This is a genomic window from Sphingomonas limnosediminicola (assembly GCF_039537965.1).
GTDB lineage: Bacteria > Pseudomonadota > Alphaproteobacteria > Sphingomonadales > Sphingomonadaceae > Sphingomicrobium > Sphingomicrobium limnosediminicola.
This window is the reverse complement of the sequence record NZ_BAABBM010000001.1, coordinates 1,057,349-1,113,625: the sequence shown is the minus strand read 5'-3', so window position 1 is coordinate 1,113,625 and position 56,277 is coordinate 1,057,349. Positions and strand designations below refer to the sequence as shown.

Here is a 56,277-nt window from a genome sequence, read left to right as displayed (position 1 = left end):
ATTTGCCGGCGACGGCATTGGCTCACCCAAGGCGGCGAGATCGGACTCGATGGCGCGCGTCCGCCGCGCATTGCTCCAGCCAGCGACCATCTGGTCAAGTCCTGCGGACGCCAGCGCGCCTTCGACTGCCGGAACCGCTCGCGCCTGAATCTTGAGGAACCGCGCGTAGTCAGCAGCGTCGGACAGATCGAGCCGCGACAGGCGGTCATCGAGTTCGCGATGGACGTCGTCTGTCGCGTCTTTGAGTGCGAAGCGTGTTTTCATTGATCAGGTCAACAATGTGCTCGTGACGAAAGCGTTCCGAAAATCCGCGAGTAAGCTGGGGCCGACCCGAACCTCTAACGGCGATCAATAACCGGCGAACGCGGTCTCGTAGATCATCCGGTAGTTCTCATCCGCCATCACGTCATCTTCGGGCGCTTTGTCGGCTGCTGCGAAAGGGTCTTCGCCTTCGAGCCATTGCTGCTCCGCCTGCGGGTTCGAGAACGCAATATCGAGCGAGGAGTTGAGCTCGACCTGCGTGTGGGCAAGTCCCGCATGCTTGAGCGCTCCGGCGAGCGCCAGCCGGTAGCCTCTGCCCAGGAGGATGTTCGGCGCCGGTGACACGATTTCCTCGTCAGACAAGAGATAGAAGACGCGAGCGCAGACGCTGGCGTCCATGGAAACCAGCGAACGGCAAACGGTCGGCCTGACATCGTAGATCGAACAGACGCCATCCTTCAAATTGGGGCACGGGTAGACGAGCTTCCCGCGCTCCGCGGACGACATGCCGCCGGTGACGGACACGGCATCGCGGAATGTCTCGGTTGCCTGGTCGCGTGCAGCGCCGCTGAAGGACTTCGCAACGTAGAGAACTTCAACGGGGCTGGCGTCGACCCAGATCCGGCAGCAGTGCGCGCAGCCGCGATGACAAGCGACGGGTATGTCGCTCAGGAATGCCTTGTCGGCCTTTTCTATATTGTCCTGGAAGAACGCCATCAGGGGCGTGACGGAGTGCTGTGCCTTCGCGACGTCGACGAGGTCGCGAAGCACGCGCATCAAGGCGGCAACCTGCCTCCCGTCGGGAACGCGCACATTCAAGCCGCCGGCCACGTGGGCGCGATCCTGAACGAGCTGGCGCTGATACTGGGCGGGATCCATCAGGGGACGATACTCTGCTGTGATGCTTGAACAATATCGGCGACCCGACCGACGTTAGGAAGTCCGAACAACTACGCCCCGCCGAACATCTGTCCGACGGGGCGCTATTGAAAGGTCGCGTTTCCGGCCAAACCGGAAAGGCTGGCGCGGATCAGTCCGCGTCGTCGCCCGTCAGGAACGCGGGAGCGAACTCCGGCGCTGGGCCGTCGTCGCCGCCGCCTGCTCCTTCACGACGGGGTCCGCGATCGCCGCGTGGGCCACGGTCGTCACGGCGAGGACCGCGGTCGCCGCCATCACGGCGAGGTCCACGGTCGCGGTCGCCGCGGCCATGACGGCCACGGTCTCCGCGGTCGCCACGGTCACCGCGCGGGCCACGCTCGCCGCCTTCACGCGGTTCGCGTGGGGGACGGGTGTCCGGAAGCTCTTCGCCGGTCTCCTGATCGACGAGACGCATCGACAAGCGGACCTTGCCGCGCTGGTCGACCTCGAGCAGCTTGACCTTGACCTCCTGTCCTTCACTCAGGACGTCGCGGACGTTCTCGACACGATCGTTCTTGATCTCCGAAACGTGAACCAGTCCGTCCTTGCCAGGCATGAAGGTCACGAATGCGCCGAAGTCGACGATGCTCGCCACCTTGCCAGTGTAGATCGTGCCGGGCTCCGGCTCCGCGACGATGCCGCGGATCCAGTTGCGGGCGGCTTCGATCTGGCTGACGTCGGACGAGGCGATCTTGATGACGCCCTCGTCGTCGATGTCGACCTTGGCGCCGGTCGTCGCGACGATCTCGCGGATGACCTTGCCGCCGGTGCCGATCACTTCGCGGATCTTGTCCTTCGGGATCTGCATCGTCTCGATGCGCGGCGCGTGGCTGGAAAGCTCTTCACGGGTGTGATCGAGCGCCTTGGCCATTTCGCCGAGGATGTGAGCGCGGCCGTCCTTCGCCTGGGCGAGGGCGGTGCGCATGATTTCCTCGGTGATGCCGCGGACCTTGATGTCCATCTGCATCGTGGTGATGCCGTTGGAGGTGCCGGCGACCTTGAAGTCCATGTCGCCGAGGTGATCCTCGTCGCCAAGGATGTCACTGATCACCGCGAAGTCCTTGCCTTCGAGGATCAGGCCCATCGCGATGCCCGCGACCGGCGCCTTCAGCGGAACGCCGGCGTCCATCAGGGCCAGGGAACCGCCGCAGACGGTCGCCATCGAGCTCGAGCCGTTGGACTCGGTGATGTCGGACAGGACGCGGATCGTATACGGGAATTCCTCGACTGTCGGCAGCATCGGATGAAGCGCGCGCCAGGCGAGCTTGCCGTGACCGACTTCGCGACGGCCCGGGGCGCCGAAGCGGCCGACTTCACCGACCGAATAGGGCGGGAAGTTATAGTGCAGCATGAAGCGCTGGTAGGAGAGACCCTCCAGGCCATCGATCATCTGTTCCGCTTCCTTGGTACCAAGCGTCGTGGTGACGATCGCCTGCGTCTCACCGCGGGTGAACAGCGTCGAGCCGTGCGTACGCGGAAGGAAGCCGACCACGGCTTCGATCGGACGGACCGTCTTGGTGTCGCGGCCGTCGATGCGGCGGCCTTCCTTGAGGATCGCACCGCGAACGATGTCCGCCTCGAGGCTCTTCACCAGCTTGCCGGCGACGAGCTGTTCCTGCGGATCGCTTTCGATGAACGCGTCGGCGGCCCGAAGGCGCGCGGCGGTCAGGGCAGCGGAACGCTCCGACTTGTTGGTCATGCGATATGCAGCGTCGATGTCGGCGCCGATAAGCTCCTTGAGCTTGGCCTTGATCGCGGTCTTGTCGAGCGTCGCGGGAAGCTCCCACGGTTCCTTCGCGGCCTGCTCGGCGAGCTTGATGATCGCTTCCACGACCGGCTGCATCGAGTTGTGCGCGAACATGACGGCGCCGAGCATTTCCTCTTCGGAGAGCTCCTTGGCCTCGGACTCGACCATCATGACGGCGTCGCGGGTGCCGGCGACGACGAGGTCGAGGCGGCCTTCGGCAATCTGCGTCTGGGTCGGGTTGAGGATGTATTCGCCGTCATTGCTGAAGGCGACGCGAGCTGCGCCGATCGGGCCCATGAAGGGGACGCCGGAAAGCGTCAGCGCGGCGGAGGCGGCGACCATCGCGAGGATGTCCGGCTCGTTCTCGCCGTCGTAGGAAAGGACCTGCGCGATCACGAGGACTTCGTTGTAGAAGCCGTCCGGGAACAGCGGGCGGATCGGGCGGTCGATCAGGCGGCTGGTCAGCGTTTCCTTTTCGGTCGCGCCGCGCTCACGCTTGAAGAAGCCGCCGGGAATGCGGCCGGCCGCGGAGAACTTTTCCTGGTAGTGGACGGTCAGTGGGAAGAAGTCCTGACCAGGCTTCACCGACTTTGCGGCGGTGACGGCACAGAGCACCACGGTTTCGCCGAGCGTCGCGAGCACCGCGCCGTCGGCCTGACGGGCAATGCGGCCCGCTTCGAGCTTGAGGGTCTTACCGCCCCACTCGATTTCGACAGTTTTCGTATTGAACATTTTCGTTCCTTCAGTCCCGGCGGCCGGATGCCAGCCGGTTCAGCAATTGCAGGCTAGCCGGCCTACAGCGGTTCGGGGCGCCATGTGGCCCCATGATGGGTCCCATCCCTATTGTGTTGATGGGGTGCCCGTGCGCCCCGCCGGATTGCGGGACTGAACATATGCGAAGCGGCCCGCTCAGGGGCCGCTCCAGCGTTATTTGCGAAGGCCGAGCTTCGCGATGAGATCGGTGTAGCGCTCTTCGTCTTTGCGACGGAGATAATCGAGAAGCGAACGGCGCTGGTTGACCAGCATAAGAAGGCCGCGACGCGAATGGTTGTCCTTCGCGTGGGTCTTGAAGTGCTGGGTCAGGTTGTTGATGCGCTCGGTGAGGATCGCGACCTGGACTTCCGGCGAACCGGTGTCGCCCTTGCCTTGGCCATGTTCCTTGATCAGCGCTTCCTTGCGCTCTGCGGTAATCGACATCGGCTTACTCCTATTCTTGTCTAAAGGTTGAAGCCCCTGACGACCTTCAGGCCGTCGGCCGATGCTTCGACCAGCGCGACCGGAGTTTCCTCCAGCATCGCAAGTCCAAGCCCCGGCTTTGCGGGGAACCCGCTCAAGCGCTGTCCATGACGGAGCAGCTGTGCCTGGTCGGGGGTGACGGGGAGGGCCGGGATGTCGTCCAGCGCCGCGGTTAGCGGCAATACCGTCCTCGTCAGTGCGCGCGCCTTAGCGGCTTCTTCCAGAAAGTCCAGTGAAATGGCCTGTTGAAAGGAGAAGGGCCCGGCGCGGGTACGCCTTAGATAGGTGACGTGACCCACGGTTCCAAGCGCATGGGCGATGTCGCGGGCAAGCGAGCGAATGTAGGTACCCTTGGAGACGGCGGCGGCGAGGGTTGCACTGTCTTCGGTCGCATCGATGACACGGAGTTCGAAGATCGTCGTCGCCCGCGATTTCATCTCGACCTGTTCGCCGGATCGGGCGCGCGCATACGCCGCCTTTCCATCGATCTTCAGCGCCGAGTAAGCTGGCGGAACCTGCTCAATTTGGCCTGTGAAGCGTGGAAGCGCTGCTTCGATGTCCGCCCGGGCGGGGCGCACGGCGCTCGTCGCGATGGTCTCGCCTTCGGCGTCGAGCGTGTCGGTCTCCTCGCCGAAGCGAATCGTGAATTCATATTCCTTGGTCGCGTCGAGCATACGGCCGCACAGCTTGGTCGCCTCGCCGAGTGCGATCGGCAGCACGCCGCTCGCCAACGGATCAAGCGTTCCGCCGTGCCCGACCTTCGTCTTCGGCTCTCCTGCCTCGCGGAGGATGCGCTTGACCGCACTGACGGCGGTCGTCGAGCCAAACCCCAGCGGCTTGTCGAGGATGATCCAGCCGTGGAGCATTTAACGGCGGGCGAGGCCAAGGCTAAGCTGACGCGCCTCGCCTTCGCGCAGGCGCTCGAAGAAATGCTTGCGGCAAAGCGCGATGTAGCGATCGTTGCCGCCGATCTCCGTCTGTGCGCCGGCGGCGACGGCGTGGCCCTCCTTATCGACGCGCAGGTTCATGGTCGCCTTGCGGCCGCACTCGCACACCGCCTTCAACTCCACGAGCGAGTCCGCCAAAGCGAGCAATGCCGCCGAGCCGGGAAACAGCTTGCCCTGAAAATCGGTGCGAAGCCCGTAGCAAAGTACCGGAATGCCGAGCGCGTCCGACACCTCGCAAAGCTCGAGCACGTGGCGTTGCGTCAGGAACTGCGCCTCATCGACTAGGATGCAGTCGACATCCCGCCTCCGCAGTTCCTCGCCGATCGACATGAACAGGTCGACGCTTTCGTCGAAGGTGTGAGCAGGTGCCGACAAGGCGATGCGCGACCCGATCACGCCGGCGCCCGACCGCTCGTCGAGCTTCGCGGTCCACAGCATCGTTTCCATGCCGCGCTCGCGATAATTGAAGTCCGCCTGCAGCAGGGTCGTCGACTTCCCCGCGTTCATCGCCGCATAATAGAAATAGAGCTTGGCCATCGGCGGCGTTTAGCGCGCTCACGGCGGCGCGACTAATGCCTGTTTTCGACCCAAACCGGACATTTGCGACGAACTGATTAGTAATTTGGAAGCGCTTCCATCACTACTACTGGACAGCGCTGTTACGGTTCAGTTGCCGACACAAAGGTGGGAGTTGCCCGTGATCGATAGTATGTGGTTGCGTCGATTGTCGGAGTTCATCGAGCCTACGACCGACGAGCTTGCGGCGCTCGAAGACGCCGCGCTCAGCCGCCGAGTTTTCAAACGCAACCAGACTATCAGCCTCCAGGGCCAGGCTGTGAAGGAAGTCTACTTCCTCAGGCAGGGGTGGGTTGGAAGCAGCTTGGAATTGGGTCCTGAGCGCAGTCAGCTCGTCAAAATCTTCTTACCTGGCGATTTCCCGGGCTTGGCCAGCATTGCGTTGGAGCGAGCCGCTGCAACCTTGGTTGCGCTTACGGACGTGACGGTCGACGTCATACCGCTGGACCACCTGGCGCGCTTTTTCGAAAGGGCGCCGAGGTTCCTTTTCGCGCTGTTGGTTATGACGCAGCAAGAGCGCGTCATGCTTATGGATCAGTTGACGATGGTCGGCCAATCGAAAGCGCTCCAACGGCTCGCTGCCCTAATTGTCCACATGCACAGGCGTTTGTCGGTGCTTCGGCCAGGAACAGGAAATGTCATCGAATGGCCCCTTACACAGCAGCGTGTCGCCGAAGCCGCGGGCCTGACTAGCGTCCACGTCAACCGGGTCTTCCGCGAGCTCACCGAGCGCGGGCTAATCGCCCGGGAGGGCCGGCAACTAAGGCTTCTCGATATTGAGGCCCTTTCAAGGCTGTCGGGCTTGCCGGAGCGTCATTTCGCAAAGGAGCCCCCTTGGCTCGTGAAATGTTGCGAACCAGCAACCGTGGATGCCGCAGCGGGTCACTTAAATCGATGCTTCGGCTAGACTATTGGATGTCCGCTGAGCAGTGAATCAGATCGTCTCGAGGTCTCTCGCCTGCTTCGCATACAGTAGCGCAAGGGCTTGGAGGGCGTCGGTCCGTTGCCGATTTGCGGTTGCTACTGAGAGCGCTCGACTCTGCCGGGCGAGCGAACGCAGCTTTTGAGCAGCATCATCCATGTGCGCTCAGCGTTGCGATTGAACGAGGGTTCCGGGGAGGCTTGAATGTCCTCTTTCGACCCATTGCAGCCTCTAGCGCAAGCTTTGAAAATAGGGTTTCGCCTGCCAACGTCTCCGCGCCGCATCGGCGGCCCGGCTCTTTCCCAACGTCTACCCGCAAGCCTGATCCGCGAACGCCGATTACGTCACTGCAAAAGCGCCGCTCACCGTGACTTTGGTGACGTTAAGCGCCGCAGCTTCCCGGCCAAGCCCAGCGTTAGCCGCCCCACTCGTCGGCCAGAATGGCAAAGAGCACCGTGTCGCGAACGTGGCCGGTCCAGGTGATGCGGTCAGCGCGGAGGACGCCTTCGCGGACGGCGCCCAGCTTCTTCATCGCGGCCTGGCTGCGGCCGTTGCGACGGTCGACGCGGAACTCGACGCGGCGGACGCCGCAGTCGAACGCGCGCTTCAGCATCATGTCCTTCACGCGCCAGTTGAAGCCCGTGCCGCGCAGGTGCGGACGATAGTAGGTGCCGCCGATCTCCAGCGTCTCGCGGCCCTCGTCGATGCCGAGGTAGCTCGACATGCCGGCAAGCTCATCGCCTTCGAAGAGCACAAAGGTTCGATTGCGGGGGCTGGAGCGGTAGAAATCGACGCTCTTGTCGAAGCCGTTGGGGCCGAAGTTGTTGGCGTAGATCTGCCAGATCTCGGCGTCTTCCGCGCAGGCGGCCTTCAGCGGTTCGCGAAGCGCATCGGAGAAGAGTTTCGCGCGGCACCCGTCGCCGGTCATCGGCTCCGCCAGCCGTTCGACGTCGATCATTCCTCGCCGAGGTCCTGAGCGACTTTCTCGGAACGCAAGAGGCGGTCGATGTGCGTGCCTTCGTCGAAGCTTTCGTCGGCGAGAAACTTGAGCTTCGACGCATATTTCAACCGAACACGCTGCGCGACTTCGCGCTGCAGGTAAGCGGTGTTCTGGCGAAGCGCCTTCAGCACGGCTTCCTCGTCCTGGCCGAGCAGCGGCTTCACGAACACCGTAGCGTGGCGAAGGTCGGGCGACATGCGCACCTCGGTGACGCTGACGAGGTACGACTGAAGCGTCTCGTCATGCACGTCGCCGCGCTGCAGAAGCTCGCTGAGGATATGCCGCACCTGCTCGCCGACGCGAAGCAGGCGAACGGAACGGCCTTCGGAGGTTTCCTGGCGACGCACTACGGGTTCACCCAATCCACAATCGAGCCGATACGTCGCAGCCCTAGCTTGGGCAGCAAACGATCGACCCCAATCAAATTGCCACGGCTCCACCCATCGTAGTAGCTTCGATACGTGAGCTGCCAGGGAGGATCGGTCTCCATTTCATTGCGAGTCATCCCAGCGAAATGATCGAATTCAATCTCGTGCATCATTGTTCGAGAACTAGAGCGTCCTAGCTCTTTCTTCGACCTCGAACACCTCAAGGCTGTCGCCGGGCTTGATGTCGTTCGTATCGGCGAGCAGCACGCCGCACTCCAGACCCGACACGACTTCCGCCACATCGTCCTTGAAGCGCCTCAGCGAGCTGATCGTCGTCTTCGACACGATGACGTCCTCGCGCGTGAGGCGGGCGTTGAGGCCCTTGCGGATGACGCCTTCGAGGACGAGCAGGCCGGCGGCCTTGTCCTTCTTGCCGGCCGGGAAGACTTCCTGGACGCGGGCACGGCCAACGACCGTCTCGATGATCTCCGGACCGAGCTCGCCCGCCATCGCACCTTTCACCCAGTCGGTTAGATGGTAGATGACGTCGTAGTAGCGGAACTCGACCTTGTTGCGGTCGGCGACTTCGCGCGCCTTGGCATTGGGGCGGACGTTGAAGCCGATGATCGGCGCGCCGCTCGCAGAGGCGAGGGTGACGTCGCTTTCGGTGATCGCGCCGACGCCCGAGTGAAGGACGCGCACGCGAACTTCGTCGGTGCCGAGGCGGTTGAGTGCCTGAACGATCGCTTCGACCGAGCCCTGCACGTCGGCCTTCACGACCAGCGGCACTTCCTTCACGGTCGAGGCGTGGTTGGCGAACATGTTTTCCAGGCTGACCGGTGCGCTGGTGGTCCGCTTCCGATCGAGCACGCCCTGGCGATAGGCCGCGACTTCGCGGGCCCGTCCCTCATTTTCGACGACCGTGAACGGATCGCCCGCCGACGGAACGGCTGACAGGCCGAGCACCTCAACCGGGACCGACGGTCCGGCTTCCTTTACCTGACGGCCGTGGTCGTCGATCAGCGCGCGGACCTTGCCGCTCGACGCGCCCGCGACGAACACGTCGCCGACACGAAGCGTTCCGCGCTCGACGAGCACGGTCGCAAGCGGCCCACGGCCCTTGTCGAGCTTAGCCTCGATGACGGTGCCCTCGGCAGCGCGGTCGGGATTGGCCTTGAGCTCAAGGATTTCCGACTGCAGCTGGATCGCTTCCAGCAGCTTGTCGAGGTTGGTCTTCTTGGTCGCCGAAACTTCGACATCCTGGACGTCGCCGCCCATGTCCTCGACGATGATCTCGTGCTGAAGCAGTTCCTCGCGGACCTTCTGGGGCTTGGCTTCCGGCTTATCGATCTTGTTGATCGCCACGATCATCGGGACGCCCGCGGCCTTGGTGTGATTGATCGCCTCGATCGTCTGCGGGCGCAGGCCGTCGTCGGCCGCGACCACCAGGATTACGATGTCGGTGACGTTCGCACCGCGGGCGCGCATGTCAGAGAATGCTTCGTGGCCCGGCGTGTCGAGGAAGGTGATCTTCGACTTGTCGGGCAGCGCAACCTGGTAGGCGCCGATGTGCTGCGTGATGCCGCCGGCTTCACCCGACTGCACGCTGGCGCCGCGGATCGCGTCAAGTAGCGACGTCTTGCCGTGGTCGACGTGGCCCATGATCGTGACGACCGGCGGACGCGGCCGGAGCGTTTCGGGCGCATCCACGTCCTCGGAGGTGTCGATATCGATGTCGCTCTCGCTGACGCGCTTGATGCGGTGACCGAACTCGGTGACGAGCAGCTCTGCCGTGTCCTGGTCGATCGTCTGCGTCAGCGTAACCGGCGAGCCCATCTTGAAGAGGGCCTTGACCAGGTCGGCGCCGCGCTCGGCCATGCGGTTGGCGAGCTCCTGAACCGTGATCGCTTCCGGCACCACGACATCGCGGACCTGCTTGGTCGCAGGGCCGGTTTCCATGTGGTGGCGCTTTTCCTTTTCGCGGGCGCGGCGAAGCGCTGCAAGCGAGCGGGCGCGGCTCTCGTCCTCATCGGAAAGAGCACGGGTGACGGTGAGCTTGCCGCGATGGCGCTGGTCGTCGCCGCGGCCGCGGTTTGGGCGCGCGGGCTCGGGACGGCGGGGCGGCGGGGCGTGGCCGCCGGCGGGGCGGCGCGGAGCGGTGCGCTCCTCGTCCTGCGCGGGTGCGCTCGCCTCAGGCGCCGGTGCGGCGGCAGCTTCGGCCGCGCGGCGCGCTTCTTCCTCGGCAGCGATGCGCGCCTGCTCGGCAGCGGCTTCTTCGGCCTTGCGATTCTCTTCGGCGCGGCGACGCTCTTCCTCGCTCTGCGCAACCTTGGTTCGCTCCTCGCGGCGGCGCGCTTCCTGCGACAGGCGGAGACGGTCTTCCTCAGCCTCGCGCTGCATCTTCTCGAGATCGGCGCGGCGTTGCGAGATCTGCTCGGCTTCCGACAGGCGGCGCGGGGCCGGCGCGGCTGGCGTAGCAGGCTTCGGCGCAGGCTTGGGCGCTTCGGCAACGGGCTCGGGCGCGGGCGCCTCGGCGGGCGGAGTCTCGCCCGGACGGCCGAGGATACGGCGCTTCTTGACCTCGACCACAACCGTGTTGGAGCGGCCATGGCTGAAGCTCTGCTTGACCTTGCCGGTCTCTACCGTGCGCTTGAGGCCCAGCGGCGGCCGGGTTCCAAGCTTCGGCTTTTCGGTCTGGTCTGCCATTCTGTTCCTTCGTCTAAATCTTTTCAGCCGAGCCGGTCCCAAAGGCGGGTTCTCCACCTTCAAGACCTCGATCGGGGCCAGTAAAAGCCCGCCACCGGGCAAGCGCGTGCTGGACACGCGAAGCGGCAGCGGGATCGGTCAGGGCGACGTGTACCACATTTTCGCGCCCTAGTGCCATCGACAAGATAGTGCGCCCCTCAGGGAATATCATCCCTGCGGACTCGCCACCCCCGACACGCCAAGCTTGGTCGAGTCCGCGGTTTCCATCCTCGCCGGCATCAGCAGCATGAAGGAGCAGGCGGACTTTGCCGCCGCGGGCCGCGGTCTCGATCCGGTCGTAGCCGTTGAGGAGGTTGCCGGAGCGCGCCTCCATGCCCAGCCGATCGAGCGTGGTCTGTCGGAGCGCCTGCTCGATGCGCTCGCCAAGATCGGCGGGGACATCGACGGCATCCACCTTGAATGCGCGTTGCAGGGCGCCCTTCAGCTTGCCCTTCTTATTGGCTTCGTCGAGCTCGGAGCGAGAAACGCCGATCCAGGCGCCGCGGCCCGGCGCGCGTGCACGAACGTCGGGCGCGACTTGGCCGTCTGGCGAAAGAGCGAGCCGGATGAGCTCGTCCTTCGTCCCCTTGCGCCGAGTAAGGACGCATGTCCGTTCAGGCGTGTGCGCATCAGCATCCGCCTCGCTCGTGGCGAGCGAAGCTGAAGCAGCCGCGTTGTTGCCGGAGCTTAGCGGATCATTGCGAGGGTTCCGCATCGGCGGCCTCCTCGGTCTTGGCAACTTCCTCGTCTTCGAACCAGTGGGCTCGGGCCGCCATGATGATCTCGTTGCCCTGTTCTTCGCTCAGGCCATATTCGGCGAGAATGCCGCCTTTGTCCTCGGGCCGGTTGCTCGGCTCGCGGCGGCGCGGCTCGACCCGCTTCTTCTGGATGAGTTCGTCGGTGGCGAGGTCGGCAAGATCGTCGAGCGTTTTGATGTTCGCCTTGCCGAGCGTGACCAGCATCGCTTCGGTGAGGTGCGGGAGCTCAGCCAGCGCATCGTCGACGCCAAGGCCGCGGCGCTCTTCGCGTGAAGCGGCTTCGCGGCGCTCCAGCGCTTCGGTCGCGCGGTTCTGAAGCTCGGAGGCGATGTCGTCGTCGAGGCCCTCGATCGAGGCGATTTCGTCCTGGTCGACGTAAGCGACTTCTTCGAGGCTGGTGAAGCCTTCGGCGACGAGCAACTGCGACAGCGTTTCGTCGACGTCGAGCTCGTTCTGGAAGAGCGACGAACGCTCGACGAACTCGCGCTGGCGCTTCTCGCTGGCGTCGGCCTCGGTAAGGATGTCGATCTGCGACGCGGTGAGCTGGCTGGCGAGGCGCACGTTCTGGCCGCGGCGGCCGATCGCGAGGCTCAGCTGGTCGTCGGGGACGACCACCTCAATGCGGCTCTCTTCCTCGTCGATGACGACGCGGCTGACCGTTGCCGGCTGCAGCGCGTTGACGACGAAGGTCGCGGTGTCTTGGCTCCACGGAATGATGTCGATCTTCTCGCCCTGAAGCTCCTGGACGACTGCCTGGACGCGGCTGCCCTTCATGCCGACGCAGGCGCCGACTGGGTCGATCGAGCTGTCGTGGCTGATGACGCCGATCTTGGCGCGGCTGCCCGGATCGCGGGCGGCGGCCTTGATCTCGATGATGCCGTCGTAAATCTCCGGCACTTCCTGCGCGAACAGCTTCTTCATGAAGTCGGGGTGCGCGCGGGAAAGGAAGATCTGCGGGCCGCGCGCTTCGCGGCGGACCGACATGATCAGCGAGCGGATGCGGTCGCCGACGCGGACCATCTCGCGCGGGATCTGCTGGTCGCGGCGAATGACGCCCTCGGCGCGGCCGAGGTCGACGACGACGTGGCCGAACTCGACGCGCTTGACGACGCCGGTGATGATCTCGCTGACGCGATCCTTGAACTCTTCGTACTGACGCTCGCGCTCGGCGTCGCGGACCTTCTGGAAGATGACCTGCTTGGCGGCCTGGGCGGCGATACGGCCGAACTCGATCGGCGGCAGCGGGTCGACGATGAAGTCGCCGACGGCGGCGCCCTTCTGCAGCTTCTGCGCGCCCTTCGGATCGATTTGCTTGAAGTGGTCCTCCGGCTCCTCAACGACTTCAAGGACGCGCCACAGGCGCAGGTCGCCGGTTTCGCCGTCGAGCTTCGCGCGGATGTCGTTTTCGGCGCCATAGCGAGCGCGAGCGGCGCGCTGAATGGCGTCCTCCATGGCCTCGATGACGATGCCCTTGTCGATCAGCTTTTCGCGCGCGACTGCATCGGCAATCGCGATCAGCTCTGCCTTGTTGGCGCTGACGGCAGCGGGTGCGGTAGCCATTCGAATTATTCCTCTACAGTCTGGATGGAGTCGGCGCCCTCCGTGCTGAGGGGCGCGGTGGCGTTGATGAGCTTGTCGGTCAAGAGAAGCTTGGCCGACGCGATGTCGGAATGATGGATCGTATGTTCGTGGCCCGCCTTGTCGGTCAGGTGAACATGCTCGCGCTGGACGCCCACGATCGTGCCCGCGAATTGCTTGCGCCCGTCACGCGGGTCCTTGAGGGAGATGCGCGCTTCATGGCCGGCCCAATCGGAATAGTCCTTGAGGCGGGTCAACGGGCGGTCGATGCCGGGCGAGCTAACCTCGAGCCGGTAGGTACCCTCGATCGGGTCGCACAGGTCGAGCATCTCGCTCAGCCGCCGCGAAATCTTCTCGCAGTCGGTCAGGTCGAGCTGCCGCGTGTCAGGGCGTTCGGCCATAACCTGAAGCGTCGGGTCGGACGTGCCGCCGGTCATGCAGACGCGCACGAGGTCGTAGCCGAGGCTTTTCACCTCGGGCTCGATCAGCCGCGAAAGACCTTCAAGGTCGGCCACCCATGCTCCGTCTTACAAACCAAAAACTCTCTCTGACCGGAGCCGTCGGGCCCCAGCCCCAGGCATCTGACGATGTCGAGGAGAGATTTGCGATATAGGCTGATGCGGATAGCCGCGCAAGCGGCTCAGGCGGCGCGCAGTGCGCGGTCTTCTTCGCGGATGCGAACGGCCAGGATAGCGGCGTTGAGCAGACTGAAGATGATTGCCACTTGCCACAGCCCGAACACCAGCGGCAGCAGCGCGATTTCGGCCGTCACGACCGCGTAATTGGGATGTCGGATGAACTTATAGGGGCCACGCGCAACGAGTGTCTCGCCCGGAACGACGACGATCCGCGTCGTCCAGCGCTTCCCGAGCGTCCGCAACACCCAGATGCGGCAGCATTCGACAAGCCCAAACGCGACGAGTGCGGGAAGATTGATCGGCCGATCGAGCGCGCGGAGCCAGAGAGCGGCCAGCCAGCAGACGTGAAGCGCGACAATCAGCGGATAATGGCTCGCCGCCACCTCATGGCCTCCTGATGCCAGGAGTCGCCGTGTGTTGGCGCGCGCAATCGGCAATTCGACGAGGCGCGACAGGGTGACGAGGCCAACAATTAGCGCGTTGAGCATTACGCCGCTTCGAGCATTAGTCCGGCGCAGGTGAAGCCCGGCCCGAACGCCGCCATCATGACCTTGTCCGGCAAGCCTTGCGTCAGGAGCCGGTCGAGCACGAACAGGACAGTCGGCGCGCTCATATTGCCATGATCGCGCAGTACCTCTCGCTCGAAGTTCAATTCGCCCTGGTTGAGGTTCAGCGCCGTCTCGATCGCGTCAATCACTTTGACGCCGCCGGGGTGGCAGCAGAAGCGGTCGATTTCATCGCGCGACGTGCCGATCGCGCGGCACATCTCATCGACCGCGTCGGCAAGTTGGGACTCGATGAAGGGCGGGATTGCGCGGTCAAAGACGACGGCGAGGCCGGGGTCTTCGACGTCCCACCCCATGATCCGCTGCGTGTCCGGCCACAGCTTTTCTGCCGAGCCGGTGATGTGCGCAAGGCTGTGCTCGCCACTGGTGACAACCGCCGCGGCAGCGCCGTCGCCGAACAAGGCCGTCGCGACGACCGCGGCGGGATCCTTGCTGTCGAGGCGGATCGAGATCGAGCAAGTCTCGACCGTGACGAAAAGCCAGCGGCTGCCGGGGTCGGCTGCCGCCAATCGTGAAGCAAGCGACAATCCGTTCACGCCGCCCGCGCAGCCCAAGCCGAACACGGGCACGCGACGAACATCGGTCCGCAAGCCGAGCTTCGGCCCGACGCGCGCTTCGAGGCTCGGCGTGGCAATGCCGGTGGTGGAGACGGTTACAACGCCATCGATTTCGTCAGGGGCGAGACCGGCCTTTTCGATCGCGGCGCGTGCTGCCTCGAGGAACAAGCGCTCGGCAGCTTCCAAGTATAGCGCGTTGCGGTCATGCCAACCATGGCTGCTCATGTACCAATCCTGCGGGGCCACTATGTTGCGTTGCGCGATGCCGGCATTGTCGAACACGCCCGAGAGGCGGTCGAAGAGCGCCTTGTTCCCAACAAATGCCTCCCGCCCGAGCGCTTTCGCATCCGGCTGGGAGATGGAATGCGGCGGAACCGCAGTTGCCAATGAGAGTAAGCTGCAGGGTCGCATAAATTGCTCTTCCGTTGCCCTACCGCCCACCGTTACACGAATGGAACAGTATCAATGACCCCACGCTTAATGCAGGTTGGTCTGGTTGTCGCGCTCGCGGCATGCGGCACGTCTGCTTCCACTACGGGCCAGCCGACGGCCAGCTCCGCCCGTCCCTTCACCGAAAAACCGGTTTCCACCTTCAATTCCCCTTGGGCCATGGACTTTCTACCAGGGTCGGGCGTGCGCATGACGAACGTCGCGCTGGTCACCGAGAAGCCGGGCAAGCTGTGGCTCATCGATGTGACCAATGGACGAAAACAGGAAGTTTCGGGTGTTCCGCGCGTGGTCTTCAGCGGGCAGGGCGGCTTACTCGATGTCGTCGCATCGCCCGAGTTCGCGGGAGACCAATTGATCTACCTGACCTATTCGGAACCATCGAAGAATGGCGGCAGCGGGCTCGCGCTGGCGCGGGCGCGGCTGATCATTGGCGCGGGTACGCCTCGGCTCGAAGGGCTAACGGTGTTGTGGCGAGATCCGGCCGGCGGCATGGGCGGGCAGTTCGGGGCGCGCATCGCCTTCGCGCCCGATGGCCGGTCCCTGTTCCTGAGCTCGGGCGAGCGGCAACGCTTCACCCCGGCGCAGGACCCGAACCAGCCGCTCGGCAAGATCCTGCACCTGACGCTGGATGGCAAACCGGCTGCCGGCAATCCGCTCGCGGGCCGCACGGGCGCCGCGAGTGTGCCCATCACCGACCCGCCGAAGGACACCGAAGTCGCAAAGACGACCACTAGCAAAAACTTCGCTTGGCCCGGCTCCAACCTGACTCCCGCAGAAACGTGGAGCACCGGTCATCGCAACCCGCTTGGGCTGGCGTTCGCGCCCGATGGTCGGTTGTGGGAGACCGAGATGGGCCCACGCGGTGGCGATGAGGTCAATCTTATCCTGCCGGGCCGAAACTACGGATGGCCGAAAGCTTCGAACGGCAGCAATTACGACGGCGTCGACATCCCTGATCATCGGCCTAGCGATGGCTTCGAGCCGCCCAAGGTCTTCTGGAACCCGTCAATCTCCCCTGCTGGGCTTATCATCTACACCGGCGACCTGTTTCCGCAGTGGAAGGGCGATGCCCTGTTCGGCGCGCTTTCAGGCGAAGCGCTCATCCATGTCCGCATACGCGGCGACCAAGCGAGCAAAGCCGATCAGTGGGAAATGGGGCATCGGATCAGAGAGGTGCAGCAGGGTGCGCGCGGCGAGCTCTACGTGCTAGAAGACGGCGAGGGCGCGCGTCTGCTCCGGCTGGAGCCAGTTCAGACGCGGCGGTAGCGAAGGTAATAAGGCCGGCGGCCTTCGCGGCGCGACTTCGCGCCATAGCGAGTCTCGATCCAGCCGCCTGACGGCTCGAGGAAATCCTTCGGCCGCTCAGCAAGCCAGTCGAACTGACGCGTGTGCCGCTGCATGACCATCAGTGCCCAGTTGAGATAGGTCGGATCGTCGGTCGCGAGCCGGAGCTCGCCGCCCGGCCGGAGCTTGGCGGCAAACAGGTCGACAGGACCGTCGTTCGCCATCCGACGCTTGGCATGCCGCGCTTTCGGCCAGGGGTCCGGGTGCAACAGGTAGATGAAGCTGAGCGCGCCATCTGGAACGCGGCGGAGCACCTCGAGCGCGTCACCGCGCCAGATGCGTACGTTAGCAAGATGCTTGTCACGGACGTGCCCAAGCGCGGTCGCGACGCCGTTTAGGAACGGCTCGGCGCCGATGAAGCCGTGGTTCGGCAGCATATCGGCGCGGTCGGCGAGATGCTCGCCCGAGCCGAAGCCGATTTCGAAGTGAAGCGGGCGCTCTTCACCGAACAATGTGCTTGCCGTGACTTCGCCCTCAGCCGGCACCGAAACCTGGGGCAACAGCTTGTCGATCAGCTCCTGCTGCGCCTGCCGCAGCTTATGCCCGCTCGACCGGCCGTACAGCCGGTTCAGGGTCAGCGGATCACCGGGCTTGTTCGCGGTCATGGCCTGCGCGCTCTAGCGCCGCCGGCCCATCCGGCAAGCGACGCCGAACTCAAGAGCGAACGTTAGGCGGCGATTGCGGCCTTGAGGTCGTCGACCAGGTCGAGACGCTCCCACGGGAAAGAATCGCCTTCCGCCTTGCGACCGAAGTGGCCGTAAGCGGCGGTCGCCTGGTAGATCGGCTTGTTGAGGCCGAGGTGCGTGCGGATGCCGCGCGGCGTCAGCTTGCCGAGCTTCTCGATCCGGCCGATCGCCGCCTCGATCACATCGTCGCCGACCGTGCCCGTCCCGTGCGTGTCAACATAGAGCGACAGCGGCTCACTGACGCCGATGGCATAGGCAAGCTGGATCGTGCAGCGCTTCGCGAGGCCTGCCGCGACGACATTCTTGGCCAGGTAGCGCGCAACATAGGCGGCAGAACGGTCGACCTTGGTCGGGTCCTTGCCGGAGAAGGCGCCTCCGCCGTGCGGGGCCGCGCCGCCATAGGTGTCGACAATGATCTTGCGGCCGGTGACGCCGGCGTCACCGTCGGGGCCGCCGATCTCGAAGCTGCCCGTCGGGTTGATATGGTAGACGGTCTCGTTGCCGAGTAATTGCTGCGGCATCACGCGCGCGACGACGTTCCTCACGTAAGCGTGAAGCTCGGCCTGCTTCTCACCCTTGTCGTAACCCGGCTTGTGCTGCGTCGAAACGACGATCGCCGTTGCCTTGGCCGGCTTGCCGTCTTCGAACCGAAGCGTGACCTGACTCTTGGCGTCGGGCTCCAGGAACGGCGCAGCGCCCGAATGACGGTCGTTGGCCATCTCCATCAGGATCTTGTGGCTATAGTATAGCGTCGCCGGCATCAGGTCTGGCGTTTCATCGCAGGCGAAACCGAACATGATGCCCTGGTCGCCCGCGCCTTCGTCCTTGTCCGCACCGGCGTCCACGCCCTGTGCGATGTGCGCCGATTGCGGATGCAGGTGGTTGGCGAAGTCGAAGCGGTCCCAGTGGAATCCTTCCTGCTCGTAACCGATGCGCTTCACGACGCCGCGGACGGTCTCCTCGATCTCTTCGCGGACGCCTGAGGCCCAATTGCCGGCCTCGTCCATGATGCCCTCACCACGAATTTCACCCGCGAGGACGACGCGGTTGGTGGTCGTCAGCGTTTCGCACGCGACTCGCGCCTCTGGATCCTTCGTCAGGAAGAGATCGACAATCGAGTCGGAAATCTGGTCGGCGACCTTGTCCGGATGGCCTTCGGAAACGGATTCGGACGTGAACAGGTAAGAGCTGCGCATGGTTAGACGAGATCCTCAAGAATCAAGATATAAAGACTTCTTTATATGATGCTCTAGCGGCGGCTCCGGCCGAGCACAATGCCGACGAAGATGAGCGCAAATCCCAAGACGAGAGGGATTAGGTTGCCTAGGCGAGCGAAGACGGTCGCCGAATTAGAGGCTGCCGGCAGCACAGCGTCGATCTTCCCCGCCTGCCGCCACGGCAGCGCCTGGACGACGTTGCCGCGCGCGTCGATGACGGCGCTGATTCCCGTGGGTGTGGCGCGCAGAACCGGAAGGCCTTCCTCGGCGGCGCGAAGACGCGCCTGAGCGAGGTGCTGCGGTGGGCCCCAGCTGCCGAACCAGGCATCGTTGGAGGGATTGAAGATGAATTCCGGCCGGTTGCGCTCATCGACGACATGGCCCGAGAAAATGATTTCGTAGCAGAGCTGGAAGCCGATCTTGCCCCATGGCGAGCCAAGATCGATCGTCCGCGGACCCGGGCCGGACGTGAAGTCGATGTCGCCCGGCGCCAGTCGTGACAGGCCGATCGCCGACAGTATCGGCCGCATTGGAAGATATTCGCCGTACGGCACGAGATGCGCCTTGTCGTAGCGGCCAAGGATCTTGCCGCCGGGACCGAGCGCGTAGACGCTATTGGCCGCGCCGCTGACGCGCACGCCATCGCGCGAGGCAATGGCAATACCGCCCGTCAGCAGACGATCGTTGGGGCCGAGTAGAGTGGTCGCCCGCGTGCGCTGGAATTGGGCGAAGGCTTGATGTTCGTCCGTGCGCGCGTCCTCGATCGGGTCGGTGATTGCAGCTTCCGGCCACAGCAACAGCCGGGCATCCGGGCCCGGCGGGCCAGACAGCGATGCAAGTCGTCGCGCCGCTTCCTCGTCGAAGCCGGCCCGCCACTTATCCTCCTGGCCGATGTTCGGCTGAACAATGCGCACATTCCTGACGGTAAGCGGATCGGCCGGGACGGGGGAGGAGGGCAGGACCCACAGCAAAGTCGTGACGGCGATGATGACCACAAGCGGCAGCCAGCGCCGGTAATATTCGAGCCAGACTGCGCCGCCGAGCAGGACGACTAGTCCGGAAAGCGCGTATGTGCCGATCAGCGGCGTGATCTCGATCAATGGCGTCGGCGCCAGGACGGCTGCAGCCGGGTTCCATGGGAAGCCGGTGAACATCGTTCCGCGCAGCCACTCGGTTATCGCCCATGCGCCGCCGAGAACGAGGACCAGCGCAACGCGGTCCTTGCGCCCGAATTTCCACGCAAGGCCGACCGCCATCGCCGGGTAAATGGCGAGGTAGATTGAGAGAAGGACGACCGCGACCCAGCCGAGCCAAGCGGGCATGTTGCTCTGGAAGGTGAACGCCGTCGCGATCCAGTTGAGACCGACGACGAACTGTCCAAAGCCGAACGCCCAGCCGACGAGCAAGCCGCGAGACATCGTCTTCGACCGGCAGATGAGTTCACTCAATACCGCGAACGCGACCGGCAGCAGCGGCCACCAGCCGACCGGCGCGAATGCGAATGCCGATAGCGCACCAATGATCAAGGCGTAGAGGACGTAAATCATCGCGCGAGATGGCTAGCCGTTACCTCGGGTTAACGAAAGCCTCGACAAGCGTGTCTGTGCCGCGCAGGAACAGATGGGATGAGCCTTCCGCCCTTTCATCTCGCCTTTCCGGTTGATGATCTGGCCGCCGCGCGACGCTTCTACGGCGAGCTTCTGGGATGTCCCGAGGGTCGAAGCGCGGAGCATTGGATCGATTTCGATCTGCGCGGTCACCAGATCGTCGCCCATCTCGCGCCGGAATCGGTTCGGAAGCGCTCGACCAACGCAGTGGATCGCGAGGCAGTGCCGGTGCCGCACTTCGGGCTCGTGCTGCCGATGGAAGAATGGAAGGCGCTCGCCCGACGCCTGACGGGTGCAGACGTCGACTTCGTGATCGAGCCGACGGTGCGCTTTGCCGGCCAGGCAGGCGAACAAGCGACGATGTTCTTGCTCGATCCCGCCGGAAACGCGCTCGAATTCAAGGCAATGGCGGACCCGGCGAAACTGTTCGCAACGGGCTGAAGCTAGGCTCGGTCGGCCTGTTGCGGCGCATGCAGCCGGACGCGGATGATTCGGCGGGGATCGGAGTCGACGGCTTCGAGCTTCCAGCCTGACGGGTGGTTGACGCATTCCCCTTTGGCCGGGATGTGACCGGCCAAAAGAAAGACGAGGCCACCCAACGTATCCACCTCATCTTCCTTGGAGGACAGGCGGGGATCGACAGCTTCGGCGAGTTCGTCGAGCTCGATGCGCGCGTCAGCTTCCCACAGCCCGTCTTCAAGCATGATGAGCAGGCCTTCGCCCTCGAGCTCGTCATGCTCGTCTTCGATATCGCCGACGATTTCCTCGACGACGTCCTCGATCGTGACGAGGCCTTCGGTCCCGCCAAACTCGTCGACCACGATCGCGAGGTGGATGCGGTCGTGGCGCATGCGAGCGAGGAGCTCGATCACGCCCATCGATTCCGGCACAAACAGGGGCTCGCGCATCAGCGCGGTCATCGACCGGTCGCGGCTTGCGTCGTGGTTGGCGATGAAGACGTCCTTGATGTGCACCATGCCGACGACTTCATCGAGGCTCTCGCCATAGACGGGGAGGCGGCTGTGGCCGGCGTCGGCAAAGGCACGGATCAAGTCTTCGAAGCTGATGCTCGACGGCACTGCCATGATGTCGCCGCGCGTGACGCAGATGTCGCCCGCGGTTTGCTCCCCGAAGTGAAGCATGTTGCGGAGCATCTGGCGCTCGGTCGGCGACAGGTCGCCGGCAACCGGGCGCGAATCCTCCGCCTCATCGATCGCCTCTTCGATCTCCTCACGGAGCGTCGATTCCGACTCGTCGCCGAACAGCAGGTGGCGCATGCCGCGCCACAGGCGGGATCCCCCCTCGTCGTGGCGGGTCGCCATCAGCCGGCCTCCTCGTAAGGGTTGGCGATGCCGAGACGGGCGAGGGCGCGAACTTCGCGCGCTTCCATGTCCGACGCTTCGTCATCGTCATGATGGTCGTAGCCGAGAAGATGAAACGTCCCATGGACCATCAGGTGAGTCGCGTGATCTTCGACCGACACGCCCTTGTCGGCGGCTTCGGTCTCGCAGACGCCGCGGGCAAGAATGATGTCACCGAGTAATAGTTCTGGTCCGGCAACATTTGCTGCGATAAATTCATCTTCCTCCGCCATCGGGAAGGAGAGGACATTGGTTGGCTTGTCCTTGCCGCGCCATTCGGAATTGAGCGCACGGACCTGCTCGTCGTCAGTCAGGCGGAAGGATATCTCCACCGAACGTGACGATGACGCGAGTTGCGGGAAGGCGCTCTCAGCGATCGCCGCCTCGGCGGCGCGACGTGCGAGATCGCTCCAGGAGAGCGGCTTCCCGCTGCTACTGTCCCATTCCCCGTCGGCTTCGACAGCGACGTCGAGCATCATCGTCCGGGCCCTTCATAGGCTTCGACAATACGCCCGACCAGCGGATGGCGGACCACGTCCGCCGCGGTGAATTGCACGGTGGCAATTCCCTTGACGCCTTCGAGCTTGCTGACGGCATCGGCAAGCCCGGACTTGCTCGGGTCGGGAAGATCGACCTGCTTTGGATCACCGCAGATCACCATGCGCGCTCTCATGCCGAAGCGGGTCAGGAACATCTTCATTTGCGCCGGCGTCGTATTCTGCGCCTCGTCCAGGATGATGAAGGCGTCATTTAGCGTGCGGCCGCGCATGAAGGCGATGGGCGCAATCTCGATTTCGCCAGAAGCAATGCGCCGCTCAACCTGCTCGGTCGGAAGCATGTCGTATAGCGCGTCGTAGAGCGGGCGGAGATAGGGATCGACCTTCTCCTTCATGTCGCCGGGCAGGAAGCCGAGCCGCTCGCCGGCCTCGACGGCGGGCCGCGACAGGATCAGGCGGTCGACGCTGCCGGTGATAAGCTGCGACACGGCCTGCGCCACCGCGAGATAGGTCTTGCCGGTGCCCGCGGGGCCCAGCGCAAAGATCATGTCGTCGCGGCTGAGCGCTTCCATGTAGGTCGTCTGGACGGCCGAGCGCGGGACGATCGTCTTTTTGCGCGTGCGGATCATGACGCGTGGCGCAGACGTCACTTCTTCCTGGATGATTCCGTCGAGGTTCGGCTGCGCGGCCATGCCGAGAACGGCTTCGACCGCTTCGGCGTCGACATCGTGGCCACCGTCGAGGCGGTTGTAGAGGCCAGTCAGCACATCGCGCGCGCGACTGGCGGCGTCGGGATCGCCTTCGATCTGCACGCGGTTTCCGCGCGCCGAGATGTGAACGCCGAGGCGCTGCTCGATGGTGATCAGGTGGCGATCGTAATCGCCGAACAGCGGGCCGAGCAGGTACGGCTGCTCGAATTCGAGTTCGAGGCGGGCGCGGTCGGCTACCGCGGCGACGTCGCGGCGGGCCATCAGGCGGCCACCCTTTCGGCTTCGGCGCCGGCCATGCTCTGGGGACCGGCTGAAACGAGCGTTACATCGACGATATCACCTGGTTGAGCCGAGGTTTCGAAGTGCACGGATTGGAGCCACGGCGACCGGCCGATCATCTGCCCCTGATGCCGGCCCTTGCGCTCGACGAGCACCCGGGTGCTCATGCCGACCTTGGAGCGATTGAATGCCAGTTGGTGCTGGCCGATCCGTTCGTGCAGCCGCTCAAGCCGCTCTTCCATGACTTCGCGCGAAATCTGGTCCTCCATGGTTGCGGCGGGGGTGCCCGGCCGCGGGCTGTACTTGAACGAATAGGCCGAAGCGTAACGCACCTCGTCGACGATCTGCAGCGTCTGGGTGAAATCTTCTTCGGTCTCTCCGGGGAAACCGACGATGAAGTCTCCGGAAAGGGCAATGTCTGGGCGAGCGGCGCGCATCTTCTCCAGCGTGCGGAGATATGATTCCACGCTGTGACTGCGGTTCATCGCCTTGAGGATACGATTGCTGCCCGACTGCACGGGCAGGTGCAAATAAGGCATGAGCTTGGCGATCTCGCCATGCGCGGCGATCAAATCGTCGCCCATGTCCATCGGGTGGCTGGTTGTATAACGGATGCGCTCCAAACTATCATATTCCGCAAGTGCGCGGATAAGGTCGGCAAGACCACGACTTCCGTCGGCCCAGGCATTCACGTTTTGGCCGAGGAGGACGATCTCACGAGCGCCAGCATCCACGAGTGCACGTGCCTCGTCCACGACGTCCTGCCAGGGGCGGGAGATCTCGGCGCCGCGCGTGTAGGGCACCACGCAGTAGGTGCAGAACTTGTCGCAGCCTTCCTGCACGCTGAGGAAGGAACTTGGACTGGCGCGCCGGCGCGCAGGAAGGGCGTCGAACTTACTGATCGCCGGCATGTCAATGTCGACCGGCCGGCCACCGCGGGTCGTTTGCGCGACCATGTCCGGCAAGCGGTGATAGGCCTGCGGGCCAACGACGATGTCGATCATCGGCGCGCGCTTCCGCGCTTCAGCTCCCTCGGCTTGCGCGACGCAGCCGGCCAACGCGATCAGCGGCTTCGATCCGTCCTCACGGCGGAGGCGTCCGACATCCGAATAAGCCTTGTCGGCGGCCTTCTCGCGGATGTGGCAAGTGTTGAGGACGACAAGGTCCGCGTCATCGCCGTCGGCGGCCGCGGACATACCTTGCTCAGCCAGCAATTCGGCCATCCGTTCACCGTCATAGACGTTCATCTGGCAGCCGAAGCTTTTGATTCTGAAAGTCTTGGGAGTCATTCGGCAACGTCTATAGGCGACTGGACGTCCGACTTGAAGCCGAGCTTCTGCGCGACGGCAGCACGGGCGGCAGCGGCCAGTTGCTTGCGATCCAGCGAGCGGTCTAGCGGGTCGAGCAGGTGGACGCTGACCGGCAGCACGCCACGACGGCTGAGCTGCCGCATGGCGTTGCTGGCACCGGATTCTTCATGCCAGGCGACGTCGACGGTTGCTGCACCGTAATCGAGCGCGAGCGGCCGGACCTCGACATCCTTCGCCGCGAAATTCGCCGCTTCGAGGAGAGTCGAACGGAACGGGAGGAGGTGGGTACCCGGCCCGGTGGTGCCTTCGGCGAAGACCGTCACCGGCTTTTCGCCTTCGAGCGACTTGGCGACCGTGATCGCCTGCTCCTTGGCGCCCTTGCGATGGCTGCGCTTCACGTAAACCGTCTGATTCTGGTCGGCGAGCCAGTGAAGCAAACCATGGCCAAGCTCATCCTTCGATACGAAGGTGCAATTGGTCGCGCAGCCGAGGATCACGATGTCGAGCCAGCTCAGATGATTGGCGACGAGCAGGGTGTGCTGACGTGCCGGACGGCCACGGACAGTAACGCGTACGCCAATCGCTCGTGTGGCGGCAGCGAGGAAGCGGCGCGGCCAACCGGAGCGCCCGAACAGCAGCTTTGTCAGGACGTGAAGCGGAGCGATCAGCAGGAAAAGCAGGAGCAACCCGGCGATGCGCCGTGCCGCGCGAAAGGTCAGCCTGGGCTGCTGCTCAACGTTCGCGATTGAGCGCGACCCCGTAAAGCTCCATGCGATGATCGACGAGGCGGAAGCCAAGCTTCTCGGCAATCCGCTTCTGAAGCGCCTCGAGTTCGTCATCGACGAACTCGATGACATTGCCGGTCTCGACGTCGATCAGATGGTCGTGATGCGCTTCCGACGCCGCCTCATAGCGCGAGCGCCCGTCGCCGAACTCATGGCGTTCAAGGATGCCGGCTTCTTCGAACAGACGTACGGTGCGGTAGACCGTCGCGATGGAAATGTTCGGGTCCACCGCCGCGGCCCTCGCGTGCAGCGTTTCGACGTCCGGGTGGTCTTCGCTGTCGCCGAGAACTCGCGCGATGGTCTTGCGCTGCTCGGTGATCCGAAGCCCTTTGTCGGCACAAAGGGCTTCGATGTCGATGTCACGGCTCATTCCAGTAAGTTAGGCACCCGAACAGCCATCGTCCAGCACCGCCAACTATTTGCCCGCGCGGGTCCGCTTGCGCTTGGTGCCGAGGCCGATCGACTTCGCAAGGGTGCGACGCTGTTCGGCATAATTTGGCGCAACCATCGGATAGTCAGCGGAAAGTCCCCACTTCTGTCGATATTGGTCCGGCGTCAGATTGTAGTGAGTCATCAGATGCCGCTTGAGCATCTTCAGCTTCTTCCCGTCTTCCAGGCACACAATGTAGTCAGGCTTGATCGAAGAGCGGATCGAAACTTTTGGTTCCGGCCTCACTTCAGGCGCGGCCGCCGTGTGGGAAATTCCCGTCAATGCGGAATGCACGTTCTGAATAAGAACCGGTAAGTCATTGACGGCAACGCTATTATTGCTGACGTGAGCAGCGACAATGTCCGCCGTAAGTGTAAGCAAAGTATCGTCGGTTGTTTCTAAGTCGGCCATGATTTGATTCCCCCCTAATTCGAGCAGAGGCATAGTGCAGCCAAGGGATGCACGGCGCGCGCATACGCTTCGCGCCATCGGAGAGCAACGACTGTAATACTAAAACCTAAATGAAGTTAAGAAAAAACATCTTGTGCAAAGGTTAGCGCATCGAATCGCCGTCCGTCGGGCGCATGGTAATAGTTGCGGCGGCGCCCAACCGGACGGAATCCTGCGGTCCGATACATTTCGATCGCGGGGTTGCCGTCGCGGACTTCAAGATGGACTCGAGTTACGCCGGCGGAACGCGACCGCTCGACGAAGTTGTCGAGAAGCAAGCCGCCAATCCCCTCCCGATGACGACTTGGCAGGACAGCCAGAAGAAGAAGCTCGGATTCATCCGCCACGCTACGCGACAAAGAAAAGCCGACAATATTCTCGCCCTCGCGCGCAACGACCAGCGAAACTCCGAGCATCGGAAGGATCCCGGCGCATTGCGATCGTGTCCACGCTTCCCCGTAACGGTCGCCGAACGCTTCGGTCATGACCTTCATCACGGCATCGAGGTCGCTGGAGTCGCCGGGTCGGAGGCAAACAGGATGTTCGATTGTCGCCATCAGGCCGCCTGTTTCGCCCGTGCGTCCGGGGCGCGCGCGTAAACGGGGCGGGCGGGGAGGGACCGCAATTCTTCAGGAAGGCGAAGGGTGTTGGCGGCGGAGGGCCAAGCTTCGCGAGCTACGCCGCTACCGCGGCAATCGACAAGCTGAAGCGCCCCTGAGCCGATCACGAGGGTGGCGTTTATCTCCTGAGCCGCGTCGGATGGGCGAAGATTGCGAAGCTCGATCGTGGGTCGGAGCGTCGCTCCGTCGAACTGCTGCACGAACAGCTCGCCGTGTCCACCGGCGACGGCCACACCTACCTGTCCATCGTCGTTAGCATCAGCCGCTAGGAGCGCGAGGGAGGACATGCCCTTGATCTCGGCACCCCAACCGATGGCCAAGCCGTACGCCGCCGCTATGGCGACGCGGATGCCGGTGAAGCTGCCGGGCCCGACGCCGACGATGATGCGATCGGCTCTGCGGCCATCGAGGAGTTCGTCGATCATCGGTACCAGCCGTTCGGCATGGCCGCGGCCGATCTGTTCGTCGGCGCGGGCGATGCATTCGCCCGATCCGTCGAACAATGCGACGGTGCAGGCGGCGGTCGACGTGTCGAACGCGAGAATCATGCCGGGATTGTGGTCACATGCGGCGCGAAGCCGCAACCCCGTGTCAGGTGGCACGGGCGATTAGACGGCTTCGACGCTTTCCACTTCGGGAACGTAGTGGCGAATGAGGCTCTCGATGCCGCGCTTCAACGTGACGGTCGACGACGGGCAGCCGGCGCAGGCGCCGTGCATCGACAGATAGAGGTGCCCGTGGCGATATCCCTTGTAGACGATGTCGCCGCCATCCTGCGCGACGGCGGGCCGGACGCGCGTTTCGATCAGTTCCTTGATCTGGTCGATCACGTCGGCGTCTTCGGGGTCTTCCTCGAAGTCGTTATCGCTGGCGACGTGGATCCCGGCCGCACTGCCCTGCGCGAACAGCGGTGCGCCGCTGACAAAATGGTCGAGCAGCGTCTCAATGACTAGCGGTTCAAGATCCGACCAGGATACGGCCGGAGCAGCAGTTACGGAGATGAAGTCGCGGCCATAAAACACGCCCTCGACCTGCCCGCTGTCGAAGAGCGCCTGCGCCAGCGGAGATGCGGCTGCACTTTCGGCGTCCGCGAAATCGCGCGTTCCGGCTTCCATGACGGTTTGCTCAGGAAGGAACTTGCGGGTGGCGGGGTTAGGCGTCTGTTCGGTGCGGATGAGCATGGGCGCGATGTGGCCCTCCGACAGGTTTCAATCAAGAACCAAAGGGCGGCGCGCCGGCGATGATCCAACGGGTAATCCCGATCCCGATCGCAAGACAGATGAGCGCGACCCACCATTTTCCAGGTTTCATCGGTCGGACGGTGGGGTCGACGGCCGCCTTGCCGGTCACCATCGGCCCGATCAGCGATTTGCCGCGCACGCGGTGAATCAGGATCGCGGCGACATGCAGGATGATCAGCCCCAGAAGGACGTTGAACCAAAGCTCGTGAATTTCGCGCGCGGCGTCGGACGTGTCGGTGCTGACCAGCCGAGAAAGCGGGCCCGCGTAGATACCGTCCTCGTCCTCGGTGACGAGGCCTAGGGCCACCTGGACAGCCGTCGCGCCGAACAAGGCGATGACACTAAGTGCGCCCAACGGACTATGGCCGACCCCGCTCCAGCTACCGCGCAGATAGGCGCCGATCGCGCGGGGACCGCGGACGAAGCTGGAAAAGCGCGCCGTCGAGCTCCCAACGAATCCCCACAGCAGCCGAAAAATGAGCAAGGTCAGCACTGCGCACCCCGACCAGATATGCCAGTCGGTGTGGTGATATTCCGCCGACCACCAGCTGAAGGCGATCAGGGAGGCTAGAATCCAATGAACGAGCCGGACGGCAAGATCCCAAACCGGCTGTCGCTCCCCGCTCAGTGGTGCATGTCCGAACGATAGGTGTCGTGGCAGGCCTTGCAGGTCTGGCCGAGGTCGCTGAAGCGCGCCTTGATCGCGTTCACGTCCCCCCCCGATGCGGCGGCGTTGAACGCGGCGGCGGACTTCTGGAACGCCGCGAGCTTGGCGGCGAAATCCTTCGGGTTCTTCCAGATTTCAGGCTTGGCGCCCGTCTTTCCTATCTCCGGCCCTGTGCCGGCAGGGAACCAGTCCGAAGAGCTCTTCGCAAGGCCTGCAATTTGCGAGGCGGATGCACGAACCGTCCCGAGGTTCGGAGAGCTGCCCCCCAGCTCGCGCCTGATTGCCTTATTAGCCTTACCGATGGTCTCCATGCCTTCGTGGCGCTCGTGCATGACTTTGGCTGCGTTCGCGCCGCTAACCGGGGCAGCGACCATGGCCGCGACTGAGGGAGCCGCTTTCGCGTTCGACGACGATTCTTCCTGGCTCACCTTCGGTCCGCCGCAAGCGGCAAGCATCGCACAGGCACTGGCAACAGCAATCAAAGCAACGCGCATAGGCAATCCTTCACTCGGTCGGCACTTTCCAACTATCATCGAGCATCTTGATGATGCCGGAGAAATCCTTGCCGCCGCCACCGCGATCGACGAAGCGCTGGTAGAGCTCTTCGGCTTCCGCGCCCATCGGCGTGTAGGCGCCCACGCTTCCTGCCGCATCAGCAGCGAGCTTCAGGTCCTTGAGCATCAGCGCGGCCGCGAACCCGCCCTCATAATCGTGGTCGGCCGGCGTGTCGGGCCCGACGCCCGGCACCGGCGCATAGCTCGTCATCGACCAGCTCTGGCCGGATGCCTTCGACGAAATGTCAAAGAATACTTTTGGGTCGAGGCCGAGCTTCTGCGCGAGCACGAACGCCTCACATGTCGCGACCATCGTAGCGCCGAGGATCATGTTGTTGCAGATCTTCGCCGCCTGACCCGCACCCAACTGACCGGCGTGAATGACGGCCTTGGCCATTGGTTCGAGAAAGGGCTTGGCCTTTTCGAATTCCGCATCCGTACCGCCGACCATCAAGGTGAGGTTGCCGGAAGCCGCCGCAGCGATTCCGCCGGAGACCGGCGCGTCCACGAACTCGAAGCCTTGAGCCTTCAACTTCTCGCCAACCTCCCGCGCGCTGTCGACGTCGATGGTAGAGCAATCGATGAGCAGCGCGCCGGCCTTGGCGTTTGGCGCGACATCATTCTCATAGACCCCGCGCACATGCTGCGCGGCCGGAAGCATGGTGATGACGACGTCCGCGTTGTTCACCGCGTCCGCGGCCGATGCGGCGGTCGAGCAGCCGCCCTCTTTCGCCCGCACGACCGCTTCCGGCACCAGGTCGAAGGCGCGGACTTCATGCCCCGCCTTGGCGAGGTTGGGCGCCATTCCGCCGCCCATGTGGCCGAGCCCGATGAATGCGATCTTGGCCATGCTTAGCGTCCCTTCCAGTTGCCGGGGCGTTTCTCGGCGAAGGCGTTCATGCCTTCCTTCTGGTCTTCGGTGCCGAACAGACCGTGGAAAAGGCGACGCTCGAAGCGAAGGCCTTGGGCGAGCGGCATTTCGAACGCGGCGTTGACCATTTCCTTGACCGCGATGGCGGCAACGGGCGGCATGGCTGCGATGGCTTCGGCGGTTTTCATCGCTTCTTCTACCAGGTCGGCCGCTGGGACGACCTTGGCGACGAGGCCTGAGCGTTCGGCTTCCTCGGCGCCCATCATGCGGCCGGTCAGGCACATCTCCATCGCCTTGGCCTTGCCGACCGCCAGAGTCAGGCGCTGGGAGCCGCCGATGCCGGGCGTGACACCAAGTTTGATTTCCGGCTGTCCGAACTTCGCCGTATCGGCAGCAATGATGATGTCCGCGATCATCGCCAGCTCGCAGCCGCCGCCGAGCGCATAGCCGGCGACCGCGGCGATCCACGGCTTGCGGGTGGCGCTGACATGCTCCCAACCGCCGAACCAGTCGGGGAGGTACATCTCGGCGAAGCCCTGCGGCTGCATCTCCTTGATGTCCGCGCCGGCGGCGAAGGCTTTTTCAGAACCGGTCAGCACCAGGCAGCGCTGCGACGGATCGGCATCATAGGCCGCGAACGCCGCCCGGATGTCCTTCTCCACCTCGCGGTTGAGCGCGTTCAGCGCCTGCGGGCGATTGAGCTTGACGAGCGTAATCGCCCCCCGTTGTTCAACCAGGATAGTATTATACTCGCTCATTCTCGGTCTCCGGGAAGGGCGTCCAGGCCTCCGATTCCGGAAGCGGCGCGAAGAGCACGTCGAGCATCTCGTCGGTTACCTCTTCGGGCGTCGGCGGATCCCACTGCGGTGCATTATCCTTGTCGATCAGCAGCGCACGGACGCCTTCGCGGAAGTCGTGCGTGCGCACCACGCGACCCGCGAGCGCGTATTCGGCCCGCATCTCGTCGGCAAAGTCCTCGCGCCTGGCCCCCTCGGCGAGCAGGCGGAGCGATACCTTACATGAAAGCGGGCTTTTGGTTCTTAGCGTCGCGAGCTCCGTCGTCGCCCAGTCGCTCCCGTCTGCTTCCAGCGCGGCAAGCACGTCTTCCAGCCGGTCGGAGGCGAACAACTTGGTGATGTTGGGAAGGTTGGCTGCGATCTTCGTGTCGGGCGGCGTCGCGGCGAAAGCGCCGATCGGCCCCTGCACGCGCTGCGGCGTGGTGGCGATGCGATCTATCATGTCGGCGAGCGACGCCTGCTCCACATAGTGCGTGGCAAGGCCCAAATAGTGGCATTCGGCGCCGTCGAGACGCGCGCCCGTCAGTGCCATGAACTCGCCCACGCGGCCGGGTAGGCGTGGAAGGTACCATCCGCCGCCGACGTCGGGAAACAGGCCGATCCCCGTTTCCGGCATGGCGAAGCGCGTGTTCTCGGTGGCGACGCGGAAGGTGCAGGGCATCGAAATGCCGACGCCGCCGCCCATCGTGATGCCATCCATGATCGCGACGGTCGGCTTGCGATAAGTTAACAGCAGGTGGTTGAGCCGATATTCGGCGAAGAAGAATTCTTTCGCTTCTTCCGCGTCATAGTCGCCGCTGCGGGCGAGCATGACGACGTCACCGCCGGCGCAGAAGCCGCGGCCCTCGGCATGGTCGATGACGACCGCCTCGACCTCGTCATTGGATCGCCAGCCGAGCAGTGCCTCGCTCATCTTCTCGCACATGCCGGTCGTCAGCGCGTGAATCGCTTTCGGCCGATTGAGGCGGATGCGGCCGACCCTGTCCTGGGTCGAGATAAGAACGTCGTCGGTCATTATTGGCGAAGTAGGTCGCGGCTGACGATGACGCGCATAACCTGATTGGTGCCTTCGAGAATCGAATGGACGCGAAGGTCACGCCAGAAACGCTCGATCGGATAATCCTGAAGGTAGCCGTAGCCGCCGTGCAGCTGTAGCGCGCGATCGACGACGGAGGAGCCTGTATCGGTGGCGAGGCGCTTCGCCATTGCCGCGAACTTAGTCTTGTCGGGCGCGTTGGCGGTGACCTTGGCCGCCGCCACGTAAAGCAGGTAGCGCGCAGCTTCGAGCTCTGTTTCCATATCGGCAAGCGTGAATTGCGTCGCCTGGAAATCGGCGATCGGCGTACCGAACTGCCTGCGCTCCTTCGTGTAGCGAATCGCCTCGTCGAGGCAGCGTTGCGCGCCGCCTAGCGAGCAGGCCCCGATGTTGAGCCGCCCGCCGTCAAGGCCCATCATAGCGATGCGGAAGCCTTCGCCCTCGCCGCCGACGCGGTTGGCGACCGGCACGCGGACCTCGTCGAAATTGACCTGTGCCGTCGGCTGCGAATGCCAGCCGAGCTTCTTTTCCTGGGCACCGAAGCTGACGCCCTTCATGTCCTTGTCGATGACGAGGCAGGAAATGCCTTTTGGCCCTTCCTCGCCGGTGCGGACCATGGTCACATAGACCTCGTTCTCGCCGCCGCCTGAGATAAACGCCTTGGAGCCCGAGACGACGTAGTGGTCTCCGTCGAGCACCGCCTTCGTCTTTAGAGCCGCTGCGTCGGAGCCAGACGAAGGCTCGGTCAGGCAATAGCTGCCGATCTTCTCCATCGTGATCATCGACGGCAAATACTTCTGCTTCACCTCGGCCGAACCGAAGCGGTCGATCATCCAGCTCGCCATGTTATGAATCGAGATGAAGGCGCTGGTGGACGGGCAGCCGTACGACATCGCTTCGAAAATCAGGGCGGCGTCGAGCCTTCCGAGCCCGATCCCGCCGCTTTCTTCCGCGACATAGATCGATCCGAAGCCGAGTTCGGCTGCCTCGCGAATCGTGTCGCGCGGGAAGATGTGCTTTTGGTCCCATTCCGCCGCGAAGGGCGTGATGGCGTCGGCAGTGAACTTGCGCGCCATCTCCTGGATCTGGAGCTGGTCGTCAGTAAGGTCGAATTGGCTCATTTCGCCGGCGCTCTAGCGCGCGACTGAACGTTCAAGCAATCGTTCAATCTGCATTGGAGGAGGCGTTGAGGTCGTTGACGTCGGCACTGTCATCGCCGTTGGCGAGCTCGTTCGCGGTCGTCCCGCTGCTTTCGTCAGCGGGCAGGGTTTCGATGTCGGCATTGGCGGGAATGTTGCCGTCGTCGATCACGATATTCTGATCCTGCGGCGGCGTTTCCGCCTTGTGGCAGGCGACGACTGCGCCTGCCGACATGGCAAGGATCAACAGCTTGAACGCGGCGCGCATTGCATCCTCCGAACCGATATGCTGACCGAACGCTTCGGCGGACGGCAGTATCCGTTCGCGAAGGCGTTCGGCCTAATTGCTGTAGGCGGAGAGGCAGCTCACCATATGATCTGCGTTGCTCGCGAATTCCGCCTTGTCGAAGAACCAGCGGTCCTTCTTATAGCCGTGGAATGCGTTGCTCAGGATCCGCAGGCCATAAGGCGTCTCGTCGGAGACGAGGTAAGCGACTCCGCCGCCCTCGGTCTCCTCTGTCACCGCGCTGCCGCCGTAATGCTGAACGATCCTGCCGGGCGATGTCCTCACTCCGGTGAGGATGTTGACCTCGCCCTGCGATAGCACGAGCCGCGTTGCCTGCGGTCCGTGACCTTGCGGCAGGACCAGCGCCCGCTCTCCGCGAGTCAGGTGGATCGCGTAGCCGCCGCCGCAATAATAGCCCGGGCCCATGTATTCGACCGTCCTCGGCCCGGTCCACTGCGCCATTGCCGTCGCCGCCAGCGTCATCAGAATCATATCGCCCCCCTTTGGTGTCCTACCCCATCGTTGGAATGATGAACGCGCTCTCCCCGTGCGCGCCGCCGTCCGGCCAGCGCTGCGTCACGACCTTGTTCTTGGTCCAGAAGCGGAGGCCTTCCATGCCATACTGGCCGATGTCGCCGAAGCCCGAGCGCTTCCAGCCGCCGAAGCTGTGGTAGCTGACCGGAACCGGGATCGGGACGTTCACGCCCACCATGCCGACATTGACGCGCGCCGTGAATTCGCGCGCCGCGTGGCCGTTGCGGGTGAAGATGGCGACGCCGTTGCCATAATCATGCTCTGACGGCAGGCGCACGGCCTCCTCGAAGTCGGCGGCGCGGACGATCTGCAGCACCGGGCCGAAGATTTCGTCCTGGTAGCTCTTCATGCTCGGCTTGACGTGGTCGAACAGGGTCGGGCCGATGAAGAAGCCTTCTTCGTGACCCTGAAGCGAGAAGCCGCGGCCGTCGACGACCAGCTCGGCGCCTTCGTCGATGCCCATCTGGATATAGCCTTCGATGCGCTCGCGGTGCACCTTGCTGACGACTGGGCCGTAATGCGCCTCTGGGTCGGTGGAGACGCCCACGCGCAGGCTGTTGATGGCCGGGATCAGCTTCTCACGAAGGCGATCGGCGGTCTCCTCGCCGACCGGAACGACGACCGGCAGCGCCATGCAGCGTTCGCCCGCCGAGCCGAAGGCGGCGCCGGCGAGATCGTTAACGACCTGGTCGAGGTCTGCGTCAGGCATGACGATGCCGTGGTTCTTGGCGCCGCCGAACGCCTGTACGCGCTTGTTGTGCGCCGTACCGCGCGAATAGATGTACTGCGCGATATCGGACGAACCGACGAAGCTGACGGCCGCGATGTCAGGATGGTCGAGGATCGCATCGACCATCTCCTTGTCGCCGTGGACGACGTTCAGCACACCGTCGGGGAGCCCGGCTTCCTTCATCAGCTCGGCAAGGCGCACAGGGACGGTAGGGTCGCGCTCGGAAGGTTTGAGGATGAAGGCGTTGCCGCAGGCGATTGCCATGCCGAACATCCACATCGGGATCATGGCGGGGAAGTTGAACGGCGTGATGCCTGCGCCGATGCCGAGCGGCTGCCGCATCGAATAGACGTCGATGCCGGGACCGGCGCCGACGGTGTACTCACCCTTTAGTGACTGCGGGATGCCGCAGCAAAATTCGATGACCTCGAGGCCGCGCTGCACGTCGCCCTTGGCGTCGGCGATGACCTTGCCGTGCTCGGACGAGAGCGCGTGGGCTAGCTCGTCCATGTGGCGCTCGACCAGCTCCTTGAACTTGAACATGACGCGGGCGCGGCGCTGGGGATTGGTCGCAGCCCAGCCCGGCTGCGCTTCCTTCGCAGCATCGATGGCCTTTTGAAGATCGGCGGCAGTGCCGAGGCGGACGTGGGCCTGCACCTGGCCCTGATTAGGGTCGAAGACCTCGCCCTGGCGCTCGCCCGAAGCGAAGCTGGAACCGCCGATGAAATGGTCGATGCTGCGAATCATGGTTACGCGTCCTGATTTTGCTGTTTCGAAGTTGCGGCTCCCCTAGACCTGCGGACAGCCAAGTGCCAGTTGCCGACGCGTCTTCTGGGAGAGTCGTGATGCGTCGATTTGCTGCTGTGCTGGCCCTGCTCACGATCGGCGCGGCGCCGCCTCCCTCCATCGATGCCAAGCTGCGGTCGATCATCTCGCCGGTCAGCGGGGTGGAGATGAAGAAGACGATCGAGGCGCTGGTGAGCTTCGGCACCCGGCACACCTTGTCGTCGCAAACCGACCCCAAGCGCGGAATCGGCGCAGCGCTTAACTGGACGGAAAGGAAGTTCAAGAGCTTCGGCCTCCCGACGGTTCGCCAGTGCGAGACGATGACGAACCAGCGCGTGCCCACGCCAACGCGCATTTGCGACATGGTCGCGATCCAGCGGGGGACGGAGCGCCCTGACGATGTCGTCATTATCCAGGGACATATCGACAGCCGGGTCACGGACGTCATGAATTTCACGTCGGACGCGCCGGGCGCCAATGACGATGGGTCGGGCGTGGCTGCGGTGATCGAGGCAGCGCGAGTGCTGTCGAAGCGCAAGTTCCCGGGGACAATCGTCTATGCCGCGCTATCGGGCGAAGAGCAGGGGTTGATGGGCGGCAAGGTGCTGGCGAATTACGCGAAGGCGCAGGGCTGGAACGTCGTCACCGTCCTCAACAACGATATCATCGGCAATTCATGCTCGTCGGATGGTGTGTGCGATTCCACGCATGCGCGGGTGCTGTCCGAAGGGCCGCGGTCCCAGGGCGAGGCGGAGTTGTCGAAGTCGGTGCACAGCCTCGGCGGGGAGAATGACAGCCCGTCGCGCAATATCTCGCGCTTCCTAGACAGCCTGGCAGACCGGCTGAAGATCGGGCTCGACGTGCGGCAGATTTGGCGCACCGATCGCTTCAGCCGCGGCGGCGACCATATTCCGTTCCTGGAGATGGGCTATCCGGCCGCGCGGATCAGCGTCGCTGTCGAAAATTACGACTGGCAGCACCAGGACCTCAGGGCCGAAAAGGGCAAGCGCTACGGCGACACGATCGACCATGTCGACTTCGCTTACCTCGCCAAGATGACCAAGCTGAACGTCGCGGCGCTCATCACGATTGCGAGTGCGCCACCGCCGCCTGAGCCGAAGGTGGAGGGGGCCGTGAGCACGGATACGAAAGTCAGCTGGTTCGAAATGCCTAGTGCGGGTCACTGGATAATTAAATGGCGTAGGACCGACAGCTCCAATTGGGAGCATCAACTTGCCGCCTATACTGATAGCAGCTTCTGCGAGGGGGGGGTCCGAGGCTTGGGCGCTCCAAGGGGTCCAATGGAATGTACTCTCCGCCACATCCGCGTGGATGACTGGGTGTTCGGCGTTTCTTCGGTCAGCAAGGACGGCTGGGAGAGCCCTGTCGCCTCGGCTGTTCCGGGCGGGGCGTTCAAGCCCTATATTGCCCCCGAGAAGAAGCCCTGACGCGTTCCCGTGCGTTCAGCGGCCGAGGAGAATGACATGGCCGGCGGTTGGACGCGCGACGGCGCGGTTCAGGACCAGATCGAAGATACGGTGAAAGACGCGATCCTCCGTGCCCGCGCAATGACGCCCCAGGGCGAGAGCGCCGAGGAATGCGACGATTGCTGCGAGCCGATCCCCAAGCGCCGCCGCGAGGCGCTGCCGGGCGTGCGCACCTGCGTCGCCTGCCAGTCCGAGCGCGACAAGGCGGTGGTCCATTCGACCATCAACCGCCGCGGTAGCAAGGATAGCCAGCTGCGTTGACCGATGCAGCACCCGCGCGGCCGGGGAGGCGCGCAAACCTGCTGGTTGCTCTCGTCTCGCTGCTCAGCGTCATGCTGGTGCTGTGGTTCACGGTGACTAGCGCCGCACCATCCATTCCGCAACCGGCGGCGCCGACTGCCGAGGACGCCGGCGCGGGCCGTCAGGCCTATTGGCAGCTGCGCGACGCGCGCGGGAACAAGCAGGGCCAACTCATCTCGCTGGGACAGGCGCAACTTGCCGGCCTCGGCGCCATCGCCAGCCATGGCTTTCGCCCCGACCGGCTGCGCCTTGGGATCATCGGTTCCGAACTGCGCGTAGATGCCAGCCATCAATTGCCGATGAAGCGGTGGCTCAACGTGGTGATCGTCGCGACTGCATCGGGCAAAGGCTTTCCGTCGACCAGATTGAAGGTGGGAGAATGGACCCTTCCGCCGATGCTCAGCCGCTGGGCTTTGGAGATCGGCCGCTGGTACGTGAAGCGCCGTACCGAAGTTCCGCCCCTCGACGGGATGGTGCACGACTTCTCGGTGAAAGGCGGCACCGTCAGCGCGGTGGTCAGCCTGCCCGGCAAGATGGGACTGGTCGACCAGATGGCCGGTGCCATTTCGCAGGACATCGACAGTTCGCAGGTGGTCAAAGTCTATTGCGAGCTATCCGCGCGACAGAAGAAGGAGCCTAGCAGCGACTTCGCCGAGCAGGTGCGGCGCGCCTTCTCGGTCGATCCGGCGGGAGCGAGCTTGCCGGGCTTCAACCGGGCGCGCTTCGTGGCGCTCGGCATGATGCTGGTCAGCGACCGCGTCGGCGACTTCGTCGAAACGGCCCGCGATGACATCGCCAAGTGCCGGATCAGCCCGGTCCCTGCATCGATTTACGGCCGGTACGATTGGCCGAAGCACTGGACCCTGTCAGCCGCCATCGCCGTCGGTGCTGGCGTGCAGCTCAGCGAAGCCGTCGGTGAGTGGAAGGAGCTGTCCGACAGCCTCGCCAAGCAGTCGCAATTTGCCGCCGGCGATCCGAGCGGCTTTTCGATGACCGACCTCGGCGCCGACCGGTCGGGCTTTCAGACCGCGCGCGCCGCGGCGGATCCTGAGCGGGCAGCGCAAATGGCGCAGCAACTCGCTAGGGCGAGGCCTGAGCAACTGCTTCCTCGCGAACTGACCGTCCGCGAGGAAAGCCTGACGAATCCGCAGTTCATTCAGCGCTACGGCGGCGTCGACGATCCACGTTTCATCGCCCGCGTCCGCGAAATCGACGCGGTCATCGCGAACAACGGCGTTCGGTAGCGAGTGGTCGCTTCCCGCCGTTCCAGCGTTTAGGGGCTGATCATGGCCCGCAAGCAATCCGCCGGACTTCCCAGCCGCAAACAGATCCTCGACTTCATCGCCTCCTCCGACCAGCCGGCGGGCAAGCGCGAGATCGCGCGCGCCTTCGGCCTGTCGGGCCAGATGAAGATCGATCTTAAGCGGCTGCTCAAGGACATGGCGGACGAAGGGCTGATCGACAGCTCGCCGGGCCGTGCCTTTCACCAGTCGGGCGGAGTGCCGAAGGTGACAGTGCTCCGTGTCGCTGAGGTCGACGACAGCGGAACGGTGTGGGCAGTGCCGGAGCAATGGCATGCCGAAACGCCGCCGCCCAAGCTGCGGGTGCTGGAGCGCGGGCGGCGCGGTGCGCTCGGCATCGGTGACCGCGTGCTGTGCCGGACCGAAGAGAGAGGGCAGGGCTTCGTCGCGCATCCGATGAAGAAGCTGGCCCGCTCGGCGGAACTCAGCCTCGGCGTAGTGAAGAAGGAGGGCGACCGCTACTGGCTGTCGCCGGTCGACAAGAAGGAACGGCGGGAGCTGTTCATTAGCGACCTCAAGGACGCCGCAGTGGGCGACCTCGTTCTGTGCGAGGTCACCGGCCGCCCGCCGCGCGTGAGTGCGCGCGTCGATGCGGTGCTCGGCGACCCGTTCGCGCCGCGCAGTTTCAGCCTGATTGCCATCCACAAGCACGGCCTACGCGCGGAGTTCGACAAGGAGGCCATCGACGAAGCGCATCGCGTGGCGAAACTGCCGCTCGGTGAGCGCGAGGACCTGACGCATTTGCCGATCGTCGCTATTGATCCGGAAGATGCGCGGGATCACGACGACGCCATCTGGGCGGCGCGCGACGACGATTCCGATAATCCCGGCGGGTGGAAGGCGATCGTCGCGATAGCCGACGTCAGCTTCTACGTCCGAACGGGGTCGGAACTGGACAAGGAAGCGCGGGCACGGGGTAACAGCGTTTACTTCCCCGACCGCGTTGTGCCGATGCTGCCGGAAGAGCTCTCGGCGGACATCTGCTCGCTGAAGGAAGGGCAGGTTCGCGCGGCGATGGCCTGCCACATGACAATCGCCAAGGACGGCGCGATCAAAAAATGGCGTTTCACGCGAGCGAAGATTTGTGTAGCAGCAAACGTTGCCTATGAGGATGCGCAGGCGGCTATCGATGCAGCTGGGGAGGAGCGCGTCGAGGTGTCATCGCCAACCTGCTCGATGCCGCCGATCGAAGGCCGGGTGCCGGCTGAACTGGTCGAGACGGCGCTGAAGCCTCTTTGGAGCTGTTGGCGTGCGCTCTTCGCCGCCCGCCAAAAGCGCGATCCGCTTGAGCTCGACATTCCCGAGCGCCGCGTGATGCTCGACGAGAAAGGCCGCATCACCTCGATCGCTCCGCGCGACCGGCTCGACGCGCACCGGTTGGTCGAGGACTTCATGATCGCTGCCAACGTAGCGGCGGCGCGCGCGCTGGAGGCGAAGAAATTGCCTGTTATGTACCGGGTCCACGAGGCGCCGAGTCGCGAGAAGCTGGTGGCTCTCAAGGATTATCTGAAGACGTTCGGGGTCGATTTTTCGCTCGGCCAAGTGATCAAGCCGGGGACGTTCAACCGCGTCATCGAGCGCGTCGGCGACGCGGACGGGCGCGAGGAGATCATGGAGCAACTGCTCCGCTCGCAGATGCAGGCGCGCTATGGGCCGGAGAGGCTCGGGCATTTCGGGCTGGCGCTCGCGACCTATGCGCACTTCACCTCGCCAATCCGCCGCTACGCCGACCTGCTCGTTCACCGCGCGCTGGTGAAGGCATACCGGCTCGGTGACGGCGCGCTGCCGCAGGGGGACGAGGAAAGGTTCGAACAGATCGGCGAGCAGATCTCGATGCTCGAGCGCCGCGCGATGGATGCGGAGCGGGAGACGGTCGATCGCTATGTCGCCGCATACCTGGCCGACCAGGTCGGTCAGCTCGTCGAATGCCGCATTACCGGCGTGCAGCCGTTCGGGTTTTTCGCGACTGTCGAAGACCTGGGCGGCGACGGCCTCGTCCTCGCCCGCGACCTCGGGCAGGAATATTTCCGCTACGACGAAGCCGCAAAACAGCTGGTCGGCGAGGAAAGCGGTGAAACCTACCGCACCGGGCAGCGGCTGACCTTACGTCTGGCCGAGGCCAATCCCGTGTCCGGGTCGCTTCGCTACGAGCTGCCCGAAGGAAGCTACGGCGGCCGATCCGCTCCTCCACGCAAGGACCGCGCGCGTACGACATCGAAACGCGGCCGGCCGCCGAATATCCGTCACCAGTCGCGGCGGCGCTAAGCCTCGCCATCGCAACCTTCTCGCTTCAAGCGTATTGGGAGCGCGAGCCAGGAGAACGACCCATGCCCTACAAGATCGCGATCATCGTCGGCAGCCTTCGTGAGGGTAGCATCAACCGCAAGGTGGCGCGCTCGATCTGCGGCATCCGAGGCGACGATCTCGACTGCTCGATGATCGAGATTGGCGATCTGCCGCTGTACAACCAGGATCACGACGCGAACCCGCCCGAGCAATATGTCCGCTTCCGCAGGCAGATCGCCGAGGCTGATGGCGTGCTGTTCGTCAGCCCGGAATATAATCGGGGCATTCCTGGGGTGCTCAAGAATGCGATCGACGTCGGATCGCGGCCTTATGGCCAGAGCGCCTTCGACAAGAAGCCGGCGGCCATCGTCACGGTCTCACCCGGGAGCATCGGTGGCTTCGGCGCTAACCACCAGATTCGCCAGGCGGCGGTGTTCCTTAACATGCCGGTCATGGCGCAGCCCGAGGCCTATCTCGGCCATGTCACCGACGACTCATTCGACGAGAGTGGGTGCCTGAAAGACGGGCCGTTGAAGGACCTCGTCACCAAACTGGCTCATGCGTTTCACGACTGGGTCGTGATGATCCACCGGTCCCGCCAGCTGCTGGCGGAAGATGCGGCGCACGCCGCCAAGCAAAAGGAACATGCATGATCCTTCTTTCAGCCGATTCAGCCAGTCGCTAAATTCCCGAGACATCATCGGGAGACTGCGAAGTGGAACTGAACTGGCTTTCGCGTTGGCAGCCGCAGCTGCTCGCCCTTTTGCGGATCGTCGCGGGCCTGCTGTTCATCGAGCATGCGACGGTGAAATTCTTCGCGTTCCCGATCCCCTTTCAGATTCCAGGCCCGCTCCCGACGATCCTGGTGGCGGCCGGTGTCATTGAGCTGCTAGCCGGCATCTTGATCACCGTCGGTCTGCTGACGCGCCTCTCCGCTTTTATCGCGTCGGGTGAAATGGCGATTGGCTATTTTATGATGCATTTTTCCAAGGGCTTTTGGCCGGTCGCGAACCAGGGCGAAGCGGCCATCCTGTTTTGCTTCATCTTCCTCTACCTCGCCGCGGCTGGCCCGGGCGCGTGGAGCGTTGACGGGGCACGGACGCGGAACGCGCCGATCAGGTGACTTTAGCGCGGGTCCTGAAGCGCGGCTGATCCCACTGGCGTGAGCCGAGGATGTCGGCAAGAATTTGAGCCGCGTTGAAGACGTCGGCGAAGCCGTTGTAGAGCGGCGTAAAGCCGAATCGCATGAGATCCGGCGCGCGGAAGTCGCCGATGACGCCGCGCGCAATCAGGGCCTGCATCACCGCGTACCCATCGGCATACGCGAAGACGACATGGCTTGCACGGATTGCCGGGTCGCGCGGGGAGGCGAGGCGGACTTCACTGCCGCACCGGGCCTCGACCTCGTCGATGAAGAGCTGCGAAAGCGCGCGCGACTTGGCCTCGACGTCGGCCATGGCAATGCCTTCGAACGTGTCGAGCCCGGCATCCAGTGCCGCAAGCGCAAGGATCGACGGCGTGCCGGTCAGGAAGCGGCCGATGCCGGTCGCCGGGCGGAAATCGTCATCGAAGGCGAAGGGTTCGGCATGGCCCATCCAGCCTTGCAGCGGCGAGCGCAGTTCGTCCTGCAGGCGTTCGGCGACGAACAGGAATGCAGGCGCACCCGGGCCGCCGTTCAGATATTTGTAACCGCATCCGACCGCGAGATCGCAGCCGGCTCCATCGAGATCGAGCTGGACTGCACCAGCACTGTGCGAGAGGTCCCACAAGACCAGAGCTCCCTGCGCATGGCCGGCATCATTGATGTCGCGCATGTCGTAGGAGGAGGCGCCGCGGTAATCGACGTGGGTGAGCGACACGACGGCAGTGTCGTCGTCGATCGCGTCGAGCACCGCGCTTGGCGCCACCGTCCGCAGCTTCAGCCCTACCATCTCGCACAACCCGTGCGCGACGTAGAGGTCGGTGGGGAAATTCCGTTCTTGCGACAGGATCGTGCGCCGGCCTGGCCGTGCCTGCACCGCCGCGGCAAGCAGCTTGAACAGGCAGACGCTGGTCGAATCCGCGATCAGCAACTCGCTCGGCTTCGCGCCGACGATAGGAGCGAGCTTGGCCGCGATCTTTGTCGGCCAGTCGATCCAATCGTGCTTGGTCCAGCTGGTGATGAGGTCGTCGCCCCACTGGTGCTCCACCGTGTTGACCAGTGCAGCCTGCGCCGTCGCAGGAAGCGCCCCTAGCGAATTGCCATCCAGGTAGATAACGCCCTCAGGCAACCGGAACCGCGCGCGCGCAAACGCGAGTGGATCAGCGGCGTCGAGCTTCTCGGCGTCCTCGAGCGTCACAGCTTGGGAAGGGTGACGCCCTTCTGTCCCATATATTTGCCGGCGCGGTCGGCGTAGCTCACCTCGCACGGCTCATTGCCCTGCAGGAACAGGAACTGGCACGCGCCCTCGTTGGCGTAGACCTTGGCGGGGAGCGGCGTGGTGTTGGAGAATTCCAGGGTCACATGACCTTCCCATCCGGGCTCCAGCGGTGTCACGTTCACGATGATCCCGCAGCGCGCGTAGGTCGACTTGCCAAGGCAGATGACGAGCACGTCGCGGGGCACGCGGAAATATTCGACCGTCCGCGCCAGCGCGAAGCTGTTGGGCGGGATGATGCAGACGTCGGTCTGGCGGTCGACGAAGCTGTTGGACGCGAAGTCCTTTGGATCGACCGTCGCCGAGTCGACGTTGGTGAAGATCTTGAACTCGTCCGCCACCCGCGCGTCGTAGCCGTAGGACGACAGCCCGTAGCTGATGCAACCCTCGCGCCGCTGCGCTTCCACGAACGGTTCGATCATGGCGTGCGCCTGCGCCTGCTCGCGAATCCAGCGGTCGGACAAAATCGCCATACGGAGGGCCTAACGGGACGTTTCGAACGCTTCAATTTGCGCCGGATTATTTCTGTGGATGACGGCTGTTTCGCGTTTCCGGGACTTCCTTCGGACACGCGCCAGATTCGTGCACAAGCTATCCACAATCGTGCTACATATGTTCCGCTTGGGTGTGGGGCCCGCACAGGCGTAGGGGACCACTCATGGCTGAAGTCGTGCGTATCGCTGAACCGGTTGAACCGGCTGTTCCTTCTCTCCCGCAAAACGTCGAAGCGGAGGCGGCGCTGCTCGGCGCATTGATGATCGACAACCGGCTGGTCGAGGACGTCCAACTCAAGCTCAAGCCGCACCACTTCTTCGAACCTCTCCACGGGCGCATCTACGAAGCGGTCCTGCGGATGACCGACAACAACCGTGTCGCGAACCCGGTGACGCTTCGGCCTTTGTTTGAATCCGACGAATCGATTAAGGAGGTCGGCGGACCTGCTTATCTGGCCCAATTGACCGGGTCGGGCGCCGCGGTGATCGGGGCCCGGGACTTCGCGCAACAGATCTATGATCTGGCGTTGCTTCGAGCGCTTGTCGGCGTTGGCCGCGACCTGGTTGAAGGCGCGCTCGACACGAGTGAGGACGTTGCCCCCCTCGCTCAAATCGAGCGCGCCGAATCCGAACTGTACAAGGTGGCGGAAGAAGGGGGAGCCGAGGGCAAGGCAAAGTCGTTCTCGGACGCCACCAAGGAAGCGCTCGCGATGGCCGAGCGCGCTCTCAACAGCGGTGGGCACCTCTCTGGCATCACCAGCGGCCTTGAAGGGATTAATGCCAAGGTTGGCGGTCTTCACAAATCCGACTTGATCATCCTCGCCGGCCGCCCGGGCATGGGCAAGACGTCGCTTGCGACGAACATCGCCTTCGCGGCGGCGCTGCGGTTCGCCCGCGATGCCGCGGAGGGGATCGAGGCCGCAAAGTCAGGCGGTGCGCCCGTTGCCTTCTTCAGCCTCGAAATGTCGTCGGACCAGCTGGCGACCCGCATCCTCGCGGAAGAATCGGGCATCAGCTCCGAAAACCTGCGCATGGGAAAGATTAGCCAGCAGGAGTTTCGACAGCTGGCGCGCGCGGCGGCCGAGTTGCAGAGCCTGCCGCTCTACATCGACGACACCCCCGGCCTGACGATCGCGGCTTTGCGCGCACGGGCACGACGGCTGAAGCGACAGAAAGGGATCGGCCTTGTCGTGGTCGACTACCTCCAGCTGCTGCAGGGAAGCAGCCGTGGCTCCAACGACAATCGCGTGCAGGAAATTTCCGAGATCAGCCGGGGCCTAAAGCAACTGGCCAAGGAGCTGGACCTCCCGGTACTCGCGCTGTCACAGCTCAGCCGTGCGGTGGAGCAGCGGGAGGACAAGCGGCCGCAGCTGTCCGACCTTCGTGAATCGGGCTCGATCGAGCAGGACGCCGACATGGTCTGGTTCGTCTATCGCGGCGACTATTATCTGGCGGCCAAGAAGCCCGACGACGACCATCCGGACATTGCGCAGTGGCGAGAGGAAATGGACCGGATTTACGGCCGCGCTGATCTCATCGTTGCGAAGCAGCGCCATGGTGCGACAGGGACCGTGCGCATGAAGTTCGACGCGAGAATCACGAAGTTCAGCGACGCCGCCGACGATCATTATCTGCCGGAGATGCGAAGCTAGCCGAGCCTGGGGTGGGGGGTTGAGGGCGCCGATGTGGGAGTCGGCGCCCTCAGTTTATTTACGGGCCGACGTCCTTGTCCTGCTGTTGCAGCGGCCCGCGGGTACCACCGCGCACGAGGCCGAGGGCCATGGCGACATCGTCATCCCAGCCGTAAACGTCCGGCCGAAACTGAATTCGCCCGCTGTCTAAGAAGGCGGTGTGATACAGCAGGCGGACGGGGATTTCGGTCTTCAGCCTGACCCATTTCTCCTCACCGCTCGTCAGCGCCTCTTGGAACTTATCGAAAACGCCATCCTGGTTCGTCAGCATGGCCGCGAACTGCAGAGCATTCTGAACTCGGACGCAGCCGTGGCTGCGATGGCGCTCGGGCAGGTCGAACAGCGCCTTGGCAGGCGTGTCATGAAGGTAGATCTGCTGTGCGTCCTCCATGTCGAACTTGACGAGGCCAAGTGAATTCTTGGGACCTGACTGCTGGACGTAACGGTCATTTTCGACCGCGAAATTGTTCTCCTGGAGCCAGACCTGACTTTTGTCTGCCATCTCCTTCGCCGCGATCGAATCCGGCACGCGCCACTTCGGGTTGGCGACAAGTTGCTTGAACGGGGCCTGGAGCTGCGGCGTTTGCTTGTCGGGTTCACCGGGGACGACGTTGCGGCGATCCTGATGATCGCCGTCGCGCCAATAATCGAGAAATGCGGCGGCCGTGTTGACGTCTATCCGCGTCTTTGGAGGATCGCGCTCGAGCCAGCGCAGGCGCTCCATATTGATCGCGATTTGCCGCGCCATGCCCGCTGGGCCGAGGTTGAGGATATCCAGCGTGTCGGGCCCGACGACGCCGTCCGCCTTCATCCCGAAGTCCGACTGCAGCCGTTTCACGCCGTCTACCAGCGCGCGGTCATAGATACTGGTCCGATGCCTGTTCACTTGCGACGTAGGCAAATAGCCGATGGCGTTCAGGGCAGCGCCGACTCCCTCCGCACGAGGGTCGCGCTTCCCCGGCTTGATCGGTTTTCCATCGGGAATCGGCAGCGGCCTGACCTGCGCGGCTTGCTTGAGGTAGCGAAGATGCGCCTCGCTGAGCGCTCGATACTCGTCGGTCTGCGGTGGCAGCGACGCGAACCAGGTTTTCAAGTCATTGCCCTCAAGCGCCTTGGCTAGCCCCGCTGCGACGTCGGCTTTGGCGCGTGGAATGGTGTAGACCTCCGCGATCTTCTTCGGATCGGCGTAGCCGCTCGCGAGGGCAGAGGCATATTTGAGAGCCGCAGTGGTCAATGCCGCTTCGCGCTCGGCAGCGCCGCTCGGCAGCGGTTCCTTTAGGAAAAGGTCGGGCTTGAGGCCATTCGCAGGGGCACCGGCGATGATCTCCAACAGCTGCTTCTCAGCCTTCTTGTCCCACGCGTCTTTCCATTGGCGCGCGGTATAGAAGGCGCGCGCCTGCGAATCGGTGACGCTGGATTGAAGAGCGCTGCTGTCGGCTTGATTGCCCGCGAACGGGAGCCGGTCACAGGAGGCGAACGAAACGCTGCACAGGGCAAGAATGAGCGCCTTGCCGACGCGGTACCTGATTTTCACGAGTGCCTGAACGCGGCGGTTCGCAAAAGCGATCCACAGCCGTTCCGTAGCGGGACCGGCTCAGTCTTCCTGCATGCTGGGATCGCGCAAGCCTTCTCCGATCGCCGCGCGTGGCCGGTCGGCCTCGCTGCTGGTTACCGGATAGGCGCAGTAATCGGCGGCGTAGAAGGCGCTGGGGCGATGATTGCCGCTGAGCCCGACACCGCCGAACGGCGCGTTCGAGGGAGCGCCGTTGGTGGGCTTGTTGCGGTTGATGACGCCCGCGCGGACGTTGGCCCAGAACTTGTCGTACAGGTCCGGGCTTCCGCCGATAAGGCTGGCGGCAAGACCGAACCGCGTATTGTTGGCCTCAGTGATCGCGGCGTCGAAGTCGGCGACACGGATAACCTGCAGGACCGGGCCAAAGATTTCCTCGTCGGGACGATCCCGCACCGTCGTCACGTCGATCAGGCCGGGTGTCAGGAAAGGCAGATCCTTCACCGGCCGGTCCAGGCGGCGAAGCGGCTTCCCCCCCTTCATCATTAGGCCAAGCCATTGTTCCTGCACATTATCGGCGGCGGCAAGATCGATGACGGGGCCCATGAATGGCTGCGGATCGGCGAACGGCTGGTCGACGATCATCCGGTCGATGATCTTCTGGATCGCTTCGATCAGCTCGCTCTCTTGCCCTTCTTCGACGATCAGGCGGCGGGCGGCGGTGCAGCGCTGGCCGGCGGTAAGGTATGCAGACTGGACGACCATGACCGCCGTGGCGTCAATGTCCTTGGCGTTCCAAACGACGAGCGGGTTGTTCCCTCCGAGTTCGAGCGCGAGGATCTTCTGCGGGGTCTCGGCGAACTGGCGATGCAACGACTGGCCCGCTCGCGCGGAGCCTGTGAAAAGGAGCCCGTCGATACCCGGTTCCCCGGCGAGCGCACGACCTTGATCGGGGCCGCCGAGCAAAAGGCGGACAACCCCCTCCGGGATCTTCGCTTCATGGAAGCAATGGACCAGAAACTCGCCGACCGCGGGCGTCTTTTCAGAAGGTTTGAAGACAACCGCATTGCCGGCAATCAGCGCCGGGACGATATGTCCATTCGGTAAGTGCGCCGGGAAATTGTAGGGTCCAAGCACCGCAATGACGCCATGCGGCTTATGGCGGACGGCAATCCGGTTACCGAGCGCGGCTTCCATCTTCCGCTGCGGCGTCCGCTCGGCATAGGCATCGATTGAAATATCAACCTTGTTGACGACTGCGCCGACTTCCGTTCGCGCTTCCCACATGGGCTTGCCGGTCTCACGCGCGATGAGTTCGGCAAATTCGGGCTCTTTTCTTCGCACGACATTGGCAAATCGGCGGAGCGCTTCGATCCGATAGGCGACCGAATGCGCAGCCCAGGCCGGCCAGGCAGCGCGTGCCGCTGCGACCTCGGTCGCCGCGTCACCGATCGATCCCGACCACATCTCTTCACCCGTGGCAGGGTTAAACGAGATCAGGTTGCCGCTCACAGACGAGCGGTCGGCGACGTCGCGCCGCTCGTCAAGCTGCCCGTGCATCTTGTTGCATTGCTTCGCCCATCCGCCGGACTGCTGTAACCTTGTCTGTTAACGGCTTCCAGTCATCGCGTTCAGCGATTGCCGACCATATGGTTTCGACCTCGTCGATTTGCATCGAGCAGGGGTTATCGTCCGACCAATATGGGTGCGTTTGGGGCGTTGCTCTTCCTTCCAGTCGTTGTGCAAATTCGCGAAATTTGTCGGACGGATAACGGTCGGCGCCCGGATCTCTCCCGCCGCGCCAGTCAAAAAAGATCCGATCGATCGACGCTTCCTTGGTCGCTAGCGCCCGGATAAGTGCGCCGGCTAGGCGGCGATCGTCGGCCTCGTAGGCTGGTCGGACGCCGAGGCGGCGCAGCATGGCCTGCGTCAGCGCAGCCTCGAAGCGCCCGCTCCATGACGCAAGAATGCCGGAAAGTGCTGGGCCGTCCGCCACGATCGACAGGCAGCCGGCAAGTTGGGCGAGGTCCCAGTGGATCGCCTCCGGCTGGCGTCCGAAAGTATAAAGACCGTAATGGTCGAAGTAGGCAGCGGTGAATTCGGGGTCCCAGTCCGGCGTGAACCGCCAGGGGCCATAGTCGAAGCTCTCGCCGGTGACATTGATATTGTCGCTGTTGAGGACGCCATGGACGAAGCCAGCGGCAAGATAGGAGGCGGCAAGCGTCGCGGTTGCGGAACTGGCGAGGTCAAAATAGCGCAGCGCGTTTTCCGCATCTTCCACTGCAGGCTCGCCATAGAGATTCTCAAGGCAGTATCGGACGAGCATTCGGATGTTCTCGGCCTGGCCGAAGAAGGCTAGACGCTGGAACGTGCCGATGCGAACGTTCCCGTGACTTAAGCGGGTTAGAACTGCTGAACGGGTGGGCGAGGGCTCATCGCCACGTTCAAGCGCTTCGCCGGTTTCGAAGACTGCGAAGGTCTTTGACGTCGGCACGCCGAGCGCCTCGAGCATTTCGGTAGCCAGGACTTCGCGGACAGCGCCTTTAAGGGTCAGCCGACCGTCGGCGTGACGGCTGTAGGGAGTTTGACCTGACCCCTTGGTCCCGAGATCGAGAAGGCGTTCGTCATTGTCGCGCAGCTGCGCGAACAGGAACCCGCGGCCATCTCCGATGTCCGGGTTGTAAACGCGAAACTGGTGACCGTGATAACGAAGGGCGAGCGGTTCGGTCAGATTGTCGGGAAGTGGCTCGAATCGGCAAAAGTTCGATGCCCACGCAGCCGCGTCGCGGCCGCCGAGACCGACACGCTCCGCCCATCGCTCGTTGAGAAAGCGAGGGATCGTCTTTGGGAACTCGGCCGGCGAAACGGGATCATAGAACTCCGATCCGAGCGTCAAGATCTTGGGGTCAGGCCGGTAAGTCGTCACCGCCAAGCTCCTCGGGCGACTGGAGGTTCCAACCGCAGCGCTTCCTCATCTCGGCTTGTGCCTAGAGCCTTGGAAAAGCGCGCGCAATGCGGCCCATCTTGAAGCGGGTAGCGCTGGCACGTAAACAGAAGTTTAACAGCGAGTCGCGACGCGGATCGCCGTCGGTGTGCGTGGGGGAAGCAAATCGAGGGGCCGCCAACCGCAAATGCGCGTGGGGTACAGAGGCTTTGATGGCGCTAAGGCACGAACTGCCGCACGTTCTCGCGGGGCGCGGCTCGACATTGTCACGCCGAGAGCGGCCGACGCCGCTTTGACAGCTGCGGCCCATTACTCGCTGCTCGACGGCCGCACAGCGCCTAGCTTTGCTGCTGCGGATCTGAATCGGGCGGACCTTGCAGGCACGATTGGGGCAAATGTGCCGTTTGAGCGCTCCGCACCCTATGATTCGAATTCGGAAAGCCTGACAAATAGTGCGCCGTTGGAAGCGCTCCGAAGCCTCGTCCGTTCGGAGTCGTCAGGGCCGCGCATCACCGCCGCCGACCTGGTGGCGGAACTCAGCGAGATAAACACGGAAATTCATCGGATCATGTCTCAGGTCGAAAAAGCCGTCGCCCGGCTCGTGACGTCTTGATCAGCTTAGCAGCCGCACTTCCGTCGCCATGAAGGTGACCTTGTCGAGACCGTCGCACGACTTGCTGACGTAAACCGTCCCCGCAAAGATGAGGCGCCGAGCGATGAAGCGCGTGCACTGCAGGTTCGGGCTCATGTTCCCATCGACGTAAACCGTTTCGGATGGGAAATAGATGAGACCTTCGAGTTCGGTGAAGCTGCCGCCGCCGATGTGGTTCTCATCGCCGGGCAGGTCGCGGGCCGCATGCCGGTCCTGATAAAAGAGAATGCCCTGGTTTGGGCCTTCCCGGGTCGCATGCATCTTTACAGTCGCGTCGCTGGAGATCTTCACCTTGCCGATCGACGCGCCATCGGTTCCGGCCGTCTCGCTGGTGAGAAAGATGGTGCAGGCACTGCATTCGACGTGGCCTTGAGGACCAACGACGAAATTGCCCTTGTTGAGAATGTATTCGCCGTCCTGCAGGAAAACCGGTCCGTTAAGGTACATGGTAGCGTAGCACCCCGGCTCGAGCACGAGCTTGCCGCCGGTGAGGTTGGCGGCGTCGGGGTTTGCCGTGATCTGCGGACAACCGGTGTTTGGCACCTGCGGCGGGTCGCTGTTCGCAAGCGGGTCCTCTTGCGCAAGGGCATGTGCGCGCGTGCGTGAGCCCGAGATTGAAGTCATGTCGATGCCGCCGTAAGCGCGGATGTCCGCCGCCTTGAGGCTGGACGAACTGTCGGCCTGTATTGCCTTGGCGCCGGTAGCGTTCGTGGTGACGCCGCACTCCATGTCGACTTTCGAGTTCGGACGGACGACAACGCCGGCGTCGTCATCCATGTCGCCCAGTGCGAATGAACAATATTTGCCGTTCTCGACGACACTTGCCGTGGCCTCGGCCGTGATCGTCGGCACCGTCTTCATGAACATCGATGCGAAGGTAGTCTTAGCCGGGATCGTTACCCGGACGGTCACCGCGAACGGATCGGCTTCATGGCCGGGCGGCGATTCGATCGCCTGGATGCTGGCATTGTCAGGAACTCCGCCGCCCTTGGTCAGGCTCGAGTTGACCGCATTCTGCATGTCGCCGTCCGCGATCAGGCCATAAACGCCCGCCATTGCCGCCGCGTCAGTCGCTGCCTGGACCTCGCGCTTTTGAAGCACCCAGTGAACGCCATCGACCGCCAGCCCCGCTGCGCCGATCAGCAACGGGAAAGCCGCTGCGGCGATGAGCGCCACGTTGCCGCTGCGGTCTGCCGCAAGCCGCCAGAGAGCTGGAATGTGTCTCTGAAAGGACCGTCTAAGCACCATTTGTTGCGTTTAACCTCGTGTCCGTGCGGACCGCATGAAGGAGGCAGAGCCGGCACGTAACCGGCTCAGCCCAGTTCATCACATTGCCATGCCGCCGGCGGGAATGGGAACGAGGTGTTTCGGGTTAGTCCAGCCGTACGATGGCTGCATGGCTCCCTTCATTTGAGTGCCGTTGCCCAAGTCGCCGCCCGTGCAAGACAAATGCTTGTTGATGCAGTTGTCGGTCCACGTCGCCAAAGTCTGCGGATCCCAAGCCCCGAACCAGTCGGCGTGGAGCGACCAACCTCGTGGCTTACTCGGGTCCATCGCATCACTAGATAGTGTCCACTTACTCGCATCATCGCCCGGCGCGATACGATATGCGACCGAGATTAAGAATGCGGGTATGACGAAGGGGTGGGCGTCGTCGCAACGACCATTATAGGGGTAGTCGACGTGCGATCCATGGTCAGGCACATCCAAGTTCTTGCCGTCCCAACAGCTAGGCATCTGTACGATTGCCTCAATTGAATCACCGACTGCACAATTTGGCGTGGCTTCATCCAGTGACATATACCAGCCACTGCCGCTGTTTGAGCTGCCATTGCTCGTTACGCAATTATAACGGTACGGCCAAGCATACGCGACGTGGGCCGGCAAATGAGCCTGGCGGTAACCGCCCTGCATGTTCGAGCCCGAAATGAAACGCAACCCATTGGGTAACGCGATGCATTTTCCCAGAGCCGCAGTGTTCGTCTCCGGATGACAGCGGCTATCGCTGTCGGGCAACCGTTTGTAATAGATGGTTATAAAGTCAGGCTGAACGACATTACCCTTGCCGTCCAGCATCGCAGGAATCCAGTACGCGGAGCGATTCAGCGTGTGACCATTCCCATCGCTACCGCAGGTTCCGTCACCGGAAGCTCGCAAGGACTCATAAGTTGAATACGCGTCCGTTCTCGTATTTCCGTAGTACTGGTGGAGGTGAGAACGTCCGGGCTGGCCTGGGTACTGGATGGGATCATCGTACTTCAACGGTCCGGCGCCGCAGATGAACCGGAACGCGCCTAAGGGGTCCGACCCCATGCTGGGTGGGATAGCTCCACTGCCCCATGTCGGCACAAGCGCCGTCGCGGTCGGAAACTCCGAGGGAATCGTCGTCAATTCCGTAAAACCGCCTGCAGACGTCGTGCTTGTCGTCGGAGTTGGCGTTGGACTTGGAGTTGGAGTTGGAGTTGGAGTTGGAGTCCCGCCGCTGGTCGAAGTTGTCGAGCTCTTTTTCTTCCCACTGCCGGCTCTAACCGGGCCGGAGCTGGTTTCCGCGCGCGCAGATATCCGCAAGGGATCGAACTTACCGCCGGTGGCCGACGGCATGAGTGCGGCTCCGACGAAAAGCGCTGCGGCTCCCCAAGCGAGACCTTTGAATGCGAGAAATCCGTCGCTCATGTAATGGGTCCTCTAGACGGCAAGAATTCTTCGCCGCGAGAGTGGGTTCTCAACGTAAAGATAGGGTAAATGAGACGTTAAGGCCACGGTCACCTTCTCAGTTGAATTCCTTTTGGTGGCGCGAAGGTTAACGGCCGATCCGCGAAGGCGCTTCGGGAGCCAATCGCGTCTAAACACCGCGTTGCAGAGGGGCGAGGTCCCTCTTACCGCAGAGACAGATAGAAGGTGCTGTTCGAAGTACTTCCGATGCCCGCTTCGGTAATCGGCATCTTGTTTCAAATCTGACGCCTGCTCAGACGCGAAATGGCTCGCGAGGGCGCGCTCTAACCGGGTTGCGACGCAGAAATGCGCTCAGAAGGTGAAGAAGTGCGTCCTCAGCTTCGAGGTGGGTCGTGCGAACAGGAAGTCGACTTGAGCAAGGTCTATGCCGTTCGGGCGGCTGAAGCCGCTGATGTCAAAAGGCGAAAAATCGCGCTCCGCCATGTAGCTTAGGACTTCGAGCGCGGTCGGGGCGCCCTCGTTGTAAGGCAGAAGAGCGACTTCGAGCTGGACCAACTCACAGGCCGCGAGGGCCCGCTCACCGCCGCCGAGAACCTCGAGCTCCGCGCCTTGAACGTCGATCTTGAGGAAAGCCCCGCGAGGGACTTCTCCGGCCAGCTCGTCGAGCGTGCACGTTCTCAATTCGCGAGTTGTGCGGGGAGCGTTGCTATTCTCTGAGAACATCGACGATCCCGTTTCCATTTCAAAAAATTGTCTTCGTTCTCCGCTGGCACTGCTGAGAAGCGCCTGCGCATAACGGACGTCGGCGAGTTCGTGAGACACCTTTTCCAAGATGGGCCGCTTTGAAAGCTGTGCTTCAATCATCAATGTCGGTACATCTCCGAAGACACGGCGCGCTAGCCGCGTCCAATTACCTTCGTAGGCGCCGACGTCGATCATGAAGGTCGGCCTAAAGCCTTTCGTTTGCAGTCGACGGTAGGCAAGCTCCTCGGGTGCTACGAACTCTCGACCAAGGGCCTTAGACAGCAGGCGCTTCACGCCAAGCTTACTGTGAGAGAGCATCTAGCAATCGCTGAACGGATTACCGGCATGCATGTCGGTAGGCGCTACCGGTCGAATCTGCTTCTCGGAAGGGGCGCTGCAGTCTTGTCGCGCCCGCCGCTTGGTGCCGGAGGGCGGCGGAACGCCTTCGTCGATCAGTAGAGTGCCTTTGCCTGCATCTGCGAGGAGGACCTGTTTCGGCTGATTGTTGCCTCCGGCGATGCCTGCACCATCTGCCGCAAGCGGAGTCGGCGTCGTTAGACCGGAATTTAGAAGTGCCTGCGCTTGATCCGCGGCCTCAGCTGCCACGGACGCCGTCGATGGCTCCGTCGCTAGCAGTGGTTCCTTACCGCCGTAGCGCTGCGAAAACGCCGCCTGAGTGCCCAGTCTGCCTTGCAGGCGATAGAAGATGTGGTGCCCGATCTGGACCTGCTTCGCAAGCGAGTCGGCCCAATATGGAAGCACGTAATCGGCATGATAGTGGGTTGCGTGCCCAACCGCAGCAAAGACCTTTCCCTCAAGCGCCTGCGAGGCGATTTTCTTGGCCCGGGCCCAGATTGATGGGATGGGATTGCGCATCAGAGCCCCATCGCACGTGAATGTGAACTGGCAACCGGTGGGAAGATTCGAGCCCTGATACACCACGCCGCATACGGTCGACGGGAAGCCTGGATGTCGCATTCGATTCAAGACGACCTGGGCAACTGCTCGCTGACCGTCGATACCCTCGGTTGCCGCTTCGTAGTAGACGGCTTGCGTAAGGCATTCGAGCGCGCGTTCGCGGCTCCCGTCATCGGCGATAAGCCGGAATTGCTTGGCCGGGGTATCCGGCGTGATGTCAAAGGGCCGGTCCTCGTTCGCCTTGAGCGCCTCTTCTGGCGTCAGCGGCTTGACCACGTTTAGGGGTGCCACCGCTTCGCCGGTGGAGCTGGCGATCTTGGCGGCCCGCTGCGCGCGGCGCAGGTCCTCGACCTTGTTGGCGTTGGCGAAAAGGCCGGCGGTCGCGAGCGCGAGCGCAAGCATGGCTAACGCATAAGGGATCGCCCGTTGAAGCGCGGACCGGCGCGGCCGCTCGAGATCGAGAAGATGCACGCTCATTACGATCCCTCGCGCGCGAGCGCGGCATAAGACTGAATGATGCGTGCCTTCCCGAGGGCGCACGACTGGCGCCTCTCGGTAACGGGTGCCCGAAGGAATCTCATGTGCGCGAAACTATCCTCAGCTGACCCGGTTCACCCTTTACCAGTTAGCCTATATTGAACAAAGGGGCGGGGAGGGGTTTCGCAATTGGCGCTGTCCCTTAGCGGAACATTAAAGAACAAACCCTAGCCGGAAGACGAGGCTTGATGCGACCGGGCCGGCCAGCATACGAGCAATTGCCAGTAATGACGGGGACGATCGCGTAAATGACGAAAATGGCCGTCATCGGCCTGGGCAAGATGGGGCTGTCGCACCTTGCGATCGCCAACGGTTTGCCCGGCATTGAGATCGTCGCAATGGCGGATTCCGCCCCGCTCGTCGGGTCTGCGCTGGCGAAGGTCACCGGGCTTAAGCACGTAAGCGATGCCAAGGACGCGTTGGCTATCGATGGGCTCGAGGCAGTGATCGTCGCGACCCCGACCATCTCGCACGAGGCGATCGTTCGCGATGCGCTGAGCCGCGGGATCCACGTCTTCTGCGAGAAGCCGCTAACGCTGAATGAGCAGGTCAGTGTCGAGCTTGCGGCGCTGGCGGACGAAAAAGGCCTAGTGACGCAGGTCGGCTATCATAATCGCTTCGTTGCCGTATTCGGTGAGATGAAGCGGCTGCTTGACGCTCGCGCGCTGGGCAGAGTGAGCCATGTCACTGCCGAGGCCTATGGCCCCGTGGTCACGCGGCCTTCGAAGCCGACGTGGCGGGGCAAGGCCGAACTCGGCGGTGGCGCGTTGCTGGATTATGCCGCGCATCCGCTGAATTTGCTCAACTGGTATTTCGGCGCCTCGACAGGGTGCGACAGCGCCATTCTGAGCAGCATTTTTTCCAAGGGCGTTGAGGATGAGGTTTATGCCTCGCTTCGTTATGGCGACGTTTCGGGCCAGCTGTCGGTCAATTGGTCGGACTCGTCGCAGCGGAAAATGACGACGCAGATCACCGTTTGGGGCGACCGAGGGAAGCTTTACGCCGACCGGCAGGAACTGCGCGTATTCCTCACCGACGCGATCGATGCGCCCGCAGGTTACGAGGAAGGCTGGAACGTCCGATACACGACCGACCTCACGCAGCCCGTCGAATTCTACA

Annotated in this window: 58 protein-coding genes (2 of these 58 only partly in view); 12 read left to right on the top strand and 46 right to left on the bottom strand. The window is 63.4% G+C overall.

Annotation, left to right across the window (positions count from 1 at the left end; genetic code table 11):
- The 6 genes from ABD704_RS05690 to ABD704_RS05665 all read right to left on the bottom strand — a co-directional run.
- A protein-coding gene (locus ABD704_RS05690; protein ID WP_344698709.1) for a biliverdin-producing heme oxygenase crosses the window boundary here: on the bottom strand, nt 1-264 show its beginning. The gene continues 270 nt to the left of window position 1, outside the view; 264 of the gene's 534 nt are visible here — the first part of the coding sequence; its start codon is at nt 262-264; the stop codon falls past the left edge of the window.
- An 84-nt stretch (nt 265-348) separates the two neighbouring features.
- Entirely contained in the window at nt 349-1,140 is a 792-nt protein-coding gene (locus tag ABD704_RS05685; RefSeq protein ID WP_344698708.1) for a YkgJ family cysteine cluster protein, read from the bottom strand.
- Between the two features lie 151 nt (nt 1,141-1,291).
- Nucleotides 1,292-3,658 carry a polyribonucleotide nucleotidyltransferase gene (gene pnp, locus ABD704_RS05680; protein WP_344698707.1) on the bottom strand — a complete coding sequence of 789 codons (2,367 nt, stop codon included), beginning with the start codon at nt 3,656-3,658 and terminating at the stop codon, nt 1,292-1,294.
- Between the two features lie 195 nt (nt 3,659-3,853).
- Entirely contained in the window at nt 3,854-4,123 is a 270-nt protein-coding gene (gene rpsO, locus ABD704_RS05675) for a 30S ribosomal protein S15 (protein WP_344698706.1), read from the bottom strand.
- Between the two features lie 20 nt (nt 4,124-4,143).
- A complete protein-coding gene (truB, locus tag ABD704_RS05670) occupies nt 4,144-5,028 on the bottom strand; it encodes a tRNA pseudouridine(55) synthase TruB (RefSeq protein WP_344698705.1) in 885 nt (294 codons plus the stop codon).
- Entirely contained in the window at nt 5,029-5,646 is a 618-nt protein-coding gene (locus tag ABD704_RS05665; protein ID WP_344698704.1) for a thymidine kinase, read from the bottom strand.
- A gap of 160 nt (nt 5,647-5,806) precedes the next feature.
- On the opposite strand from ABD704_RS05665, the gene ABD704_RS05660 reads away from it, so the two are divergent.
- Complete coding sequence (locus ABD704_RS05660) at nt 5,807-6,592, top strand: Crp/Fnr family transcriptional regulator (protein ID WP_344698703.1); 786 nt, start codon at nt 5,807-5,809, stop codon at nt 6,590-6,592.
- Between the two features lie 430 nt (nt 6,593-7,022).
- Here ABD704_RS05660 and ABD704_RS05655 read toward each other — a convergent pair whose 3' ends face one another.
- The 9 genes from ABD704_RS05655 to ABD704_RS05615 form a co-directional block, all read right to left on the bottom strand.
- On the bottom strand, nt 7,023-7,565 hold the full coding sequence (locus tag ABD704_RS05655; RefSeq protein WP_344698702.1) for a GNAT family N-acetyltransferase: 543 nt from the start codon (nt 7,563-7,565) through the stop codon (nt 7,023-7,025).
- Nucleotides 7,562-7,954 carry a 30S ribosome-binding factor RbfA gene (rbfA, locus tag ABD704_RS05650; RefSeq protein WP_344698701.1) on the bottom strand — a complete coding sequence of 131 codons (393 nt, stop codon included), beginning with the start codon at nt 7,952-7,954 and terminating at the stop codon, nt 7,562-7,564. Before rbfA ends, ABD704_RS05655 begins: the two co-directional genes overlap by 4 nt.
- Nucleotides 7,954-8,148, bottom strand: a complete 195-nt coding sequence (locus tag ABD704_RS05645; protein WP_344698700.1) for a hypothetical protein — start codon at nt 8,146-8,148, stop codon at nt 7,954-7,956. Before ABD704_RS05645 ends, rbfA begins: the two co-directional genes overlap by 1 nt.
- 10 nt (nt 8,149-8,158) lie before the next feature.
- Complete coding sequence (infB, locus tag ABD704_RS05640) at nt 8,159-10,681, bottom strand: translation initiation factor IF-2 (protein WP_344698699.1); 2,523 nt, start codon at nt 10,679-10,681, stop codon at nt 8,159-8,161.
- Between the two features lie 13 nt (nt 10,682-10,694).
- Complete coding sequence (locus ABD704_RS05635) at nt 10,695-11,435, bottom strand: DUF448 domain-containing protein (RefSeq protein WP_344698698.1); 741 nt, start codon at nt 11,433-11,435, stop codon at nt 10,695-10,697.
- Nucleotides 11,416-13,038 (bottom strand): transcription termination factor NusA, encoded by a 1,623-nt coding sequence (gene nusA, locus ABD704_RS05630; protein WP_344698697.1) that lies wholly within the window; start codon nt 13,036-13,038, stop codon nt 11,416-11,418. Before nusA ends, ABD704_RS05635 begins: the two co-directional genes overlap by 20 nt.
- A gap of 5 nt (nt 13,039-13,043) precedes the next feature.
- Nucleotides 13,044-13,571: a ribosome maturation protein RimP gene (gene rimP, locus ABD704_RS05625; RefSeq protein ID WP_344698695.1), complete on the bottom strand. Its 528-nt coding sequence runs from the start codon at nt 13,569-13,571 to the stop codon at nt 13,044-13,046.
- A gap of 125 nt (nt 13,572-13,696) precedes the next feature.
- On the bottom strand, nt 13,697-14,182 hold the full coding sequence (locus ABD704_RS05620) for an isoprenylcysteine carboxyl methyltransferase family protein (protein ID WP_344698694.1): 486 nt from the start codon (nt 14,180-14,182) through the stop codon (nt 13,697-13,699).
- Complete coding sequence (locus ABD704_RS05615) at nt 14,182-15,204, bottom strand: type III polyketide synthase (protein WP_344698693.1); 1,023 nt, start codon at nt 15,202-15,204, stop codon at nt 14,182-14,184. The genes ABD704_RS05620 and ABD704_RS05615 overlap by 1 nt, the downstream gene beginning before the upstream one ends.
- 78 nt (nt 15,205-15,282) lie before the next feature.
- Between ABD704_RS05615 and ABD704_RS05610 the strand changes: the two genes are divergently transcribed.
- Nucleotides 15,283-16,533, top strand: coding sequence for a PQQ-dependent sugar dehydrogenase (locus tag ABD704_RS05610; protein ID WP_344698692.1), 1,251 nt, complete (start codon nt 15,283-15,285; stop codon nt 16,531-16,533).
- Here the strand turns inward: ABD704_RS05610 and trmB are convergent.
- The 3 genes from trmB to lnt form a co-directional block, all read right to left on the bottom strand.
- Nucleotides 16,518-17,216 carry a tRNA (guanosine(46)-N7)-methyltransferase TrmB gene (gene trmB, locus ABD704_RS05605; protein ID WP_344698691.1) on the bottom strand — a complete coding sequence of 233 codons (699 nt, stop codon included), beginning with the start codon at nt 17,214-17,216 and terminating at the stop codon, nt 16,518-16,520. The genes ABD704_RS05610 and trmB overlap by 16 nt on opposite strands.
- Before the next feature lie 62 nt (nt 17,217-17,278).
- Nucleotides 17,279-18,493 (bottom strand): methionine adenosyltransferase, encoded by a 1,215-nt coding sequence (gene metK / locus ABD704_RS05600; protein WP_344698690.1) that lies wholly within the window; start codon nt 18,491-18,493, stop codon nt 17,279-17,281.
- 53 nt (nt 18,494-18,546) lie between these two features.
- Nucleotides 18,547-20,061, bottom strand: coding sequence for an apolipoprotein N-acyltransferase (lnt, locus tag ABD704_RS05595; RefSeq protein ID WP_344698689.1), 1,515 nt, complete (start codon nt 20,059-20,061; stop codon nt 18,547-18,549).
- A 78-nt stretch (nt 20,062-20,139) separates the two neighbouring features.
- On the opposite strand from lnt, the gene ABD704_RS05590 reads away from it, so the two are divergent.
- Nucleotides 20,140-20,562 (top strand): VOC family protein, encoded by a 423-nt coding sequence (locus ABD704_RS05590; RefSeq protein WP_344698688.1) that lies wholly within the window; start codon nt 20,140-20,142, stop codon nt 20,560-20,562.
- A 2-nt stretch (nt 20,563-20,564) separates the two neighbouring features.
- Here the strand turns inward: ABD704_RS05590 and ABD704_RS05585 are convergent, their stop codons facing one another.
- The 19 genes from ABD704_RS05585 to ABD704_RS05495 form a co-directional block, all read right to left on the bottom strand.
- Nucleotides 20,565-21,443, bottom strand: a complete 879-nt coding sequence (locus tag ABD704_RS05585; RefSeq protein ID WP_344698687.1) for a hemolysin family protein — start codon at nt 21,441-21,443, stop codon at nt 20,565-20,567.
- Nucleotides 21,443-21,958, bottom strand: coding sequence for an rRNA maturation RNase YbeY (gene ybeY, locus ABD704_RS05580; protein WP_344700501.1), 516 nt, complete (start codon nt 21,956-21,958; stop codon nt 21,443-21,445). Before ybeY ends, ABD704_RS05585 begins: the two co-directional genes overlap by 1 nt.
- The gene (locus ABD704_RS05575; RefSeq protein ID WP_344698686.1) at nt 21,958-22,950 is read right to left on the bottom strand and encodes a PhoH family protein; all 993 of its coding nucleotides are present in this window, start codon (nt 22,948-22,950) and stop codon (nt 21,958-21,960) included. Before ABD704_RS05575 ends, ybeY begins: the two co-directional genes overlap by 1 nt.
- Nucleotides 22,950-24,257: a tRNA (N6-isopentenyl adenosine(37)-C2)-methylthiotransferase MiaB gene (gene miaB / locus ABD704_RS05570; protein ID WP_344698685.1), complete on the bottom strand. Its 1,308-nt coding sequence runs from the start codon at nt 24,255-24,257 to the stop codon at nt 22,950-22,952. Before miaB ends, ABD704_RS05575 begins: the two co-directional genes overlap by 1 nt.
- Nucleotides 24,254-25,075, bottom strand: a complete 822-nt coding sequence (locus ABD704_RS05565; RefSeq protein WP_344698684.1) for a lysophospholipid acyltransferase family protein — start codon at nt 25,073-25,075, stop codon at nt 24,254-24,256. The genes miaB and ABD704_RS05565 overlap by 4 nt, the downstream gene beginning before the upstream one ends.
- A complete protein-coding gene (locus ABD704_RS05560; RefSeq protein ID WP_344698683.1) occupies nt 25,011-25,433 on the bottom strand; it encodes a Fur family transcriptional regulator in 423 nt (140 codons plus the stop codon). Before ABD704_RS05560 ends, ABD704_RS05565 begins: the two co-directional genes overlap by 65 nt.
- 45 nt (nt 25,434-25,478) lie before the next feature.
- Nucleotides 25,479-25,904 carry a Ros/MucR family transcriptional regulator gene (locus ABD704_RS05555; protein WP_344698682.1) on the bottom strand — a complete coding sequence of 142 codons (426 nt, stop codon included), beginning with the start codon at nt 25,902-25,904 and terminating at the stop codon, nt 25,479-25,481.
- 116 nt (nt 25,905-26,020) lie between these two features.
- Complete coding sequence (locus tag ABD704_RS05550; RefSeq protein ID WP_344698681.1) at nt 26,021-26,500, bottom strand: GNAT family N-acetyltransferase; 480 nt, start codon at nt 26,498-26,500, stop codon at nt 26,021-26,023.
- A complete protein-coding gene (tsaB, locus tag ABD704_RS05545; protein WP_344698680.1) occupies nt 26,500-27,111 on the bottom strand; it encodes a tRNA (adenosine(37)-N6)-threonylcarbamoyltransferase complex dimerization subunit type 1 TsaB in 612 nt (203 codons plus the stop codon). Before tsaB ends, ABD704_RS05550 begins: the two co-directional genes overlap by 1 nt.
- Nucleotides 27,112-27,171: 60 nt before the next feature.
- Complete coding sequence (locus ABD704_RS05540; protein WP_344698679.1) at nt 27,172-27,744, bottom strand: NifU family protein; 573 nt, start codon at nt 27,742-27,744, stop codon at nt 27,172-27,174.
- A 31-nt stretch (nt 27,745-27,775) separates the two neighbouring features.
- Entirely contained in the window at nt 27,776-28,432 is a 657-nt protein-coding gene (locus tag ABD704_RS05535) for a cytochrome b/b6 domain-containing protein (RefSeq protein WP_344700500.1), read from the bottom strand.
- Entirely contained in the window at nt 28,429-28,965 is a 537-nt protein-coding gene (locus tag ABD704_RS05530; RefSeq protein WP_344698678.1) for a c-type cytochrome, read from the bottom strand. The genes ABD704_RS05535 and ABD704_RS05530 overlap by 4 nt, the downstream gene beginning before the upstream one ends.
- Nucleotides 28,966-28,975: 10 nt before the next feature.
- Complete coding sequence (gene mmsB / locus ABD704_RS05525) at nt 28,976-29,875, bottom strand: 3-hydroxyisobutyrate dehydrogenase (protein ID WP_344698677.1); 900 nt, start codon at nt 29,873-29,875, stop codon at nt 28,976-28,978.
- A 2-nt stretch (nt 29,876-29,877) separates the two neighbouring features.
- Entirely contained in the window at nt 29,878-30,654 is a 777-nt protein-coding gene (locus tag ABD704_RS05520) for an enoyl-CoA hydratase-related protein (protein WP_344698676.1), read from the bottom strand.
- Complete coding sequence (locus ABD704_RS05515) at nt 30,641-31,708, bottom strand: enoyl-CoA hydratase/isomerase family protein (RefSeq protein WP_344698675.1); 1,068 nt, start codon at nt 31,706-31,708, stop codon at nt 30,641-30,643. The genes ABD704_RS05520 and ABD704_RS05515 overlap by 14 nt, the downstream gene beginning before the upstream one ends.
- Entirely contained in the window at nt 31,708-32,850 is a 1,143-nt protein-coding gene (locus ABD704_RS05510; RefSeq protein ID WP_344698674.1) for an acyl-CoA dehydrogenase family protein, read from the bottom strand. Before ABD704_RS05510 ends, ABD704_RS05515 begins: the two co-directional genes overlap by 1 nt.
- Before the next feature lie 43 nt (nt 32,851-32,893).
- Entirely contained in the window at nt 32,894-33,136 is a 243-nt protein-coding gene (locus ABD704_RS05505; protein ID WP_344698673.1) for a hypothetical protein, read from the bottom strand.
- A 72-nt stretch (nt 33,137-33,208) separates the two neighbouring features.
- Nucleotides 33,209-33,646 (bottom strand): hypothetical protein, encoded by a 438-nt coding sequence (locus tag ABD704_RS05500; RefSeq protein ID WP_344698672.1) that lies wholly within the window; start codon nt 33,644-33,646, stop codon nt 33,209-33,211.
- Nucleotides 33,647-33,665: 19 nt separating this feature from the next.
- On the bottom strand, nt 33,666-35,162 hold the full coding sequence (locus ABD704_RS05495) for a CoA-acylating methylmalonate-semialdehyde dehydrogenase (protein WP_344700499.1): 1,497 nt from the start codon (nt 35,160-35,162) through the stop codon (nt 33,666-33,668).
- A gap of 101 nt (nt 35,163-35,263) precedes the next feature.
- Here ABD704_RS05495 and ABD704_RS05490 point away from each other — a divergent pair, with 101 nt between their 5' ends.
- The 6 genes from ABD704_RS05490 to ABD704_RS05465 all read left to right on the top strand — a co-directional run bounded on the left by ABD704_RS05490 (nt 35,264) and on the right by ABD704_RS05465 (nt 41,701).
- Nucleotides 35,264-36,652 carry a M20/M25/M40 family metallo-hydrolase gene (locus tag ABD704_RS05490; protein ID WP_344698671.1) on the top strand — a complete coding sequence of 463 codons (1,389 nt, stop codon included), beginning with the start codon at nt 35,264-35,266 and terminating at the stop codon, nt 36,650-36,652.
- A gap of 36 nt (nt 36,653-36,688) precedes the next feature.
- On the top strand, nt 36,689-36,952 hold the full coding sequence (locus ABD704_RS05485; RefSeq protein WP_344700498.1) for a DksA/TraR family C4-type zinc finger protein: 264 nt from the start codon (nt 36,689-36,691) through the stop codon (nt 36,950-36,952).
- Entirely contained in the window at nt 36,949-38,235 is a 1,287-nt protein-coding gene (locus ABD704_RS05480; protein WP_344698670.1) for a hypothetical protein, read from the top strand. Before ABD704_RS05485 ends, ABD704_RS05480 begins: the two co-directional genes overlap by 4 nt.
- Before the next feature lie 42 nt (nt 38,236-38,277).
- The gene (rnr, locus tag ABD704_RS05475; protein WP_344698669.1) at nt 38,278-40,557 is read left to right on the top strand and encodes a ribonuclease R; all 2,280 of its coding nucleotides are present in this window, start codon (nt 38,278-38,280) and stop codon (nt 40,555-40,557) included.
- Between the two features lie 62 nt (nt 40,558-40,619).
- Entirely contained in the window at nt 40,620-41,231 is a 612-nt protein-coding gene (locus tag ABD704_RS05470) for an NADPH-dependent FMN reductase (protein ID WP_344698668.1), read from the top strand.
- A gap of 62 nt (nt 41,232-41,293) precedes the next feature.
- Nucleotides 41,294-41,701, top strand: coding sequence for a DoxX family protein (locus ABD704_RS05465; protein ID WP_344698667.1), 408 nt, complete (start codon nt 41,294-41,296; stop codon nt 41,699-41,701).
- On the opposite strand, the gene kynU is transcribed toward ABD704_RS05465, so the two are convergent.
- Nucleotides 41,694-42,917, bottom strand: coding sequence for a kynureninase (gene kynU / locus ABD704_RS05460; RefSeq protein ID WP_344698666.1), 1,224 nt, complete (start codon nt 42,915-42,917; stop codon nt 41,694-41,696). The genes ABD704_RS05465 and kynU overlap by 8 nt on opposite strands.
- Complete coding sequence (gene dcd, locus ABD704_RS05455) at nt 42,914-43,468, bottom strand: dCTP deaminase (RefSeq protein ID WP_344698665.1); 555 nt, start codon at nt 43,466-43,468, stop codon at nt 42,914-42,916. The genes kynU and dcd overlap by 4 nt, the downstream gene beginning before the upstream one ends.
- Nucleotides 43,469-43,653: 185 nt before the next feature.
- Here dcd and ABD704_RS05450 point away from each other — a divergent pair, with 185 nt between their 5' ends.
- Nucleotides 43,654-45,141: a replicative DNA helicase gene (locus tag ABD704_RS05450; protein WP_344698664.1), complete on the top strand. Its 1,488-nt coding sequence runs from the start codon at nt 43,654-43,656 to the stop codon at nt 45,139-45,141.
- 58 nt (nt 45,142-45,199) lie between these two features.
- On the opposite strand, the gene ABD704_RS05445 is transcribed toward ABD704_RS05450, so the two are convergent.
- The 3 genes from ABD704_RS05445 to ABD704_RS05435 are packed head-to-tail and all read right to left on the bottom strand — an operon-like array spanning nt 45,200 to nt 49,616.
- Nucleotides 45,200-46,714: a L,D-transpeptidase family protein gene (locus tag ABD704_RS05445; protein ID WP_344698663.1), complete on the bottom strand. Its 1,515-nt coding sequence runs from the start codon at nt 46,712-46,714 to the stop codon at nt 45,200-45,202.
- A gap of 60 nt (nt 46,715-46,774) precedes the next feature.
- Complete coding sequence (astD, locus tag ABD704_RS05440) at nt 46,775-48,250, bottom strand: succinylglutamate-semialdehyde dehydrogenase (protein ID WP_344698662.1); 1,476 nt, start codon at nt 48,248-48,250, stop codon at nt 46,775-46,777.
- Entirely contained in the window at nt 48,234-49,616 is a 1,383-nt protein-coding gene (locus tag ABD704_RS05435) for a protein adenylyltransferase SelO family protein (protein WP_344698661.1), read from the bottom strand. Before ABD704_RS05435 ends, astD begins: the two co-directional genes overlap by 17 nt.
- A gap of 310 nt (nt 49,617-49,926) precedes the next feature.
- Between ABD704_RS05435 and ABD704_RS05430 the strand changes: the two genes are divergently transcribed.
- Nucleotides 49,927-50,247, top strand: coding sequence for a hypothetical protein (locus ABD704_RS05430; protein WP_344698660.1), 321 nt, complete (start codon nt 49,927-49,929; stop codon nt 50,245-50,247).
- Here ABD704_RS05430 and ABD704_RS05425 read toward each other — a convergent pair whose 3' ends face one another.
- The 4 genes from ABD704_RS05425 to ABD704_RS05410 all read right to left on the bottom strand — a co-directional run bounded on the left by ABD704_RS05425 (nt 50,248) and on the right by ABD704_RS05410 (nt 55,098).
- Complete coding sequence (locus ABD704_RS05425; RefSeq protein ID WP_344698659.1) at nt 50,248-51,462, bottom strand: pilus assembly protein TadG-related protein; 1,215 nt, start codon at nt 51,460-51,462, stop codon at nt 50,248-50,250.
- Nucleotides 51,463-51,612: 150 nt separating this feature from the next.
- Nucleotides 51,613-52,599: a DUF1996 domain-containing protein gene (locus ABD704_RS05420; protein ID WP_344700497.1), complete on the bottom strand. Its 987-nt coding sequence runs from the start codon at nt 52,597-52,599 to the stop codon at nt 51,613-51,615.
- 711 nt (nt 52,600-53,310) lie between these two features.
- A complete protein-coding gene (locus ABD704_RS05415) occupies nt 53,311-53,898 on the bottom strand; it encodes an FkbM family methyltransferase (protein WP_344698658.1) in 588 nt (195 codons plus the stop codon).
- Nucleotides 53,899-54,021: 123 nt separating this feature from the next.
- Nucleotides 54,022-55,098, bottom strand: coding sequence for a cell wall hydrolase (locus ABD704_RS05410; protein ID WP_344698657.1), 1,077 nt, complete (start codon nt 55,096-55,098; stop codon nt 54,022-54,024).
- Between the two features lie 317 nt (nt 55,099-55,415).
- Here ABD704_RS05410 and ABD704_RS05405 point away from each other — a divergent pair, with 317 nt between their 5' ends.
- Nucleotides 55,416-56,277: the 5' portion of a Gfo/Idh/MocA family protein gene (locus tag ABD704_RS05405; RefSeq protein ID WP_344698656.1), read on the top strand. It continues 218 nt past the right edge of the window; the window shows 862 of its 1,080 coding nt (coding positions 1-862); the start codon lies at nt 55,416-55,418; the stop codon falls past the right edge of the window.

Coding starts and splice junctions, on each gene's coding strand:
- ABD704_RS05685 (WP_344698708.1), bottom strand. CDS start 1,140: ATGGATCCCGCCCAGTATCAGCGCCAGCTCGTTCAGGATCGCGCCCAC.
- pnp (WP_344698707.1), bottom strand. CDS start 3,658: ATGTTCAATACGAAAACTGTCGAAATCGAGTGGGGCGGTAAGACCCTC.
- rpsO (WP_344698706.1), bottom strand. CDS start 4,123: ATGTCGATTACCGCAGAGCGCAAGGAAGCGCTGATCAAGGAACATGGC.
- truB (WP_344698705.1), bottom strand. CDS start 5,028: ATGCTCCACGGCTGGATCATCCTCGACAAGCCGCTGGGGTTTGGCTCG.
- ABD704_RS05665 (WP_344698704.1), bottom strand. CDS start 5,646: ATGGCCAAGCTCTATTTCTATTATGCGGCGATGAACGCGGGGAAGTCG.
- ABD704_RS05655 (WP_344698702.1), bottom strand. CDS start 7,565: ATGATCGACGTCGAACGGCTGGCGGAGCCGATGACCGGCGACGGGTGC.
- ABD704_RS05645 (WP_344698700.1), bottom strand. CDS start 8,148: ATGATGCACGAGATTGAATTCGATCATTTCGCTGGGATGACTCGCAAT.
- infB (WP_344698699.1), bottom strand. CDS start 10,681: ATGGCAGACCAGACCGAAAAGCCGAAGCTTGGAACCCGGCCGCCGCTG.
- ABD704_RS05635 (WP_344698698.1), bottom strand. CDS start 11,435: ATGCGGAACCCTCGCAATGATCCGCTAAGCTCCGGCAACAACGCGGCT.
- nusA (WP_344698697.1), bottom strand. CDS start 13,038: ATGGCTACCGCACCCGCTGCCGTCAGCGCCAACAAGGCAGAGCTGATC.
- ABD704_RS05620 (WP_344698694.1), bottom strand. CDS start 14,182: ATGCTCAACGCGCTAATTGTTGGCCTCGTCACCCTGTCGCGCCTCGTC.
- ABD704_RS05610 (WP_344698692.1), top strand. CDS start 15,283: ATGACCCCACGCTTAATGCAGGTTGGTCTGGTTGTCGCGCTCGCGGCA.
- trmB (WP_344698691.1), bottom strand. CDS start 17,216: ATGACCGCGAACAAGCCCGGTGATCCGCTGACCCTGAACCGGCTGTAC.
- metK (WP_344698690.1), bottom strand. CDS start 18,493: ATGCGCAGCTCTTACCTGTTCACGTCCGAATCCGTTTCCGAAGGCCAT.
- lnt (WP_344698689.1), bottom strand. CDS start 20,061: ATGATTTACGTCCTCTACGCCTTGATCATTGGTGCGCTATCGGCATTC.
- ABD704_RS05590 (WP_344698688.1), top strand. CDS start 20,140: ATGAGCCTTCCGCCCTTTCATCTCGCCTTTCCGGTTGATGATCTGGCC.
- ABD704_RS05585 (WP_344698687.1), bottom strand. CDS start 21,443: ATGGCGACCCGCCACGACGAGGGGGGATCCCGCCTGTGGCGCGGCATG.
- ybeY (WP_344700501.1), bottom strand. CDS start 21,958: ATGCTCGACGTCGCTGTCGAAGCCGACGGGGAATGGGACAGTAGCAGC.
- ABD704_RS05575 (WP_344698686.1), bottom strand. CDS start 22,950: ATGGCCCGCCGCGACGTCGCCGCGGTAGCCGACCGCGCCCGCCTCGAA.
- miaB (WP_344698685.1), bottom strand. CDS start 24,257: ATGACTCCCAAGACTTTCAGAATCAAAAGCTTCGGCTGCCAGATGAAC.
- ABD704_RS05560 (WP_344698683.1), bottom strand. CDS start 25,433: ATGAGCCGTGACATCGACATCGAAGCCCTTTGTGCCGACAAAGGGCTT.
- ABD704_RS05555 (WP_344698682.1), bottom strand. CDS start 25,904: ATGGCCGACTTAGAAACAACCGACGATACTTTGCTTACACTTACGGCG.
- ABD704_RS05550 (WP_344698681.1), bottom strand. CDS start 26,500: ATGGCGACAATCGAACATCCTGTTTGCCTCCGACCCGGCGACTCCAGC.
- tsaB (WP_344698680.1), bottom strand. CDS start 27,111: ATGATTCTCGCGTTCGACACGTCGACCGCCGCCTGCACCGTCGCATTG.
- ABD704_RS05540 (WP_344698679.1), bottom strand. CDS start 27,744: ATGCTCATCCGCACCGAACAGACGCCTAACCCCGCCACCCGCAAGTTC.
- ABD704_RS05530 (WP_344698678.1), bottom strand. CDS start 28,965: ATGCGCGTTGCTTTGATTGCTGTTGCCAGTGCCTGTGCGATGCTTGCC.
- mmsB (WP_344698677.1), bottom strand. CDS start 29,875: ATGGCCAAGATCGCATTCATCGGGCTCGGCCACATGGGCGGCGGAATG.
- ABD704_RS05520 (WP_344698676.1), bottom strand. CDS start 30,654: ATGAGCGAGTATAATACTATCCTGGTTGAACAACGGGGGGCGATTACG.
- ABD704_RS05515 (WP_344698675.1), bottom strand. CDS start 31,708: ATGACCGACGACGTTCTTATCTCGACCCAGGACAGGGTCGGCCGCATC.
- ABD704_RS05510 (WP_344698674.1), bottom strand. CDS start 32,850: ATGAGCCAATTCGACCTTACTGACGACCAGCTCCAGATCCAGGAGATG.
- ABD704_RS05505 (WP_344698673.1), bottom strand. CDS start 33,136: ATGCGCGCCGCGTTCAAGCTGTTGATCCTTGCCATGTCGGCAGGCGCA.
- ABD704_RS05500 (WP_344698672.1), bottom strand. CDS start 33,646: ATGATTCTGATGACGCTGGCGGCGACGGCAATGGCGCAGTGGACCGGG.
- ABD704_RS05490 (WP_344698671.1), top strand. CDS start 35,264: ATGCGTCGATTTGCTGCTGTGCTGGCCCTGCTCACGATCGGCGCGGCG.
- ABD704_RS05485 (WP_344700498.1), top strand. CDS start 36,689: ATGGCCGGCGGTTGGACGCGCGACGGCGCGGTTCAGGACCAGATCGAA.
- rnr (WP_344698669.1), top strand. CDS start 38,278: ATGGCCCGCAAGCAATCCGCCGGACTTCCCAGCCGCAAACAGATCCTC.
- ABD704_RS05470 (WP_344698668.1), top strand. CDS start 40,620: ATGCCCTACAAGATCGCGATCATCGTCGGCAGCCTTCGTGAGGGTAGC.
- dcd (WP_344698665.1), bottom strand. CDS start 43,468: ATGGCGATTTTGTCCGACCGCTGGATTCGCGAGCAGGCGCAGGCGCAC.
- ABD704_RS05450 (WP_344698664.1), top strand. CDS start 43,654: ATGGCTGAAGTCGTGCGTATCGCTGAACCGGTTGAACCGGCTGTTCCT.
- astD (WP_344698662.1), bottom strand. CDS start 48,250: ATGCACGGGCAGCTTGACGAGCGGCGCGACGTCGCCGACCGCTCGTCT.
- ABD704_RS05420 (WP_344700497.1), bottom strand. CDS start 52,599: ATGGGGTCGGACCCCTTAGGCGCGTTCCGGTTCATCTGCGGCGCCGGA.
- ABD704_RS05415 (WP_344698658.1), bottom strand. CDS start 53,898: ATGATCGACGTCGGCGCCTACGAAGGTAATTGGACGCGGCTAGCGCGC.
- ABD704_RS05410 (WP_344698657.1), bottom strand. CDS start 55,098: ATGAGCGTGCATCTTCTCGATCTCGAGCGGCCGCGCCGGTCCGCGCTT.